Below are 56,636 nucleotides of genomic sequence, written 5' to 3' on the forward strand. Positions count from 1 at the left end.
CAGTGTTCTTGTTCATCATAATAAATATCCTCCGTATATCGGTAAATGTCATTGTGTTTTTTGGCAGGGCCTCTATCTCCCTGCATCCTCAGAGCGGAACCTTTCAGAACCCTTCGTTCTTTTGTTCCCCTCTCTGAGGATGGCCATATTATGCCACTCAATTATGAAATCGTTTTATAAATTCTATGAACAAACTATGAATTTAGTTATACATTTTTAACGTTCTTTCGTTCTTTGCGCAACTAGCACAAAACGTTTTTTATGAAAAATAAAGTTCTTGTATACATGGACGATTGAAACCTTGTTTGGAAAGTTTTTTCAGATTTTCTCTCCGTTTTGCCCAGAATTTCTTCTACAAAAAGAGTTCTTATCGTGTAAAATCCGTCAGAATCCGTCAATTTCCAACAGGACGAGGGCTTTCCTGTGCAAAATGCCCAGAAAAAAGTTCCAAACAAAAAGGCCGCCGTGCCAGCAGCACAGCAGCCTTTGAAAAGCCATTTCAGTTTTGCATCACTTGCACAGGAACGCCGGCAGGGGCTTGCCCTCCCTGCGCCACTGGTGATATTCCGCAGTGGCGGCAAATTCCACGTCACCGGCGGAGTTCAGGGCAGTTTCCACGGAATCCTGCACCACGCCGATGATAAAGCCGACACCGACCATCTGCATGGCGATATCATTGGAGATGCCGAACAGGGAGCAGGCCATGGGGATCAGCAGCAGGGAGCCGCCAGCCACGCCGGAAGCGCCGCAGGCACCCAGAGCGCTCATCACCGAAAGAAGGATGGCGGCAGGCAGGGACACCTGAATGCCCAGCGTATTGGCCGCAGCCAGCGTCATAATGGTAATGGTGATGGCGGCACCATCCATATTGATGGTAGCGCCCAGGGGGATGGAGACGGAATACATATCCTTATCCAGCCCCAGCTTTTCGCACAGATCCATATTGACCGGGATGTTGGCGGCAGAGCTGCGGGTGAAGAAGGCGGTCAGGCCGGATTCACGCAGGCAGCGGAGCACCAGCGGATACGGGTTGCAGTGCAGGTACACAAAGATGATGAAGGGCGAGACGACCAGTGCCATAAAGAGCATGGTGCCCACCAGCAGGAGCAGCAGCCTGCCGTACTGGGTAAAGATGGACAGGCCGTTGCTGGACACGTTGGTGTACACAAGGCCCATGATGCCGAAAGGTGCCAGATTGATGATCCAGCGGACGATCTGGGAAACTGCATCCGCTGTATTCGCCAGGAACAGCTTGGTGCTGTCCGCGCCGTACTTCTTCATGGCCAGACCGAACAGGCAGGCCCAGAACAGGATGCCGATGTAATTGCCGTTCAGCAGAGCACTGACGGGGTTTGCCACAAAGTTGGTGAGCAGAGTGTTCATCACCTCGCCCAGACCCTGGGGCACCACCTCGGATTCTGCCGCCTCAGCCAGAACGACGGTCTGAGGGAACAGGAAGCTGGTCACCACCGCAATGGCGGCGGCCAGGAAGGTGGTGAGCATGTACAGCCAGATGACCGTGCCAAAGCGCCGGTCCAGCCTGGACGTGCCCTGCGCCAGCGCACTGGCCACGATAACGAACACCAGCACCGGGGCAATGCCCTTCAGGGCACCCACGAACAGGCTGCCGAACTCTTCCACCCAGCCCGCACCGGGCACCGCCAGTGCCAGCACCACACCGACCGCAAGGCCGATGACGATGCGCAGGATCAGGCTGGTGGCGTTGTACCTTGCCGCAACCGCTTTCAACGTTTTCATAACTTTTCCACTCCCCTATCCAGATTGTGCGCCTATCGCGCACAGTTTTCCCATTCCTCTACACGGAACAAGTACGATTATACGCCTCGCAGGCCAAAAAGTCAAAGATTTTGCCCGCTTTTTTTGTTTTTCATTTCAACATATACAGACACGAGCTTTTTTCACTGTCCGTATATGAAATACAGATTCACAAAAAGAGACCGCACCCCGTGTGTTTCGGGATGCGGTCTGTTCCGGTTTTAGTCGAGATAGGACACCTTGCCGGGTACAAAGCCCTGAATGCCCATGCCGGGCGCGTCGGAGACGGTGATGTTCTTTTCGTCGAACACGGCACCGCCGAGGATGTGGTCCTCGCTGCAGAGCACCGGGCCGTCGAGGTCGATCTTGGTGATGATCTTCTTGGCGCAGGCCAGCTCCACAGCGGCGTTGACCGAGATCTTTGCTTCCAGCATACAGCCGATCATGCACTCCACGCCATACACCTCAGCGGCGGCGGCAATGCGCAGGGCATTGGTGATGCCGCCGCACTTCATCAGCTTGATGTTCACCAGGTCGGCCGCGCCGGTCTGCATGATCCGCAGGGCATCTGCCGGGCTGAACACGCTCTCGTCGGCCAGCACGGGCACATCGGCATGGCGGGTGACATACTGCATCCCCTCAAGGTCTGCGGCGGGCACGGGCTGCTCCACGAACTCGATGTCCAGCCCCTTCTCCTGCATCTGGTTCAGGATGCGGACCGCCTGCTTGGCGTTCCAGGCCTGATTGGCATCAATGCGGAGCCTGATGTCCCGGCCCACGGCCTGCCGCACCGCGGCAAGGCGGGCCACATCCAGCTCAGGGTCGATACCAACCTTGACCTTCAGGCAGTCGTAGCCGCGCTGGACGGCGGTGCGGGCATCCCGGGCCATCTCCTCCGGCGGGTTGACACTGATGGTGATATCGGTCACGATGTTCCTGCGGGCACCGCCCAGCATCCGGTAGACAGGGGCGCTGTACTTCTGGCCCAGCAGATCCCACAGGGCCATGTCCACAGCGGCCTTGGCGCTGGTATTGTGGATAAGCGCCTTCTGCACGGCGGCGGTCAGATCCTCGAACTCATCGAGGTCGCGGCCCAGCAGGGCAGGGGCGATATGATCCTGAATGGCACCGAGGATGGCCCCGGTGGTGTCGCCGGTGATAACACCGGTCGGGGGTGCTTCGCCGTAGCCCACCGCACCGGTATCGGTGTGGAGCTCCACGATAACATCCTCAACGCTGTTCACAGTGCGCAGTGCCGTTTTGAACGGCACCCGCAGCGGGGTAGAAATGCGGCCCAGCCGCACCTGCGTGATCTTCATAGTCCCGTCCTCCTTCTTATTCCAGCGGCAGGTTTGCCAGCTTGACAATGGCGTTTGCAATGATCTGGGCGTTCTGCACCAGACGTTCCAGATCGATGCATTCATCGGGCTGATGCTCTGTGACCGGGTCGCCCGCGAACAGGGGGCCAAAGGCCACCACATTGGGCAGCATCTTGGCGTAGGTGCCGCCGCCGATGCACTTGGGCGGGGCGTTGTCGCCGGTGGCATCCCGGTAAACCTCCAGCAGGGCGCTGACCAGCGGGGTCTCGGCAGGGTAGTAGAGCTTTTCCTTGTGCACCTGCCCATCCAGCGCCCAGCCTGCGGCCTCAAAGGCGGCCTGCACAGCGGGCTGGCAGTCTGCCCGTTCCATGGTCACGGGATAGCGGTAGTTCAGCTTGACCCACAGATGCTGCGCGTCGCCCTCGATCAGCCCCCAGTTGCAGCTCATGGGGCCGGAGAGCGCATCCTCCAGCCGGTGGCCCAGCAGACGCTCGCCGTAGGGGTCGGTGCCCAGCTTTTCAGCCAGAAAGTGCACGGCCTGTTTTGCATCCCCCTCCAGCGGCAGCCGGTCAAGGTAGCACACCAGCCGCCCGATGGCGTTTTCGCCCTGCTCCGGGTGGCTGCCGTGGGCCGAAACGCCCACCGCTTCCACCTGATAGCCGCCGGGGATGGCTGTCACGGTGATGTGCTCCGCCTCCGGCAGGGAGGCTCCCGTCGGGGCGGTCAGCGCAGCGCAGGCGTAGTCCGGCACCACATTGCCGGCCACGCCGCCCTGCACCCTGTTCAGCCGCCAGGCACCGGTCTGGTGCAGCTGAACGGCATAGCTCTCGTTCAGGATGCCCTTTTCGCCGTTGATGAGCGGATACTCGCCGTCCGGGGTGAAGCCCAGCACCGGGATCTCCCCGCCGTGGGCCTTGTAGTACAGCACGTCCCGGTCGTTGGTCTCCTCGTTCAGGCCGAACAGCAGCCGGACACGGCGGTTGAGCGGAATGCCCAGATCCCGGATGGCCTTCAGCGCGAACAGGCTGGCCACCACCGGGCCTTTGTCGTCAATGGAACCCCGGCCATACAGCCTGCCGCCCTCGATCTCGGCGGCGTAGGGCGGGTGATGCCAGCCCTCGCCCTCGGGCACCACGTCCAGATGCCCCAGCACCGCCACCATCTCGTCCCCGGTGCCGATCTCGCACCAGCCGATGTACCGATCCATGTCGGTGGTCTCAAAGCCCAGCTCATGGCAGAGGGCCAGCGCCTCGGCAAAGCAGGCATCCACCTCCTCGCCAAAGGGCTTGCCCGGCAGCGGGTCAGCCTCCACACTGCGCCTGCGCACCAGCCGCTGGAGCGCCGCCACCATCTGGGGCCGCAGCGCCGCCACGGCCTCGTTCAGTTTTTTGTCCATACGTTCCACCCCTTTTGTGATTCATTTCACAGCTTGTATTATAGAACGATTGCCCCCGCTCCACAAGCCCCCAGTTCCACGAAAAAACGCCCCCGCACACTTCATCAGAAGTATCCGGGAGCGCTCGGTCACAATCGTCAGGAGATGCCACCACCTCAGCATTCTGGTTTTTCTTTTTTTTTTTTTTCAAATTTTTTTGAAAAAAGGTGAAAGGATTTCGCGCGGCGTGTATTTAAGGAAGTGAGAGCATCCATTTTTGCCGGAGCTCCACTTCCGGCCCAAAGAAAGTGAGGGACCCCCTATGAAGAAACGACTTATTAGCCTTCTGGTGGCGCTGTGCATGGCGGTAACGCTCCTGCCTGTGTCGGCAATCACAGCGTGGGCGGAGGAAGGCGGCTCCAACTTGAAACCTTTACAAATTCAGTCTGGTTATCCGGTTCTCAATGGTATAACTCCTACAATCAATTCTGATGAGCACGAAATTTATACCGGTAAGGACTGGAGCTATGATGGCACAGCTAAAGTTTTGACCATCGCCCCCGAAAGCCCTACTACTTATGATTTGACAGATCTCGGAAGCATCCGTCAGGATCCAATCAGTATTTTATGTTCTGCCATCATAGGGGAACACGCAACGATTGAAAATGGTAATTTTTGGGACACCGAAAATCCTGGTTCCAGTATTACCAATTATGGCACTATAACGAGTGGAACTTACTCAATGCCCGTTATAAATCATGGTACTATTACCGGCGGCACTTTTTTTGATCCCATTACCAATGACCCCACTGGCACGATTGAAAATGGCACGTTTAAATCTACCGTTACCAACAACGGCGCCATAAAGGGCGGCATTTTTCGTAAAAAACCAACAGGTGGCACTGTCCATAAAGGCTATACCTTGAATGTGAATCAGAATAATGGCAGCTATGAGATTCGCTACGCAACAATCAATGGTCTCGGCTCAAGCGGTTATGTCATTCCCAATTCCGACCATAATACCAGCATCACCATCCATATTTTTTTCCTTAACCGTCAAGCAATATTATTTCCTATTGATGTTACATTCGGAAACACAAACGACACACATTGTTTGTTAGAAGATTGGGCACCAAGTGCAAGATATTACGATGATGGTACGGGTTATTTTTCTGTCACTTTCACCGCACCACCCGCCAATGCGGCCACCGTTACCCTGAGCAAGCTGACCCGGCTGGTGATCGACGAAAACGGCTACCCCGTTGGCACCGAAGGCGGCACCCGGGATTACAGCGGCAACGGCTGGAAGTTTGAGAATGGCACGCTGACGCTGAAAAGCGACAGTTATGATTTCTCCGGTGAGAAAAACGCACTGCGCCCCCTGAACCCGAATGTCCACTTGGTGGTTGAATCCGGTGCAACGCTGACCGGCGGCGCATTTGCGAAAGAGCCCAAAGGTGCAGGCACATTCAAAACAGTCACCCTGAACGGAACCGGTTCTATCACAGCAGTCAATGGTCTTGCGTCCGATTGGGGCAACACGCTTTATGCAGTCAAGACCGGGAATAATACCATTACCGCCAGTGAACCTATCCTTGATATCAACCGCATTTTATTGGAAAACGATGATCCTATATATCCTCCGGATTCTTCCAACAAAAAAACCGTGTGCATCAATATAGAATTTCTTAATTCTGTGAGTGCTCTTGATCCGGAAGCGGATATCATACTGAACCAGGCTTCTTACGATTTGCCCCTTATCATGGACAGTGATGGCACACCGGTTATAGGCAATGCTCCTTTTGAGCCCAATGGCAATTATTATAATTATTGTGGTGACGGCTGGAAAGTTAATAAAGCTCCGATGGCATGAGCCAAAGCACACTGTATCTGACCGGCGGAAAAACCTACAACTTCCGATTTACCGACCCCGTCAATAAAATCGGCCCGTTGGATGCAGTGAACTGCGGCATTGTCAATGAATATGGCATCATTGAAGATGGCATTTTCAATACTCTGGTAGCAAATGGTTGGCCTAAGGGTGATTCTACTAAAACGCATGAAATCGAGGGCGGCACATTTGCAGCCGGTTTGCTTTATAATGACGGAACGATAACCGGCGGTGCATTCAACGGAAAGGATAGTGTGCTCAACAAACTCTTAGGGAGCACCGTAGTAAGCGATACTGCGCTCAGTGGCGATTATCGCTCTGTTACCGTAAAAGATGGAGCCATCCTGAAGGTAAACGATACACTTCCTCTTGTTTACAATGAGACCACCCATGATTTGGTTCAGGGCTCCGCATGGGATCTGTATTCTTATGCAGGCACCGTCCTCACCGTAGAATCCAATGTAGATATTACAAATATCAACGGTCAAAAAATCGGCGATGCATTCAGCAGCTACTACCTGAACGGTGAAACCAACAAAAAAGTGGTATGCTTTGAGATGCCCGACAGCGATGTGGAGTTGAACTCGACCAAAATCGTTGTTCCCGACCCGAAGCCCGAACCCAAACCCGAGCCCGAACCCGAAGCCCCCACCTACACCCTGACGGTGAAAGGCGGCACGTTCACCTACAACGGCGGCGAAGCCATGACCAGCGCCAGCGTGCCGGTGGATGCCGAGGTCAAGGTGACGCTGAACCAGAGCGCCGTGCCCGAGGGCATGGTGTTCGACCTGTGGGCCATAGATGAAGCCAGCCTGCTGGGCAACCCGGCGGTCGCCTACAACGAGGAGAGCTTTACCATCCCGGCGGGCAGCGTGGCCAAGGACAGCATCGTGACCGTGGAGGCCCAGTACCGGGATGCCACCATCGAGAGTGAGCCCAGCATTCTGGGCACTGCCGCCATCATCGGCGTGGCCGGTGCAGGCACGGCGGTCATCGTGTGGCAGGGCTACCGCATCGGCATGGAGCTGTACGAGAAGTATTTCCAGCCCACGCCGGAAGAAACTGCGGCAGAGCAGCCCGCCCCGGAAGCTCCGGCAGCAGCTGCCGCTTCCTGAACACAGGCGCACCCGCTCCCTTCCACGGCTGACAGAACCGCATAAAAACAGCGCCGCTCCATCATTTGTGGGGCGGCGCATTTTTGCGGTTCAATCCCGGCGCAAAGGCAGGGTAAGGGACATTTTCTGGTAGGCAATGCGGGGCGTGCCATCCTCCACATGGATGATGCCGCACCTGGTAAAGCCGTTTTCTTCCAGCAGGTGCTGCATGATCTTGTTGTCGGCGTGGGTGTCGGCCCGCAGGCTCTCGCAGTGCTCCAGGCACCAGGTGATCACAGCAGCGGCAACGCCGGGGTGCCTGCCCGCCGAAGCCAGCCGGTGGATGGTGCCGTAGGGCAGGGTATCGTTCAGCCACTTGCCATCCTCGATCCGGGCATAGGTGGGGTCCGGGCCAAGGATGAAGGCAAACACGCCCTCCAGCTCGCCGTTTACAAGGTAGAGGAAGAGCCGGTTGGAATCAATGTCCTCTTCCAGCAGCTCCTGCGGCGGAAAATGATCTCCCCACTGGGTAGGGTTGCCGGAATCCGCCATCGCCTGCCGGGCGCGGGCATAAATTTTCAGGATCGCATCCAGATCTGCACGTCTTGCTCCACGAAACATCTTCATCCAACCTCTCTTCCGGCAGGCCGCCGCCCGCCCTGATCGTTCTGCTTTAATATAACACAAAACGACCCTCTCCGTCAAAGCCTGCTGCAAAGGCGGAGAGGGTCGTTCACTGATGCACTTATGTGCGCTGGCTGCGTGCCCGGCGGTACTCCCGGGGGCTCTGGCCATACCGCTCATGGAACAGGCGGTAGAAGTAGCTGGTGTTCTCGTAGCCCACCTGGGTGATGATCTGCTGGATGTTCAGGTCGCTGCGGCGCAGCAGGCGGGCGGCGGTCTCCATCCGGTGCTTCTGCAGCAGCTCCTTATAGGTCTTTCCGGTCTGGGCCCGGACGCACTCGCTGACATACGCCAGCGAAACGCCGTAGCTGCGGGCCACATTGGAAAGGCTTGCTTCGCGGTAATTCTGGGTGATCTCCTGTAATGCCGCCTGGACCAGCGCTTCGCGGCTGACCGCCTCGCCGCGCGTTTCCAGCGGGAAATTCTTGGTCTGTACCATAGCGTAAAACCCTCCGTTGCGGCAGCGGCGGGCGGGGACAGGGGGATGCCGGACACCCGCCGCAGCCAGTTCATCAGGCTTTCTGGGGAAGCCTTTCTGCCTATAATACGGGCGGGGCACAGAAATAATTGCAAATAGCTCAAATTTTTTTGTAAACTGAACCTCTCAGGCGCGTTGCGCCAGCTCCCCTAATAGGGGAGCCAGGTACACGCTGCTTGTCTTGCCTCTCCTATCAGGAGAGGTGTCACCGAAGGTGACGGAGAGGTTTCTAACGCAAAAGAGCCGCCGCAGGGGATGCGGCAGCTCTTTTGCAGGAGAACGGAAACAAAAGATCAGAACATATTTTCGTTATGATAACGCCCGCTGCGGACGAACTCCACCCACTCGGCCAGATTCACGGCGTGGTCGCCGATGCGCTCCAGGTACTTGATGACCATGAGCAGATCCAGGGCGGCATCCACCTTGCCGGGGTCGGCGGCGATCTCCTGCGCCAGCGTATGCTTGATGGCGTTGAAATCATAGTCCACCTCATCGTCGGCGGCAATGACCCTGAGGGCGGCCTGCTCATTCTCAGAGGTCAGGGCATTCAGGGCATCCAGGATCATCTTGTGCGCCTTCTGGCCCATCCTGATGGCCTGGCTCACAGCAGGGTCGCCCTCCTTGCGGACAATGACCAGATGAGGGATGATCTCCGCGATATCGGAGGCATGGTCACCGATGCGCTCCACATCCGTGACCACCTTCATGGCGGTGGAGATGCGGCGCAGGTCACCTGCCACCGGCTGCTGGCGGAGCAGCAGGGTCATGCAGCGGTGCTCAATGTCCCGCTCCATGTTGTTGATGCGGCCATCGCCCTGCACCACGGCGGCGGCAGCCTCGGCATCGGCGGTGCAGAGGGCTTCCATTGCAGCTTCCACGGCATCGGCAGCGCTCTGACCCATCTCGGCCAGGGCCGTTTTCAGGGCGGCAAGGTCGTTTTCGTATTGTGTGCGGTTGCTCATTGCGTTTTTCTCCTTAGCCGAACCGGCCCGAAATGTAATCCTCGGTGCGCTTATCCTGCGGGGTGCTGAAGATCTGCGCCGTTGGACCGGCTTCCACCAGCTCGCCCAGCAGGAAGAAGGCGGTGCGGTCGCTGATACGGGCTGCCTGCTGCATGTTATGGGTCACGATGACCACGGTGTAGTTTTTTTTCAGCTCGCTCATCAGCTCCTCCACCTTCATGGTGGAGCCGGGGTCCAGGGCGCTGGTGGGCTCATCCATCAGCAGGACTTCGGGCTTGACAGCCAGGGCGCGGGCAATGCACAGGCGCTGCTGCTGGCCGCCGGAAAGGCCCAGGGCACTCTTTTTCAGGCGGTCCTTGACCTCGTTCCAGAGGGCGGCACCCTTCAGGGAGCTTTCCACCAGCTCGTCCAGCTCTGCCTTATTGTGCACACCGTGCAGCCTGGGGCCGTAGGTGATGTTATCGTAGATGCTCATGGGGAAGGGGTTGGCCTTCTGGAACACCATGCCCACCCGGCGGCGCAGCTCGGTGGGCTGCATCTCGCGGGCAAAGATATCCTGCCCTTTCAGGCGGACATCGCCCTCGATGCGAACCCCGGGCACAAGGTCGTTCATCCGGTTCAGGGTCTTCAGGAAGGTGGACTTGCCGCAGCCGGAGGGGCCGATGAGGGCCGTGATCTCCCGCTCGCCCATGTCCAGCGAAATATCTTTCAGCGCCTTGAAATCCCCGTACCAGAGATTCAGGTTTTTGGCTGTGATAATGGGTGATACGTTTTCCATAGTTTTCCTCTTGTATTGACTCCCTCAGTCGCGGCTATGCCGCGCCAGCTCCCTCTGAGAGGGAGCCTTTTGCGTTGCGGGCAGGATAAGCCTCCCTCCGTGAGGGAGGTGGCATCGCGCAGCGATGACGGAGGGAGTTATTTACTGTTTCTGTTTCAGTTTGGTTTTGGCCAGCCGGGCTGCCAGATTGATGGCAAGCACCAGCACCAGCAGCACTGCGCCGATGGCCCAGGCGGAGTCGAAATCGCCGTCCTCAAAGGCACGGAGATAAAGCAGCACCGACAGGGTGGCACCGTTGGAGGTGTAGGCCTTGATCACGCCGTTGGCAATGACCTCGGCAGCACCGGCGGTGAAGAGCAGCGCGGCGCTTTCGCCCACGATGCGGCCCACGGCCAGGATGCAGCCGGTCACGATGCCGTCGATGCTGCAGGGCAGCACGATGGTGCGGATGATGTGCCATTTGCCCGCGCCCAGACCCAGCGCACCCTCACGGTAGCCCTGGGGCACCGTTTTCAGGGATTCCTGGGTGGTGCGGATGATGGTGGGCAGGTTCATGATCACCAGCGTCAGGCTGCCGGAGAGCAGGCAGGTCTGGAAGCCCAGTGTCTGGGCGAACACCAGCATTCCCACCAGACCGTAAATGATACTGGGGATGCCCGCCAGCGTCTCGTTGGTGAACTCGATCACCGAAATGACCTTGCGGTTCCGGGCGTACTCGGTCAGGTAAACGGCCGCGCCCACACCCAGCGGCAGTACGATCAAAAGCGTCAGCAGGATGACATACAGCGTGTTGAGGATCGCAGGCAGGATGCCGTCCGTGCCCTTCAGCACACTGGCGGTGGTGGTCAGGAATTTCCAGCTGATGTGCGGGATGCCCCGCACCAGCACCATGCCCAGAATGCCTGCCACCAGTACGATGACCAGCACAGCCGAGGCCCGGACCAGAGCGTTCATCACGCGGTTCCAGGTGCGGCGGGAGGCAGAAGCACTGTTATTCATCGCGCTTTCCTCCCTTCAGCACCACATTGAGCAGGATATTGATGCCCATGATAAAGACGAACAGTACCAGCGCAATGCTGAACAGCGCCTGTTTCTGCAGGCCGCTGGCGTAGCTCATCTCCTTGGCAATGGCGGTGGTCAGGAAGGTGACGCTGAAGAACAGGCTGTCCGGCATGTTGGGGCTGTTGCCAGCCACCATCATCACGGCCATGGCCTCGCCGATGGCGCGGCCGATGCCCAGCACGATACCGGCGGCAATGCCGCTCCTGGCAGCGGGGACGCTGACCTTGAACCAGGTCTCGACATCCGTTGCTCCCAGAGCCAGGCTGCCCTGCTCATACTCCGGCGGCACAGCGTTGAGCGCTGTGACCGACACCGACACGATGCTGGGCAGGATCATCACCGCCAGCACCACGATGGCGCTCAGCAGGCAGGCACCGGAGGCCTTGCCAAAGGCCTTGGCCACGGCGGGCACCAGCACCTGCATGCCCAGCAGGCCGAACACCACGCTGGGGATGCCGCTCAGCAGCTCAATAGCGGTCACGACCACGGTGCGCACCTTCGGGCCTGCGGCCTTGGAGAGGAACACCGCCGTCAGCAGGCCAATGGGCACACCGATCACGGTGGCACCCAGCGTGCCGTAAACGCTGGACAGGATGAAGGGCAGGATGCCGTAGGCCGGGTCGGCGGCGGTGGAAGCCCACCGGGTGCCGAACAGGAACCGGAACAGCCCGATCTTCTGGATGGCAGGCACACCGGAGAGGACCATGTACACCGAGATCAGGAGCACACAGCCCACCGCCAGGATGCCGCAGAGGAAGAAGATGAAGTTCATCACCGCTTCCAGCCACTCAGCAGGGGTTCTGGGGAGAGAGATCTTTTTGTTGTTCATAGCATCATTGCTTTCCGCAATTACTCATTCACAGGAACAGCACCGGCAGTGCGGATCAGGTCAGCAGCATCGGCACTGGTAGCAAAGTCGAAGAAGGCCTGTGCCTGCTCAGACAGGGTGACAGACTTGTTGGTGACAAACACGAAGGGACGCTGCACCTCGTAGCTGCCGTCTTTGACGGTCTCCTCGCTGCACTCCACACCGCCAACGGTGACCATCTTCACGGTGTCGCCCACAGCGGACAGGGAAGCGTAGCCGATGGCCAGAGGGTTGGCCTCCACAGCGCTGATGACAGCACCGGTAGCGGTCAGCTCCTGCGCGTACTTGCAGCTGTCCTTGACATCCACGATGCTCTCAAAGCCATCACGGGTGCCGGAGCCAGCCTCACGGCCGATCAGAACGATCTCGCCGTCGTCGCCGCCGACCTCAGACCAGTTGGTGATCTCGCCGGTGAACATCTGCTTGAGCTGGTCAACGGTCAGATCCTCGACCTTGCTTGCATTGTTGACGATAATGGCGATGCCGTCCAGAGCGATGGTGGTGCCATCCACGTCAGCCTTCTCGTCGTCCTTCAGGGCACGAGAGGACAGGCCGATGTCCAGGGTCTTATCGGTAGCACCGGTGATGCCTGCGCCGGAACCGGTGGGGTCGTAGCTGACAGTGACGCCCGGCTCAACCTCGGCAAAGCCTTCGGTCAGGGCAGCGATGACATTCTTCATGGAAGTGGAACCACCGGTAGCAACGTTGCCGGACAGGGCAGCAGCGGTAGAAGAAGCAGTGGAGCCTGCAGCGGCAGAGGTGGAAGAAGCTGCAGCAGAGGAAGCAGAACCGCCGCAGGCGGTCAGGGCAGCAGCGGCAGCAGCAGCACCGCAGACAGTGAGAAACGAACGACGAGTGATCTTTTTCATAATATTTGTCCTCCAAACATCCGGGATTTCCGCTCCCGGCTCTTGTTTTCGTGTTTTCCTTGGGTACGGCACTATTGTATCCCAGTCGGAGAGCCGCTTCGACCACAAGCGGGAAAAATCGAGGTAAATTGTTCGGACATGTTTTTGCCCCAATGTAAAATTTGGGCGCAAAAAAGCCCGGGGTGCGGGTGCACCTCGGGCTCTTGGGGGATATTAGGATTTTTTGATGGACACAGTTTTGTTGCCATTACGCAGATAGAACACGATGCTCTGATCAAAGAACGAAACTCTCATCTTTAAGGGTTCGCCCTTTTCAAAAGTCGTATACGACGCATCATCCGAAGGAGCCTTAAAGCTCACCTGCACTGTCTTAGTATTCATTAACGGCACATCGGTGCTCGACAGATTTCCAGTAGGTTTATCAAGTTTCCATGGTGTTTCGCCAACAGCAGCAGAGAAAACCCGGGAATACTGCACAGAATTAAAACCTTTTCCTGTGTATACGATTTTAACCGTAGCGTCTACCCAATGTTCACTCTTCGATTCGCCTCCAGAAGTCACATAAGTTCCTCTCGTCTATGCACTCGAAATTTGAATCTTAAAATCTCCCAAAATCGCTTCGTTTTCTGCCAGCTGTTCACCGCCCCCATCGCAGCCGGTGAGGACACCAGCGGCAGAAGCGGCCAGCACAGCGGCGGCAGATGCTTTCAGAAAATCACGGCGGGAAAAAACATTACGCATCAGAAATTCCTCCCATCTCAGATCTGGTTTGTTCCTATCACCATAGTACCATATTTACCCAGACTGTCAAGGGACAGAATTCAACCTCTCAGAACTGCACCTCCACGCCATCGGGGCGGTAGAAGGTGACGTTCCTGCGCCACTGGGGCTCACCCATGGTGCGGCGGTAGCAGTCTGCCAGCTGCCGCACGGCTTCCTCGGGGCTGCGCACCTTTCCGCCGCAGCAGGGGAGCACCAGCACCCGGAACCAGGCATCAAAGAGATGCTCTGTCCAGCCGGTGTCCCTGGCCCCGCACCGGGCGTAAAAGCCCAGGCGGCGCACGGCCATAGCCTCATCCTCTGCCTTTTCGGGGCACTCCGCTTCAATGAGGATGGCCTGCGCGCCCTTCTCGTGGTCAGGCAGGGCGGCCAGCAGAACGGCTCCGATGCCGCCGGCCCGGTATTGGGGCAGAACGGCAAAGTAGTCCAGCTGGCTCACCTCACAGCCCACGGGCCGCACCATCAACAGATACGCCACCAGCGCATCGTCCTCATACACGCCCCAGGTGTGGGCGGTACCGGCGGCCTCGCTGTTCAGGATCATGCTCAGGGGCTTCAGCTCTCCGGCAGGAAAATCCCGGCGCATCTCGTTCAGGTAAACGTTCGTCAGCTCTTCGGCGGTCAGCAGCCGCCAGGTCAGGCTCTCGGGGTTCATACGATACGGGTTCCTTTCTGGTAGACAGCCTGGATGTTCAGTTCCTTGTCCGCCAGGATCACATTGCCGTAGCGGCCTGCAGCCAGACTGCCGTAATCATTGTCGATGCCAATGCTCTTGGCGGGGTTTTCGCTGGCGGCGCGGACAGCGCTTTCCAGCGGGACGTTCATCTCCAGCACGGCACGCTTCATGCAGTCGTACAGGCAGGTGGCACTGCCCGCAATGGTGCCGGGGTGCTCGGTCAGGGTGGCGCGGGGGCCGCTGACCGTGACCGCCTGACCGCCCAGGCTGTACTGGCCGTCGGGCAGGCCGCAGGCCATCATGCTGTCGGCGATCAGGATGACATGGTCATCCCCGAAGGTGTTGAAGGTGAACCGCACCATGGCCGGGTGGATGTGGACGTTGTCGGTGATGAGTTCCACCTCCGCGCCCCGTTCCAGCGCCGCAATGATGGGGCCGGGCTCCCGGTGGGTGATGCCGGGCATGGCGTTGTACAGGTGGGTCATGTGGGTCGCGCCTGCGTCAAAGGCGGCGTTGGCGGTGTCGTAGCTGGTGCAGGTGTGGGCAATGGAGATGCGCACCTCGTCATGGCAGGCAGCAATGAACTCCAGCGCACCCGGCTCCTCCGGGGCGATATCCACCAGCTTGATCAGGCCGTTTGCCCGCTTCTGCAGGCGGCGGAACATTGCAACATCCGCCTTGTGGAGATACTCCGGGTTCTGGGCACCCACCTTGTTGGGGCTGATGAAGGGCCCCTCCATGTTGATACCCACAAGGTCTGCGCCCCTGCCGTTTTGATGGGCGGCGGCAGCATCCATCACACCGTTCAGGATCTCTTCCGAAAAGGTCATGGTGGCGGGGCAGATGGCCAGCACGCCCTTACCGGCCTCAAAATCGGCCAGAGTCTGGATGGCTTCTTCATTGCCGTCACAGAAATCCTTGCCCATGGCACCGTGGAAGTGGATGTCCACAAGGCCCGGCAGAGCGTAAGCGCCCTTGGCATCCACGATCTCCTCGCCTTCCTCCGGCTGTGCAAAGGGCACGATGCGCCCCTCCCGGATGGTCAGGCTCCCCTCCTCAAAGGTGTGGCGGGGGGTATAAATCAGAGCATTTTTAATGATCATTTTATTGCCTCCTAAACCTCTCCGTTTGCGAAGCAGACGGAGAGGTTTTGTCTTACAGCAGGCTCAGTGCTTCCTCATCGGCCACAAGGATGCAGTCGGGGTGCATCTGCAGGATGGAGCCCGGGCACTCGGGGGTCACAGGGCCGGAGACGACCGCCTTGACTGCCTTGGCCTTTGCCAGACCGTTGGCCACCACCAGCACCTTGCGGGCCTGCATGATGGTCTTGATGCCCATGGTGTAGGCCTGCTTGGGCACCAGATCCTCGTTGCCGTCAAAGAAGCGCTTGTTGGCCTCGATGGTGGCAGGGGTCAGATCCACGCAGTGGGTCTCCAGCTCAAAGGCCTCGCCCGGCTCGTTGAAGCCGATGTGGCCGTTGGGGCCAAGGCCCAGCAGCTGCAGGTCGATGCCGCCCACGCTGTGGATGATCTCGTTGTACTTTTTGCAGGCATCCGCAGCATCGGGGTTGGTGCCGTCGGGCAGATGGATGGCCTCGGGGCGGATGTTGACCTTGTCAAACAGGTTCTTGTGCATAAAGCTCCAATAGCTTTCGGGGTGCTCCTTGGGCAGGCCGCGGTACTCGTCCAGATTGACGGTGGTGACCTCAGAGAAATCCAGGTCGCCCTTGTTGTACCAGTCCACCAGCTGAGCGTATGCGCCAACAGGGGTGCCGCCGGTCGCCAGACCCAGCACGCAGTTGGGCTTCATAATGACCTGTGCGGAGATGATGTTGGCAGCCTTGCGGGACATATCCTTGTAATCCTTTGCACGAATGATCTTCATAATGGGGAACCTCCTGTTATTTTGCTTTGTTGTTTTCAGTATAGCACGTTTTCCGGCCAAAAGGGTAGCCGGTTTGTGAACAAAACAAAATGCCGCCGAAAGCGGGGCGTAAACGCCCGCCCTCGGCGGCATTTTTACAGTTTGGGAATGGATGCGGAAGCAACCAGCCTTCCGCGCGGAAGCGTGCTCAGAAGGATGCTTACAGCATCTTCTTCAGCTCATCATACACGAACTGCACCTTGGTGCCGATGATGACCTGGCAGGTGGTCTTGTCGGGGCGGATGACGCCGGCAGCGCCAGCAGCCTTCACAGCCTTCTCATCCACAGCGGTGTAGTCCTTAATGGTGAAGCGCAGGCGGGTAGCGCAGTAGTCTACGCTGGAGACGTTCTCCTTGCCGCCGATGGCCTTCAGCACACCAGCAGCAACCTCAGTGTAGTTGTTGTTGGCCAGAACGACCTTCTTCTCAGCCTCTTCAGCATCCTCGTCCTCACGGCCGGGGGTCTTCAGGTCGAACTTGGTGATGGCGAAGTAGAACACGAAGTAGAACACCACGAATGCAGCGATGCCCAGAGGAATGATCATCCAGGTCTTAGCAGCTGCAGGCAGAGAAGCGGAGAACACCAGGTCGGTAGCGCCTGCGGAGAAGCAGAAGCCAGCACGGAAACCGGAGTAGTAGGTGATGATGGTGAAGATGCCGTACAGAGCGGAGTACACAACGTACAGCGGGAAGCACAGGAACATGAAGCCGAACTCGAAGGGCTCGGTAACGCCGCAGACGAAGGCGCAGATGGCAGCGGACAGAACCAGACCGATGGCGGCCTTCTTGTTCTTGGCGGTACGAACCATGGCCAGTGCAGCACCGGCGATACCGAACATCATGCAGGGGAAGAAGCCGGACATGTACATACCCAGGCTCCAGCCCACGTCAGCAGAGGTCTCGCCTGCCCAGAAGTGGGACAGGTCGCCCAGGCCGATGGTGTCGAACCAGAACACGTTGTTCAGAGCGTGGTGCAGGCCGGTGGGGATCAGCAGACGGTTCAGGAAGGCGTAGATGCCAGCGCCGATGCCGTCCATGCCTGCGATGCCTCTGCCAATGGCGACCAGTGCATCGAAGATGACGGGCCAGACGAACAGCAGAGCGACAGAAACAACGATGGAGATCAGGCCGGTAGCAATCGCAACGAAGCGCTTGCCGGAGAAGAATGCCAGCCAGTCAGGCATCTGGGTGCTCTTGAACTTGTTGTAGCAGGCTGCACCCACCACAGCGGCCAGGATGCCGATGAAAGAGTTGCCGGCCACCTTCTGGAAAGCGATGTAGGTAGCGGTGCCCTCTTCCAGGGTGCGCACCATGCTGACCACGCCGGGGCTCAGCAGCTGCTGCATCATCAGGTAGCTGACCAGGCCAGCCAGACCAGCGGTACCGTCGTGGTCATCAGCCAGGCCAACGGCTGCGCCGATGGCGAACAGCCATGCCATGTTATCGATCAGAGCGCCGCCTGCCTTGACCAGCAGGAAGCCAACGGTGTAAGCTGCACCGGAAGTTGCAGCACCGGGGACACCCATGACACCCGGGGCCAGAGCATAGCCGAGACCCATCAGGATGCCGCAGATCGGCAGCACAGCGACGGGAAGCATCAGAGCTTTGCCCAGTTTCTGGAGATACTTCATCATAAGACACATTCCTCCTTAAAGAATGTTGTTGTTATGGAGGCCTCTGGTTGCAGGCTGTCCATAATTGCGTAACAATATTTTAACACATCCTCCAAAAAAAAGAAATAGGGTCTGCGCCCATTTTCGCAATTTTGCACCAAAAATCCTTGAATTCGCATCTTTCGTGAAAAACTTTTTGGAATTATTGCGCATTTCAGAGCAGGATTTTGAAAAAACTTTTCTTTTGCTCTTTCTCCCCAAACCGCTTGCATCCCGCGCCGGAATCGGGTACTATACTTATAAATAGAAAACACAAGACCCAGGGAGGTTCTTTTTATGGAATGGACTGATATCCGCCTGACCGTGGCCAAGGCCGATGCCGACAATGCCGAGGCTGTTGCCACCATGATCGCCGAGGGCGGCATCTATATCGAGGATTACAGCGACATCGAGCAGCAGGTGGCCGAGATCGCCCATGTGGATCTGATCGAACAGGAGCTGCTGGACAAGCCCCGTGATACCGTGATCATCCACATGTATCTGGAGCCGGGCGCTTCCCCCGTGGAGACGCTGGCCCTCATTCAGGCCCGGATGGAAGCGGCAGGCATCGCCTATACCGTGGAGACCGAGGGCGTGGAGCAGGAGGACTGGCAGAACGGCTGGCGCAAATACTACCACCCCATGGACATTGGCAAACGGCTGGCCATCGTGCCCTCCTGGCAGGAGTACGACACCGACCGCGTCAAGCTGATCCTTGACCCCGGCCTTGCCTTTGGCACCGGCGGCCACGAGACCACCAGCCTCTGCCTGGAAGCGCTGGACGAGCGGGTGCGCGGCGGTGAGCGGGTGCTGGACATCGGCACCGGCAGCGGCATCCTTGCCATTGCCGCCCTCAAGCTGGGCGCAGGCAGTGCTGAGGGCGTGGACATCGACCCCGTGGCCGTGCGCACCGCAGGCGAGAATGCGGCCCTGAACGGCGTGGCCGACAAGCTGACCGTTCTGGTGGGCGACCTGTCCGACAAGGCCAGCGGCAGGTACGATATCATCACCGCCAACATCGTGGCAAACGCCATCATCAGCCTTGCCCCCGCCGTGCCCGGCCTGATGGCCGAAAACGCCGCCTTTATTGCCAGCGGCATCATCGACAGCCGCAAGGACGAGGTGATCGCCGCTCTGGAAGCCGCCGGCCTGACCGTGCAGGAAGTGAAGGAGAAGCGCGGCTGGGAGTGCATTATTTGTAAAAAGTCGAATTAAACCCCACCGTCAATGCTCCGCATTGCCACCGCCCCTGGTAGGGGGGCTGTCGAGCGTATGCGAGACTGAGGGGTTTTGTACCCAAGGAGAACACTATGCCTCACCGTTATTTTACAACCGAAATCTCCAATGGCACCGCCACCCTGCGGGGGGCCGATGCCCATCATCTTTCCCGCGTGATGCGGGGCAAGCTGGGGGACACTGTCATCTTATGTGACGGCAACGCCGTGGAATACACCGCCACCATCACCGGCTTCGGACCGGAGACGGTGGAGTTCAGCGTGGAGCCGGGCTATCCCAGCGCCGCCGAGCCCAGCGTGGAAGTGACCCTGTTCGTGGGTTACCCCAAGCAGGACAAGCTGGAACAGGTCATCCGCCACGGCGTGGAGCTGGGCTGCACCCACTTTGTGCCCTTCTTCAGCCGGTACTGCGTGGCCGCCCCCAAAAAGGAGGAGCAGAAAAACGAGCGCTACAACCGCATCGCCTTTGAAGCCGCCAAGCAGTGCGGCCGGGGCGTGCTGCCGGATGTCGCCCTGCCCCTGCCCAACTTCGGCGCGCTCTGCCGCAGTCTGGAAGGGTACGACCTCGTGCTCTTCTGCTACGAGCTGGGCGGCGCACCCCTGCGCCAGCTGCTGGCAGACGCACAGCCTGCCGATGGCCAGCGGCTGAAGATCTCCCTCATCACCGGTGCCGAGGGCGGCTTTGCCGCGGAAGAGGCTGAAATGGCCGCCAATGCCGGTGTGAAAACGGTCGGCCTCGGCCCCCGCATCCTCCGGTGCGAGACCGCCCCGCTGGCAGTGCTCTCTGCCGTGATGACCCTGACGGGCAACCTGGAGTAATTTTTATTTCCACATATACAAAAAGGACGGCGCAAGCCGTCCTTTTTGTTCACTTTATTTTCGCGTTCATCAGCGCTTTTTTTACCTCAATGAGGTTTTGCGGGCTGACCGAGAAACTCCGCAGGCCCAGCTGCAGATATTGCAGGGTGTTGACCGGATTGCCCACCGCGCTGCCGCAGATGGTCACGGGGATCCCGCCCTCCCGGGCAGCCTCCACCACCATGCGGATGAGCTTTTTCATTGCGTGGCTGGCCGGGCGGTAGTAGCGCTCGGCAATGGAGATATCCCGATCCACCGCATGGGTGTACTGGGTCAGATCGTTTGTCTCAATGAGAAAGAAATTGCACCCGTGCTCCACGAATTCCTCTGCCGTCAGGCAGGCCGAGGGCACCCCGAACATCACACCAAAGGGCGTATCCGGGTCAAACTCCTCCCCGCGCTCCCGCAGCAGCTGGCGGCAGTGCGCTACCAGCCGCATGGCCTCATCCCAATCTTCGAGGTTGGTCACCATGGGGAACATGACCCGCAGGGGGCCGTGGGCTGCCGCCCGGAGCAGGGCGCAGATCTGCGTTTCAAACTGATGGGTCTGGCGCAGGCTGCTGCGGATGCCCCGCAGGCCCAGCTTGGAGGATTCCAGCCCCCTATGGATATCGGCCATGGCGCGGTCCACACCAAAATCAAAGGTGCGCACTGTCACCACACCGCCCTTTGCGGCGGCAATGCAGGATTGATAGAACACGAACTGCTCCTGCTCGTCCACCGGGCGGCCCGGCAGCATCATGTAGCCGCTGCGCAGCAGGCCCACGCCGGAAGCACCTGCCTGCAGCGCCGATTCAATATCCTCCTGCCCGTAGCAGTTGGCCAGGAGCTCAAACGGCACATCATCCTTTGTCCGGTTGGGCAGGGCGCTGATGCGGGCAGCTTCCTCGCTCTCCCACTGCAGCTCACAGATGCGGCTGACCGCCTGCTGGCGGGTGTTGGCATCCGGGTCCAGGATGCACTCGCCGTTGTTGGCATCCAGCACCACAGTGCGGCCGTCGCAGTCGTTCAGGAACGCCTGCCCCACCTGCACCACGCAGGGAATGTGCATGGCCCGCGCAATGATCGCCGCGTGGCTCTGCTTATTGCCCTCCGAAGTGATGATGCCCAGGATCATCCCCGCCGGAACGCTGAACAGATCGCTGGGCATCAGCATCTCTGCCGCCAGGATCACCGGGTGATCCAGCGCCAGCCAGACCCGGGGACGGTTGGTCAGCACGTTCACCACGCGGCGGGCGGCATCCAGAATATCCGCACTGCGCAGCTGCATGTAGGCGTTGTCCTCCATGGCCGCAAGCTGCTCCGCATAGCGGTTGCCCACACGGTACATGGCCTCGGCAGCGCTGATGCCCGCCCTGATCTGGAATCTGACCTCGTTCATAAAGCCTTCGTCTTCCAGCATCATGCTCTGGAACAGGAAGATGGCCTGCTCCGTGGGGCCGCTGCGGTCTGCCATGCCGTCCAGCTCACGCTGGGCTGTCCGGACAGCGTTTTCCAGCAGGCGCTGTTCCCGTTCCGCGTTGAACGGCCCGGTGGCAAAATTTTCGTGCCAGCGCTCCAACCGGCTCACCTGTCCCATCACAAGGCCCGGCGAGGCGCTGTGTCCCTGATAGACCTTCATTCTTCGATCACCTCCGGCAGTACCGGCCCGGTAAGGGCACGGCAGACCAATGCCTGTAAGAACGTATTGGGCAGCAGAGCGGCCCGTGCGGCCTGTGCCGCATTGCCGCTGCCCTCAAACAGGGGCGCAAAGCTCTCAATGCGCTCCCGGTCGCATTTTTCCAAAAAGGCTTCCGCCAGTGTCCGGGTGGTATAGAACACGGTGGGGTCCACGCCCGCATCCTCGGCGGCAGCTTCCAGCGGGGCCAGCTGGGCATCCTTCATGTTGGCCAGCAGCAGGGCCGCATCCGCTGTCAGGGTCACGGGGTATTTTTCCCGCACCGCCTTCTGCACCTGCTGGAATTTCCACGCAAAGGCGGCGGCATCCTCACAGCTCTCAGCGCTGGTGGAAACGGCATAGGCGCAGCCCCGCAGGTATCCCATGGCGCGGCGGGTATCGTAGTAGCCCAGCTCCATGTTCCGTCTGGCGGTATCGGGGTCAAAGTGGAGGATGTCCCCCAGCTCCCAGTAGCTGCGGATCATGGTGGTGGGCAGGCCGGTGCGGTTGGGCAGGGTGATGCCCACCCCTTCCAGATCAACACAGACCAGCTCCTCCGCGCCCATCTTCTGGGCCAGCGCGGTGGGCATATTGTCCCGGTAGCCGCCATCCAGGAACTGCACCCCGTCGATCTGCTTTGCCCGCAGGGCGGGGAAACAGGCGGCAGAGGCCAGCAGGTAATCCTTCACCTTGCCCGCCGGGATATCCTCCAGCGTCAGCTCCCGGGGCTTCAGCCCCCGCTTTTCCACAGTGACAAGGCCGAACCGGATGGGCGAAGCCCGCAGGGCATCCTCATCCAGCACCCGCTCCACGATCTCTTCCAGCGGGGTCACGTCCATGCCGCCGTCCCGCACCACTTCCCGCAGGAAGGCGTGCAGCTCAGAGAGGTCGGCGTTTTCCTCCGGCAGCTCCATCACGTCCTGGCTGCGGATGCTCATCCACATATCCCGGGCCGTTTCGTACAGGTCCAGCGCAAACATGGCACCGTTCAGGCTGCCCACACTGGTGCCGGTGATGATCTGGGGCCGCCAGCCCAGCTCGGTCAGGGCACGCCACACACCCACCTGATAGCTGCCGCGCGCACCGCCGCCTGCCAGCACCAGTGCCTTGACCGGGGTATCATTCTGTGCCATCTGGAACGCCTCCTAGTCATTCTTTGGAAATCTGTCAGAAGTATACCATATTTTCCGGAAAAATTCTCCCTGTTTTTGGAACAAAATCCATGGTATAATTTTGTTAACTTGTGTGAAACGATGGTGGAGGTAAAACAATGCACTGCAGCAACTGGATCTTTGATATGGACGGCACCCTGACCGACAGCATGACCGTGGTATGGGAGGGTGCGCCCGATGCCCTGCTGGCCCGCTATGGCCGCACCCCAAAATCTGACCTCCACAAAACGCTCCTGACCATGGGCATGGCCGATGGCGCGGCCTACCTCATCCGGGAGTATGACCTGCCCCTGAAAATGGAGGACTACAATGATGTGATGTGGGATGTTATCACCAAGCTCTACGAGACCGTGGCGCTCAAGCCCGGCGTGCGGGAGCTGCTGGCCCGCCTGAAGGCCGAGGGTGCCCACATGTGCATCTGCTCCAACACCTGGAGCGCCCAGTGCCGCACCGTGCTCACCCGTTTGGGCATCGATGAATATTTCGACTTCTATGTGGAGGCACAGGGGGCGCTCCACAAGAGCAGGCCGGATGTATTTTTCCAGACCCTTACACGCCTGGGCGGCACTGACCCTGACCGGTGCGTTGTCTGTGAAGATTCCCTCTACGCCGCCCGCACCGCCCACAACGCAGGCTTCCGCGTCATCGGCATCGCCGATGCCGCCAGCAAGTCCGATGAGCCCGCCCTGCGGGAGGTCAGCGACCAGTTCCTGACCGACTGGACGGAGCTGGACTGGGACAAAGTATGACCCTGCACCATGCAGAAAGCGGCCCGCAGATGCAGGCCGCTTTCTTTTTTGCGTGATAGACCTATCCTTCCAGAAACGCCCGGAACGCTGCCCTTACGGCGGGCTCACGCCCCCGGGGGATGGGCACCCGGGCACCGCTGCGCATCCAGAGCTCCCCGGAGGAGAGCTGAGCGGCGGCGGCAAGGTTGACCACATAGGAGCGGTGGGGCTGCAGAAAACGGGCATCGGCCAGCAGGGGCTTTGCCACCTCGGAAAAGGGGACCCGCAGAGAAAGAGAGGCCACGTCCTCGCCGCTGGCAAGGTGGTAGTGCACCACATGATGGGTGCACTCCAGATACTCGATGTCCGCAAAGGGCAGGGCCCGCAGACCCATGGCCGTGGCGACCGGGATGACCGGGCCGTATTCCGGCTCGGTGGCCCGGTCCAGCAGGGCTGTCAGCTGCTCCGGACGGAACGGGATATGCAGGTACTGCATCGCGTCCACCCGGAACGCTTCGTAGGCATAGGCCGTGGTGTGGGCCAGAAAGGCCAGCGGGGCCCGCACACCCCGGCGGCGCAGCTCTGCAGCCGCCTGCAGGCCGCTGCACGGGTTGGCGGCAGGCAGCTCAATGAGGTAGAGCTCGTACCGGGAGCCCGCTTCCTCCTGCTGCAGCAGGGCCGCTGTGCTTTCCAGCTGCTCCACGATGCAGGCATCGGCCCGGCGGGCATAATATTCCATGCAGTGGCGCTGCACCCGGCCCCGCAGCACAGGGTCCGGGCTGCACACCGCAATGTGAAAGATCATATCCGCTCCTCCTTTCCCTCTGCACAGCGCTTGATTTTTGCGCCATGAGGGAGTATTATGGACGAAAAAAGAAATGGGGGACACCGCCATGGATCAGCCGCTCGTCAGCATCATCCTGCCCGTATACAACGCTCAGAATCATCTGGCCCGCTGCATCGGCAGCATCCTGAACCAGACCTATAAAAACATCGAACTCATCATCCTGAACGATGGCTCCAAGGATCACAGCCTGCCCGTGTGTGAGGAATTCCGCGCCAAGGACAGCCGCATCGTGCTGGTGGACAAGGAGAGCTCCGGCGTGTCCGACACCCGCAACCTGGGCCTGAAGCTGGCCGGGGGCGAGTATGTCCAGTTTGTGGACAGCGATGACTACATCGACCCGGACTTCACCCGGCATCTGGTGGAAGCCGCCGAGACGCACCACGCAGACCTTGTGATTGCGCCCTACAAAATGGTGATCCCCGCCGGGGCCACAAAGCCCGAGCAGGTGCTGGAAAAGTTGGAGGACAATCTGGGCGTGATGAGTGTTGCCCGGCCCCCTGAGGTGCGGGAATACGGTTTCCTGCCCGCCGGGGTCTACGACAAGGACACCTTTGCCCTGCGGCTGATGGACAAGCCCGCCTCCTACTTTTACAGTGTGCTCTGGAACAAGCTCTACCGCCGCATCCTGCTCACCGGCAATGACATCCAGTTCACCAGCGAGCTGAAATGGGCCGAGGATCTGGTGTTCAACATGCAGTATATCCAATATGCCGAGACCTTCGTCTCCATTGACAAAGCCGGTTACTACTACGTCCAGAATCCCCAGAGCATCTGCCACACCCAGATCAACCCGGCCTCCATCGTGCAGAACAAGATCCAGACGTTCCGGTATTATAAAGACCTCTACACCCGCCTTGGGATGTACGAGGAGGTGCGGCCCCAGCTGTATAAGTTCCTGGTGGATATCGCCGAGAGCACCTACCCCTCCGGCCCCTTCAAAAAGATCATTGAGGAAGCCAAGGAATACTGGAAAAACCGGAAAGAATAAACCAAAATCGGGAGACCCCCTGCGGGGTCTCCCTTTTTTGTGGTTATGCTCCGATGGCAGTGCACTTCTTTGCCAGCCAATCCCGCTCTTCTTCATTCAGGCGGGGAGCCAGCTTCTCAAACACTTCGCGGTGGTAGGCGTTCAGCCAGTCCAGCTCGTCCCGGGTCAGGACACCGGGCACCACAGGAGAGGTGGCAATGGGCACAAAGGTCAGCGGACGGAAGGCCAGGAAGGTGCCGTACTGGTTGTCGGCCTTGTGGTAGCACTCCAGCACGTTCTCAATGCGGATACCCACCTGACCGGCCTCGTACACGCCCGGCTCATCGGTGACGATCATGCCCGGCTGGAACACCGTGGTGTTGCGGCCGTTCAGGGAGTGGGGGCCCTCGTGGACGTTGCCCACAAAGCTGACGCTGTGGCCGGTGCCGCAGCGGTAGTTGATGAGGTGCTGCCACAGCGGCTCACGGGCGATGGTATCCAGCATGTGGCCGTCGCAGTAGTTCAGCCAGACAGCCTTTGCGATGTCGATGTGGCACTGCAGGGTCCAGGTGTAGAACAGCTTTTCGTCCTCGGTCAGCTCACCCAGCGGGTAGGTGCGGGTGATATCGGTGGTGCCGTCCAGATAGGTGGCACCGCTGTCCACCAGCAGGAAGCCCTTGCGCTCCAGCTTGGCATGGTCCTCCTCGGTGGCGTGGTAATGCATCATGGCAGCGTTTCCACCGTAGGCGGCAATGGTGCCAAAGCTCTCCACGATGAACTTGTCCTGTGCAGAGCGGTACTTGTGGAGGATCTCGTCCACGGTCAGCTCGGTCAGCTCTTCCCCGGCAGCTAGGCGCTCTTCCAGCTCCTTCTGGAACCGCACCATGGCAACCGCATCCCGCAGATGGGCTTCGCGGTCGTGAGCCAGCTCGACCTCATTCTTCACGCCCTTCATGGGCAGCAGGGGGTCGGCCTCATCCTTCACGGTCAGGGCAGCATTGTTCTGCAGGGTCTCGTAAACGGCAAAGTTCACGGATGCAGGGTCAGCCAGCACGGTCTGGGGCTCGGTCTCAGCGGCCAGGAACTTGAGCACGTCATCGTACTCCTGGATCTCCACGCCGTTGGCCTTGAGCTCTGCGGCAGCTTCCGCACCCAGACGTGCGGTGTTGATGAAGAGCACCGCGCGCTCCGGGGTCACATAGCAGTAGGACATGGCATAGGGGGTGCACTGGATATCCATGGCGCGCAGGTTCAGCAGCCAGGCCAGATTATCCAGCTTGCCCACCAGCTGTGCGGTGCAGCCCAGCTCCTTGAGCCTGCCGCGCAGGCGCTCCAGCTTTTCGGCAGGGGAGAAGCCCGCATACTCCTTGGGCAGGATCCATGCCGGGGTGGCAGGCAGGGCGGGGCGGCCCTCGGTCCACAGCTCATCCTCAAGGTTCAGGGTCTTGATGGTGCCCTTCTTGGCATCCAGCTTCTTCTGCACGCCGCGCACCAGCCCGCAGGAAGCGGTCAGGCCGCACAGGCCCAGCACGCCGTTCTCAGGCAGCACCTTGCCGCAGTATTCCTCCACGGTGGGCACGCCCGGCTCACCCATCCGCATCAGCTGGATCTCGGTACCGGCGATCTCCTTCTCGGCCTGCACAAAGTAGCGGCCGTCTGCCCAGACAGCGCTCTCGGTGGGGGTGACGACGAAGTTGGAGTTTTCGCCGTGAAAGCCGGAGAAATAGGTCAGGGAGGTGTAATGGTCGGGCAGGTACTCGCTGGAATGCGGGTCACCCACCGGAATCAGATAAACGTCCACGCCGTTGGCCTTCATGGCAGCCCGCAGGGCAGCCAGACGCTCAGGAACCGTGTTCATGCTCATAATAAAAAGCCTTCTTTCTTCCATCTATCTGCCGGAAAAACGTCCGGCGGCGGGGGTCACTGTGTCTTATTGTACCATCACTCCGGGCAGAATGCAATTCACCGGCAGCGAAAAGCCCCCGCCGGGGCATCAGCACTCAGGCGGGGGCAGAAAGCACGGTCACCGCGCGTTCTTTTTTGCAAGATCTTTGGTGTACAGGGCACGGGTGGCGTTCAGCACAGCCAGCACCATCACGCCCACATCGGCGAAGATGGCGGTCCACATGCTGGCCAGACCCAGCGCGCCCAGCACCAGGCAGGCAAACTTGATCGCCAGAGCAAACACGATGTTCTGATACACGATGCGCAGGGTGCGGCGGGCAATGCGCATGGCCAGCGCGATCTTGGCCGGGTCATCGTCCATCAGGACAACGTCAGCGGCCTCGATGGCAGCATCGGAGCCCAGAGCACCCATGGCGATGCCCACATCGGCACGGGACAAAACCGGGGCATCGTTGATGCCGTCGCCCACGAAGGCGAGGTTTTCTTTGGGCTGCTTTGCAGCGAGGAGCGTTTCGATCTGGTCCACCTTATCACCGGGCAGCAGGCCTGCATGGTATTCATCCAGACTCAGCTCGGCGGAAACGGCCTTTGCCACAGGCTCCGCGTCGCCGGTCAGCATGACCGTCTTGCGGACACCGGCCTGTTTCAGGCCCCTGATGGCAGCGGCACTGTGAGGTTTGACCACATCAGCGATGAGCAGATAGCCTGCGTATCTGCTCTCCATGGCAACATGGACGATGGTGCCCGGCTCGGTGATCTCGGGAACCGTCAGGCCCAGCTTTGCCATCAGGCGGGCGTTGCCGGCAGCGACGGTTTTGCCGTCCACCTTTGCGGTCACGCCGTGGCCGCCCAGCTCCTGCACATCGGTCACACGGCTGGGGTCAATGTCCTTACCGTAAGCATTCTTGATGCTCAGGGAGATGGGGTGCTTGGACCAGCTCTCGGCCAGAGCGGCGGCTTCCACAAGGGCATCCCCGGTCACGCCGTTTTCGGGGTGGATGCCCACCACCTTGAAGGTGCCCTGGGTCAGGGTGCCGGTCTTATCAAACACCACGATGCCGGTGCGGGCCAGCTCCTCCAGATAGGTGGAGCCCTTGACCAGGATGCCGCAGGCAGACGCACCGCCGATGCCGCCGAAGAAGCTCAGCGGGATGGAGATGACCAGAGCGCAGGGGCAGCTGATGACCAGGAAGGTCAGGGCGCGGTAGACCCAGTCACCGAAGCGGGCGGGCTGGCCCATCAGCAGCAGAACGATGGGGGGAACAAAGGCCAGCGCCAGTGCGCCGTAGCAGACGGCGGGGGTGTAGACCCGGGCAAAGCGGGTGATGAAGTTCTCGGCGCGGGCCTTCTTCATGCTGGAATTTTCCACAAGGTCGAGGATCTTGGAAACGGTGGATTCGCCGAACTCCTTGGTGGTCCGCACCTTCAGCAGGCCGGTCATGTTCACACAGCCGCTGATGACCTCATCGCCGGAACGGACATCCCGGGGCAGGCTCTCGCCGGTCAGGGCTGCGGTGTTCAGGGCAGAAGTTCCCTCCACGATGATGCCATCAATGGGCACCCGCTCGCCGGGCTGGACCACGATCACGGTGCCCACCTCCACATCATCGGGGTCCACCTGCTCCAGTTTGCCGTCCTCGTCCTCAACGTTGGCGTAATCGGGGCGAATATCCATCAGGCTGGAAATGCTCTGGCGGCTCTTGCCCACGGCCACGCTCTGGAACAGCTCGCCGATCTGGTAGAAGATGATAACGGCACAGCCCTCCACATAATCGCCCAGCGCAAACGCGCCCACGGTGGCAACAGCCATCAGGAAGCACTCGTCAAAGGGCTGGCGGTTCCTGATGCCCAGCAGTGCCTTGCGGAGCACATCCCAGCCGACCACCAGATAGGGGATGCAGTAGAGCAGCAGCTCCACCGGCGTGGGAAACTGGGGCAGCAATTTGAGGATGAGCACCAGCACCAGAGCAGCAATGATCCGGTACAGGTTCTTCTTCTGCTTTTTATTCATATCTGTACTCTCCTTTTTTCTGGATTCTGGGCCGCAATGCGCCGCGGCGGGCGGGGTGGATTCAACAGGTTTTCCCCACGGGATAGACTTTTCCACGTTTTCCCCTGAGTTTTCCACGGACTTTTCCCGGAGAAAACCTGCTTTTTCGCGTTTCTTTTTGCATTTTTTCGCAGAAACTGTTGAAAACCCGGTGGAAACTGTTGAAAACCCGTTTTCTTTTCCACAGTTTCCCACACCGGCTTTTGGGCCGTCCTGCCCGAAAAATGTGCTACAAAAAGCTCCCCCGCAGGGGAGCCGCGCCGGAGTTACAAACCCCTGTTTCCTCAGATATCGAAGATCTCGCAGTCATCCTCGACCTTTTTGCAGGCAGCCAGAACGTTCACCATGGTGTCGTGGGGGTCTGCACCCTCAGCAAACTCCACCTTCATCTTCTGGGTCATAAAGCTGACGGTAGCCTGTGCCACGCCTGCAACGGTGTTGGCGGCATCCTCCATCTTCTGGGCGCAGTTTGCGCAGTCAACTTCGATCTTGTAGCTCTTCTTCATTATAAGTACCTCTCTTTATTTTATGTGGACCTCTCAGGCACGCCTTGTGCGCCCGGAGGCATTGTACTGCGTTTTCCGTTTACTCCTCAATGTGATCCATGCCCATGGAGAGGATGCTCCTCACATGGTCATCATCCAGTGCATAGTAAACGGTTTTTCCATCCCGGCGGAAGCGCACGAGCTTTGTGTCCTTGAGCACCCGGAGCTGGTGGCTCACTGCCGACTGGCTCAGCTGCACCGCATTGGCAATGTCCTGCACGCAGAGCTCATTGTCATGCAGCGCATATAAGATCTTGATGCGGGTGGAGTCGCCGAACACCCGGAACAGGTCGGCCAGCTCATACAGCACCTCGTCATCCGGCATCACCACCGGTTCCGTGTTTTCCTGCCCCGCCGGGGTCATCTGCTCCAATCCGATCATGTCCGTTCTCCTTTTGCTGCGTTTTACATGAACGTCTGTTCATGTGTTCATGTTATCATGCAGAACAGCTTCTGTCAAGAGTTTTTGCAAAGTTTTCTGTGTTCCTCTTAAAATCATTGAAAAAACCGTAAAAAAAGCCAAAACGGAGGGAGATTTGCAGAAAAAAACGCCCAAACAGGTGCATCTGTGCCAAAAGTGTGGTATTCTAACAATGTATTTCTAAATTTTCGCCTTCGGGCATCTGGAAAGGACGTATTTTTATGTTGGAAGCTGGAATCCGCGGCGAGCAGAGTGTCGCCGTTACTGCCGAGAACACCGCAAAGACCATGGGCAGCGGCACGCTGGACGTGTTTGCCACCCCCGCGCTGGTGGCACTGGCCGAAAAAACCTGCTGGATGAGCGTTGCCGCCGCGCTGGACGAGGGCTGCGGCACCGTGGGCACCCGGCTGGAGCTGGAGCACAGCGCCCCCACCCCTGTGGGCATGACCGTGACCTGCGAGAGCGAGCTGACCGCTGTGGAGGGCCGCAAGCTGGTGTTCAAGGTCTCCCTGCACGACGAGAAAGGCCCCGTGGGCGGCGGTGTGCACGAGCGGTTCATCATCAACAACGCCAAGTTTGCCGCAAAGGCAGAGAGCAAAAAGGGGTAACGGCCTCGCCCTCTCAGTCAGCGCCGTTGGCGCTGCCAGCTCCCCCAAAGGGGGAGCCTTTGGCATTGTGGGCAGGCTGACCGTGCAGATACAGCGGCACTCTGTCCTCTTCCATCACCTGCGCTTCCGCCTTTTGCTGGGCGGCGGTCAGCAGGCGGATGGCCTGTTCGTTGGCGCGGAACAGCTCAAAATACAGCGCTTTATAATCCGGCGTGGCGGCGGCCCCCTTTCCGTTTGCAATAGGGATAGTCTGCCCCGGGCCGGGACAAAAAATCAAGTGAGGAATCATTTATGAAAAAGACAAATCTCTCCTGGGTGGGGGCACTGCTGGTGTTTGCCCTGCTGCTGTGGTGCACCGCAGCCACCCCCGGCACCATTGCCGACCCGGCCAGCTACGCCCCCGCAGTGTACAGCTCCATGCTTTCCCTGCTGCCGCCGGTGGTGGCCATTGTGCTGGCCCTGAACACCAAGGAGGTCTACACCTCCCTGCTGGTGGGCATTGCCACCGGCGCGCTGCTCTTTGCCAACGGCAACCTGGAGCTGGCGCTCAACACCCTGTTCTTCAACGAGGATGGCGGCATGGTTGCCAAGCTCTCTGACAGCAGCAACGTGGGCATTCTGGTCTTTCTGGTGATGCTGGGCATTCTGGTGGCCCTGATGAACAAGGCCGGCGGCAGCGCCGCCTTTGGCCGCTGGGCCTCCACCCACATCCACACCCGGGCCGGGGCGCAGTTTGCCACCCTGATTCTGGGTATGCTCATTTTTGTGGACGACTACTTCAACTGCCTGACCGTGGGTTCCGTGATGCGCCCCGTGACCGACCGGCAGAAGGTCTCCCGCGCAAAGCTGGCCTACCTCATTGATTCCACCGCCGCGCCCATCTGCATCATTGCGCCGGTGTCCAGCTGGGCCGCCGCCGTTACTTCCAGCGTGCCCGAGGGCTCCGGCATCAACGGCTTTACCATGTTCCTGCGCACCATTCCCTACAACTATTACGCCCTGCTGACCATTGTGATGAGCCTGTTCCTCATCTTCACGGGCACGGACTACTGCTCCATGAAGCAGCACGAGGACAACGCCCGGGCCGGTGACCTTTTCACCACGGCCGACCGCCCCTACGGCGACGATGTGGATGCCGAGGACGATGCCCACGGCCATGTCATTGATCTGGTGGCACCGGTGCTGGTGCTGATCGCGGCCTGCATCTTTGGCCTGATCTACACCGGCGGCTTCTTTGAGGGCGTAGACTTCATCACCGCCTTCTCCGACTGCAACGCCTCCGCCGGTCTGGTGCTGGGCAGCAGCATTGCCCTGATGTTCACCTTTGTGTTCTACCGTGTCCGCAGCGTGATGACGTTCCAGGATTTTGCCGCCTGCATCCCCGAGGGCTTCAAGGCCATGGTCAGCCCCATGCTGATCCTGAGCCTGGCCTGGACGCTTTCCGGCATGACCAACCTGCTGGGTGCAAAATATTACGTTGCCAACCTGCTGGGCGGCTCCGCTGCCGCCCTGCAGTACCTGCTGCCGGTCATCATCTTCCTGGTGGCGGTGTTCCTGGCCTTTGCCACCGGCACCTCCTGGGGCACCTTCTCCATCCTGATCCCCATTGTCTGCCACGCTTTCCCCCAGGGCGAGATGCTGGTGGTCTCCATTGCGGCCTGCCTGTCCGGCGCTGTGTGCGGCGACCACTGCTCTCCCATTTCCGACACCACCATCATGGCCTCTGCCGGTGCCCATTGCAGCCATGTGAACCATGTTTCCACCCAGCTGCCCTACGCCATTACCGCCGCTTCCTGTTCCGCCGCGTGCTATGTGATCACCGGCCTGACCCAGATGTTCCTGGGCAGCAGCGCCAGCCTGTGGACCTCGCTGATCCTGCTGGGCGTTGCCATTGTGCTGGAGCTGGTGGTGCTGAACATTCTGCGCGTAAAGCTGGGCAAAAAGGCCAAAGCGTGATATACTAAAGGAAATTGAGTGTTCGAAGGGAGACCGTACCATGCTGGAAAAAGCATTCAACGATGTCTATACCAAGTTCAAGCTCCATTTCTACCAGAACGTGTTCCAGCGCTTTGCCACCCGTGAGGCGACCCTGACCACGGTGGAATCCTTTTGCATGGAGGGCATTATGGCCATGGGGGAGCCCACCATTGCGGAGTTTTCCCGGATGATGCAGATCTCCACCCCCAACGCGGCGTATAAGATCGGCTCGCTGGTGCGCAAGGGCTATGTGGAAAAGATCCAGTCCACCACCGACCGCCGGGAGTATCACCTGCGGCCCACCCAGAAGTATATCGACTACTACAACATCAGCTACTCCTACCTGAGTACGGTGGTCCAGCGGGTGAACAAGCGCTTCCCCAAAGAGGACGTGAAGAAGCTGGAACAGATGCTGACCATCATCAGCAACGAGCTGATGCCCGAGCTGAACCTGGAAAACAACCCGGAAGCTCCGGAGGAAAAGAAAACCGCGCGCTGAGCCGCACCCTTCCGGAAACCCCGGAAGCCCATGCGCCGACCCCGCGCAGCCAGACAGGACTGCCCCACAGAGATGTGGAGCAGCCCTGTTTTTTTCTGCCGGAACGGGCCGTGCGGCCAACAAAAAAAGCCCCGGAGGGCTTGCGGGACCCTCCGGGGCGAGGCAGCGGCGTGCGGGCCCGCTGCCTCAGGGGATAGCGATCAACAGGAGATTCTGGGGGAGCAACTTTTTGGGGGAATCGTCAAAGAATGTGATGCATGGCCCAAAGGGTCAGCGGGGCGTTTGCCCGGGGCCTTTGGGGGTTGGGGTTCAGTGCTGGGACTTGTAGAACATGGCCTTGCGCTTGCGCTCCATCCAATATCCCGCTGCAGACAGCACCATGCCTGCGCCCAGCATCAGGTCTGCCAGCCAGCCGCTGGTGCCGGTCTGGATCAGCTTGGCATCCTGCACCGCCGGGAGCACCGGGGTCTCAGGAGCGGGAGCCCACACCTGCTGGTGCAGGCCCTCCAGCGGGAGCACCCGGCACAGCCATGCCAGCAGCACCACGGTGCCCACCGCACAGCCTCTTTGAACCTGTTCCTGCTGTCTCTGCCCCATCATGCCAGCCTCCTTCTTTTGTGCCGTTCCCCGGTGGTTTTTCTCCATTATATCACATCCGCGCTGTAATTTGCCAGAGAGCAGAGGGGAATGTACCTCTGTGCCGCTTGCGCCTGCTCTGAAAACCGTTTGAATTGCAAAATGATTTTTTAGTTGCTATACTGGGCTTATCAAATTTTTTTCGGGAGGATGCCGCAGTGACAGCACAGACAATGCAAATCGGGAACAGACCTTGCCGCATTTACGGCGAAGCCAATGCAGAATACCTGCTGCTCCAAATGACAGGTGAGCATGAGCTGCAAAGTATGGATTATGAAGTGGCGGCGATCGCACAAAGCAGCCGGAATTTTCTGTTTGCGGCTCTCCCGGTGGAAAGCTGGAACGATGCGCTTTCTCCGTGGAAAGCCCCTGCCGTGTGGGGAAAGCAGGGTTTCGGCGGCAAAGCTGGGGACACCCTGCGCTTTCTGACGGAGCAGGTCATTCCCACACTGGAGCAGCAGTTTCCTCTCCCGGAAAACGTCAAAATCATTCTGGGCGGCTACTCGCTGGCCGGGCTGTTCGCTTTGTGGGCTTCCACCCAGACCGATTTGTTCTACGGTGTCGCCGCCGCTTCTCCCTCTGTGTGGTTTCCGGGCTGGATGGAGTTTGAACAGCAGCACCCGATACAGGCACAGCACGTTTATCTGAGCCTTGGTGACAAGGAAGAGCGCACGAAAAACACCATCATGGCTGCGGTAGGGGATAATATCCGCACGCTGCACAGCCGGCTTACAGAGCGTGGCGCAGACTGCACCCTTGAATGGAACAGCGGTGGACATTTCAAAGACGCCGACTTACGCACGGCAAGGGCGTTTCGATGGGCGATGGAGGAACACACATGACCATTTTGATTGATGCAGATGGTTGTCCTGTGGTTGACCTGACCTTGCAGATTGCAAAGCAGTTCGGTATTCCCGTCATCATCCTGTGCGACACCTCTCACCAAATCGAGCGGGAAGGTGCGCAGACGCTGGTGTTCGATAAAGGGGCGGACAGCGTGGATTTTGCTCTCGTCAACCGGGTAAAACCGGGAGATGTGGTCGTGACGCAGGACTACGGGCTGGCCAGCATGTGTCTTGCCAAGTGCGCACGAGTGCTGAACCAGAATGGTCTGGAATACACCGCCGACAACATGGAAGCTCTCATGCTGCGACGGTATGAAAACAAAAAGCTCCTCCGTGCCGGAAAGCACCCCAAGGGGAGCCCAAAGCGGACGAAGGAGCAGGATGTCAGGTTTGCGGATACGCTTGAGAAGATCTTGAACTGCAACCATTGATACATACTATGGGAAGTCTGGAGAAATCCAGTCTTCTTTTTTCATGAGAAAATTGTAATATTTTTTGCAATTTGGTTGCGTTTTGAGGGGGAGTGAATCGGCCCCGTCGTTCTTTCGGCTCGTTTTCTTGCATCTGCTTTCCCGAATCTGCTATACTGAAGTCACTTTTTTAATCGGAGGCTTTCATGACAACCCTTCTTCTCCTGCGCCATTCCATCCCGGAGCGCGGCGGTTCCAGCCCCGACCCCGGCCTTTCTGCCGAAGGTCTTCAGCGGGCCGCCGCAGTCTTTCAAAATGACGCTTTCCGCACGGTCTCGCTCGTCTGGTCGTCCCCTTCGCTGCGTGCGCTCCAGACCGCACAGCTGCTGGGGCTTCCCGTCCGGCAGGATACCCGCCTTGCCGAGCGCCGCACCGGCGACACGACCGGGCAGGACGCTTCGTTCTGGAAACGCCAATACGAAGACCCGGACTTCAAAAATCCGGACGGCGAGTCCTTCCGTGAGGTCAGCGCCCGGATGGCAGACTGCATCCACGAACTGCTGGATTCGCTCCCGGAGGGGCAGAACGCCCTTGTCGTCTCCCACGCCGCCGCTATTTGCAGCTACTTGCAGCGCTTTTGCACCGTTGAGGTGACCGACGCCGCACAGAAGCTCCGCCGGATTACATTTCAGGGCGAAGTTCTGTTGGATGGACACTTTTGGGAGGCTGATGGATTTGTGCTGCACATCGAAAATCGCCGCCCTGTTCTCATCCGCACCTATGCGCAGGAATGCCACGAGGGTGCAATGACCATTACATACTAAACAGACAGGACTGCTCCACAACATTTTGTGAGACAGTCCTGTTTGCTTAGATGCAAAGATTATTCTTTAAGTAATTATTCTTGACAGAATAATCTTTGAGACGTACAATGAAGCTGAACCTGTCATCAAATCAGTCGTGAGGTGAGCCGCTATGTTTTTTGTTGACCGTGTACAGGAAATGTCCGTATTACAGACCGCTTATGAAAAGCCGGAATCTTCTTTGTTCGTTCTCTATGGTCGTCGCCGTGTAGGAAAAACCACGCTTTTGTCAGAATTCTGCAAAGAGAAGCCGTCTCTTTATTATCTGGCAACGGAGGAAAGCATTCAGGCAAACCGAAACGCCTTCCGGTTGATGGCTGCTGATTTTCTCCAGAACGATTTATTGAAAAGTGCAACCGATGCAAGCTGGGAGATGATTTTTTCCGTTCTTCTCTCTGCTCAGGAAAATAAAAAACTGGTCATTGTGTTGGATGAGTTTCAGTATCTGGGCAAGGCAGACAAAGCATTTCCTTCTGTTTTTCAAAAAATCTGGGATACTATTCTGAAAAACAAAAATGTAGAAGTGATTCTTTGCGGCTCTCTGGTTCACATGATGATGGAGCAGACTCTTTCTTACTCCAGCCCTTTGTATGGACGCAGAACGGGACAGATTCGGCTGAAGCAGATTCCATACGCTTATTACGACCGATTCTTCCCTGATCTTGATGAACAGACCCGCATTTTATATTATGCTGTCACAGGTGGTGTTCCGAAGTATATCGAATTATTTCATCCATGTGCCGATATTGATACCGCCATTCTGCAAAATGTAATGACTCCTCAGAGCTTTTTGTATGAAGAACCTGAATTTTTACTGCGGCAGGAGGTTCAGGATGTCGGAAGTTACTTTTCCATCATCCGTGCGATTGCATCTGGAAACATGAGGATATCTGATATTGCTTCTGCGCTGTCGCTTCCAGCCACCAGTTTGTCAAAGCCCTTAAAAACATTGTGCGATCTGGATATTCTGGAGCGAGAAGTGCCTCCCACCGAAAAAAATATTGAAACCAGCAAAAAGGGGCAATACCGCATTAAAGATAATTTTCTTGCGTTCTGGTTCCGATTTGTTTACCCCATGCGCTCTTTCATTGAAAGCGACCACCCGGAAATCGCAATGACAAAGCTGAAAACCGGGTTTATCCCCAATCATGTTGGCTACGTCTACGAGGATATTTGCAGACAAAAGATGTGGGAGCTGAACGCGCAAGGAAAACTGCCCTTTCTCTTTGACCGTGTTGGCCGTTGGTGGGGTGGAAAAGATACAGAAATCGATATTGTCGCCATTGATACCACAGACCGAAGCAAAATCATCTTTGGAGAGTGCAAATTTCATCAAAATGTTCCGATGCAGCTGTCGGAACTGCACCAACTGAAAGAAAAAGCTGCTGTCGTTCCGTGGGGGAATGCGAATCGAGACGAATACTTTGCTCTATTCTGTATCAGTGGTTATTCTGAGGACTTGCAGCAGCTTGCACAGGAAGATTCTCATCTTCTTTTGATGTGATTTTTCTCATGTAATAATTTGTAAATAGGACTGCTCCACAACATCTTGTGAGGCAGTCCTGTTTGCTTAGTACCCTTTTCATTGGAGCCAATATTTACACCTGACAGGAAAGGAGTGATAGTTTTCCACATGAACAAGCACTCACAGTTGAAAATCCGAGGCCACGCCAAATGACGCTAGACTATTTCTATGGGCAGTCGGGCGAGTTGTTCTCCTATTTCCGCATCCCCAAGGCACACCTTTTAACTTATCTTATCGGATTCGCACCCGGCAGCATGGTTCGGGCGTGACATCCTTGCATTCTCTCCCGCCGTTGGGTACACTGATGGTGTCAGCGGCAGAAGTTACATATTCAAGTGGATGCAAAGATACAGCAGTCTCAACAAACAGTAGTATTTTTAACAGATTCAACAGGCGACCGGTTAAAGTTCCTGTTGGAGAGAATTTAGGAGAGAACGGACATCTGCGGCCCGGTTTTTGCCGATGCTTTTGCGTTCCAAGCAGTAAAAGCGCAAAATAAAAAAGTCGCAGATTCGTTTGAATCTGCGACTTCTGGCGGAGATGGTGGGATTCGAACCCACGTGCCCGATTAAGGACAAAACGATTTCGAGTCGTTCTCGTTACGACCACTTCGATACATCTCCATATTCATAGCCATATAATTATAGCAAAAAGCCGCCGTTCCGTCAACACTTTCTGCCGGAGGGACCCACAGCGCCAAAGAGGCCCTCTGGTCTGGGATAAGCGAAAGCCGCTGCCGCTCTCTGCGGAGAAGTACAACCTCCTTTTCCTCTCTGCTCCGGGGCACCTTTTCATGCTGTGCTGTCGTTTCCAAGGGCCAGATTGTAAAATCGTGGAATCATCGTCTGGATTTTCACAAAATATTACTATTTTGCCAAAAGATTGTACAAACTCTGCCCCCCTCTGATGTGCTATACTGAAATCAACAACCGGCCTGTTTCCGGCATTTCTTCTGCCATACAGGCCGCCGAAACAAAGAAGAAAACCAGAAGGAGCAGTATCGATGAGAGAGATCATTTCCTTGAACGAAAACTGGACCCTGTCCTTCCCCAAGGGCGAGCGTCCCACCGAGCAGGTCACCCTGCCCCACACCTGGAACGCTGTGGACGGCATGGACGGCAACGGCAGCTATCTGCGCACCACCGGTGTCTACACCCGCACCTTTACCCAGCCCAAGCAGCCTCTGGCTGGCGGCCGCACCTACGTTGAGGTGCTGGCAGCTGCTCTGGCCGCAACCGTGAAGGTCAACGGCCAGGTGGCAACCACCCACGAGGGCGGCTTCTCCATCTTCCGTGCCGATGTCACCGACCTGTGCCACGAGGGCGACAACGAGCTGACCATCGAGGTCTCCAACGAGGACACCCCCTCCATGTACCCCGCTTCCGCCGACTTCACCTTCTACGGCGGCCTGTACCGCGGCGTGAACCTGATCAGCGTGCCCGGCACCCACTTTGACCTAGACTATTTCGGCGGCCCCGGCATCAAGGTCACCCCCAAGCCCACCGAGGACGGCGGTGCCACCTTTGAGATCGAGAGCTGGGTCACCAACGGCGAAGAGGCCTATACCGTGATGTACAGCATCGAGGACTGCTACGGCAACGAAGTTGCTTCCGGCGTGCGCCCCTGCGACAGCACCAAGGTCACCCTGTACGTTCCCGATGCCCAGCTGTGGAGCATGGACGAGCCCAACCTGTACACCGTGACCGCCCGCCTGCAGAAGAACAACGAGACCTTTGACGAGATCTACGCCAACGTGGGTGTCCGCAGCTATACTGTGACCCCGAACGACGGCTTCTCCATCAACGGCGTGCCCACCCCGCTGCGCGGCGTGGCTCGCCATCAGGATCGTCTGTACAAGGGCAACGCCCTGACCGCTGAGGATCACTATGAGGATGCCCTGCTCATCAAGGAGCTGGGTGCCAACACCATCCGTCTGGCCCACTATCAGCACAGCCAGGACTTCTACGACGCATGTGACGAGCTGGGCTTCGCCGTCTGGGCTGAGATCCCCTTCATCAGCGTCTTTAAGAAGGACCCCTCCGCTCACCAGAACTGCCGTCACCAGATGACCGAGCTGATCATCCAGAACTACAACCACCCCTCCATCATGTTCTGGGGCCTGTCCAACGAGATCCTGATCGGCGGCATCTGCCAGGAGCTGGTGGACAACCACCACGACCTGCAGAAGCTGGTGCGTGAGCTGGATCCCACCCGTCTCACCACCATTGCCCACGTCTCCAACACCCCTGTTGACGGCCCCATGCATCACATTACCGATGTAGAGAGCTACAACCACTACTTCGGCTGGTACGGCGGCAAGATGGAGCAGAACGGCCCCTGGCTGGACAAGTTCCACGCCGAGCACCCCGACATCTGCATCGGCATCTCCGAGTACGGCACCGAGGGTATCATCAACTGGCACAGCAACGATCCCCAGTGCAAGGACTACACCGAGGAGTATCAGGCACTGTACCACGAGCATCTGGCTCAGGTGTTCGAGGATCGTCCCTGGGTGTGGGCTACCCACTGCTGGAACATGTTCGACTTTGGCTGTGCTGCCCGCCACGAGGGCGGCGTTGCAGGCCGCAACAACAAGGGCCTGATGACCATTGACCGCAAGACCAAGAAGGACAGCTACTTTGTCTACCAGGCATACTGGTCCAAGCTGCCCATGGTCCACATCGCCGGCCGCCGCCATGCACAGCGCGCAGGCGAGACCACCGAGATCAAGGTCTACTCCAACCAGGACACCGTTGTGCTGTACGTCAACGGCAAGGAAGTCGGCCAGCAGACTGCACACCGCGTGTTCAAGTTCAATGTTGCTCTGGAAGAGGGCTTCAACACCATCCTGGCCGTTGCCGGTGACGTGAAGGATTCCATCACGCTGGAAAAGGTCGAGAAAGAGCCTGATTACTACACCCTGCCTGAGTTCAACGAGCGTCAGGAGGGCGTTGCCAACTGGTTCAAGCAGGTCGGCAGCCTGGATCTGAAGGCTCCGATGGAGTTCCCCGAGGGCTATTACAGCATCAAGGACAACATGGAGGATCTCTCCAAGAACGAAGAGGCTCTAGCTCTCGCTACCAGGGCTGTCAAGCTGGCCACCAACTTTGACATCAAGCCCGGCGTTGGCATGTGGGATATGATGAAGCGCATGACCCCTGAGGCTATGGCTAAGATGATCAACATGCCCGACGGCTTTATCGAGAGCCTGAACGCACAGCTGATCAAGATCAAGAAGTAAGTACTTCCTGCATCTGAACACCAAAAGCGAACGAACCGCCCCGGCACTGCACAAAGCAGCCGCCGGGGCGGTTTTTGTATGCGGCAAATGGCAAGATGAATCAGGCCGCCGAGATGGTCAATTTCAAGCCCAGCTGCTGGAAGATCTTCAGCAGGGTATCCAGATTGGGCATCGTCTTAAAGGATTCGATCCGTGCCACCGAGGATTGCGGAATGCCGCACCTCGCTGCCAGCTCCCGCTGGCTCAATCCCATCGCATTGCGCTGCTCTACCATTGCTTTCACGATTGCAGACATTGCTTCCGCTTCCCGGATATCCTTTGCAATTTCCGGGTCAGCAGCTGCCACATGCTCCTTATAATCGTTCCAGGTCCTCATATTCACTCACCCTTTCTTGCAAGCCAATCATCACGTTCCGCTTTTGCTCGTTCAATTTCACGCCGCGGTGTTTTTTGCGATCTCTTCCGAAATTGGTGCAGCAGCACAAACCGATCACCCCGCCAACAGAAGTAGAATACCCGGTTATTTCCCGGACGCAGCTCCCAGATGCCATCCATCAGATGCTTCGTCACATTCTCGGAAAGCCGTGTTCCGTTGTCCTGCAGCAGCTGGATATACAACACGATCTGTTTATACTGTATTCGCGCATCCTTATTGGATGCGCTTTTTATCCGCAGCTCTTCCAAAAAGTCCCACAGTTCGGAAACGCCTCTGTCGTTCTCATAAAATTCGACTGTATACATTCATGTTCCTCTTCTATGTGCGGCTTATCCCTCAGCCTTATGATAGCACATTTGCTATCAGTCGTCAATCTGTTTTCTCATCTCCCACACTCTCTTGCAAGCCAAAAGGGCCCTGCGGCATTTGCAGGGCCCTTTCGGTTATGGGAGATCATGAAATATCAAAGCGGTGGCAGCCGCAGGGACATCGGGGAGGGGAACCGGCTCATTTTATTGTGACACAGCCGGAGCTCCATACCATATACTATCCCAGCCTGTGGTTCAGCGCTTCTTGCTGCGCTTCTTCTTGCGCGGGGCAGAACGGGCAGGGTTCTGGGTGGGAACAGAACCATTGGAGTGCTTCTGCTCCATCCGATATCTGACGTAATTGGGGATCACGACCGCGATCACGATCAGCAGGATCCAGACCAGGATGCTGGGCTGCTCGTGGTTGGTGTTGAACAGAAACTGCATGACATTATCCATAGGGTGTTTTCCTTTCCGGCCCAGCAGGCCGCCAGAGGGCTTTTTACAGCCAGATGTTGCCGTCCTCATCCGGTTTCATGGGCACGGCAATGATGAAGTCCACGATGGTCATAGCGGCAGAGAAACCACTCCAGAAGGTTGCCAGATACAGCAGGCCCAGCACCGGGCGCTTGGCATAGAACTGGTGCACACCAAACGCCCCCAGAATGCACAGGCGCATATATTTCTTGCGGCTGACACAGTGCTTTTCACGGTGTTCTCTCCAGTATAACAGGTGGTCGATGGTGTTCCAGATGATCCCATGATCCGGGTCCTTTACCCACTGTGTCTTTTCTTCCATTTACGATGTACCTCTTGTCTGAATTTTGTTCCAAAAGCAGAAAACCGCCCGCCGCAAGGGCGAGCGGTTTTCCTATTTGATTTTACAGGTTTCCGCAGAAAATTGCAAGTACCAATTAGGCGTTCTCAGCCATGGTCTTCATCTTGATCTGAGCGACCTCATCCTGGATCTCTTCCATCTTCTCCTTGGTCAGGGGATAGAACTTCATAGCGATCAGGTTGCAGACCAGACCGATCATGATCATGCCGTAAGCGCAGAAGACAACGCCGCCGCGCAGGCCCGGGGTAATGGGGTCACCCATAACGGGATTGTGGTCGGTGTAGCCGCACATGCTGAACATGACACCGGCGACCATGGGTGCGAAAGAGGAGACCAGCTTATCCACGAAGCTGAACAGGGTGCCCATCAGGCCGGGGACGTACTTGCCGGTACGGTAGACTTCGTAGTCGGCGCAGTCAGCGGTCATGGGGATGACGATGTTGCCGGAGATGCCCTGGAAACCGGCGGTGATGATGGTCAGAACGAGGTACAGGATCAGGAAGTAGCCCCAGTTCAGAGCGCCGGTAGCGGGGTTGGAGGTCATGGTGGTGGGGTCACCGAACAGCCACAGGGCTGCCAGTGCGCCATTGGTAATCAGACCGCCAATGGAACCGATCAGCATTGCCTTGCGCTGACCCAGACGGGTAGCAAAGAAGCTGATGAACAGGAAGCACACGATGGTGCTGGGGATGGTCACCAGACCGGTAACGTTACTCTGCAGCAGGTTGGAACCGGCGATGCAGGCGAACATGGCGACCATGACGGCGCTGGACTTTGCAGAAGAACCCAGCTTATCGGTAGATGCGGACAGGACCAGCATCTGGATGGCACGGTTGTTCTTCAGGGTATCCCAGTAGTCCTTCAGGCCGACCTTGACGGGTTTGCCGGTACCGAAGAATTCAGAACGATCCTTGGGAGTGATGGAGATCACAGCGATCAGGGTGAAGCAGGCGGACAAGATGGCGGTCATCTTCCACATGGTATCGAAGAACTCCAGAGAAGTGTAGCCGCCCACATCGTTGTAACTGTTAGCAATACGAGGAACGATAATACCAATGATAGCAAACAGCAGGGTGTTGAACACGCCATCGAAGGAAGCGAACATGGGGCGCTGCTTGGGGTCATTGGTCATGCAGCTCTGTGCAGACTTGGTAACAACACACTGGCAGGTGTAGCCCAGGTAGTAGACCATCAGAACGACCACATAGAAGGGGAAGCGCACGCCCTGAGGCAGCTTGTGGGTGACATGGAAAGCGATGTAGCTGGTGACGCACAGGATGATCTGACCGATCACGATGAACGGGCGGTTCTTGCCGAACTTGCCGTTGGTCTTATCCACCATAAAGCCCACGAACGGGTCAGTGACACCGTCCCAGATACGCATCATCATGGTCAGGGAAGAAGCGACCATCATGCCAACGCCGACCCAGCCCATCAAATAGTAGGTGGCGTAGTTCATCATCATCAGGTACAGGTTGGTTGCGGTGTTGTTCAGTGCGTAGCCTGCGATACGCCACAGGGGAACGCGGTGGATGCCGTTGTGCTCATAGTCCTTATCATAGAACTTATCCGGCAGACTTCTGGTTTTTGCCATTTCATTCTCTCCTTTGTTCACACAGGAACATTCTCCGTTTTCTCCATGGGGCTTACAGCTGCCACTGCGTACCAGCCCGTCCGAAGCTTTATGTCTATATTATGAACGTTTTTTGATATATCTGTTAGTAATATTTTAAGGTAAAACAGGTCATTCTTACGATTATGGGAAAAATTTCACGAACGTGAAAAAATCTATTGTGCTTATTGCACAATCAATTGATATACTAGTATAGCACAACGCCAGTTAGCTGCCACTATGTTCTGCGCCGGAGAACGGGTCTGCAAACACCAGAAAGGGCCCACGGCAAATGCCGCAGGCCCTTTCTGGCGCTAGGAGGTAAATGAATGAATAGAGGAAGATGTCAGATCAGGATGTCGCCGTTCTCATCGGCCTGCATGGGCAGTGCAATGAGAAGGTCGGTCACGCAGAGGAAGAAGGGCACCACGCTCCAGAAGAACAGGGTGTAGAAGGCCGCCAGCGCATACCGCTTTTCATAGTAGCGGTGGCCGCCGCACCAGCCCAGAAACAGGCAGAGCAGAAGGTACTTCTTCTTGTTCACCTTGTGCCTTACGCGGTTCTTTTTCCAATCGTGATACTTACCAATGAGGCCCGGGCTCTTCTCCTTTTCGAGATCGATGCCGGCTTCCAGCTTGGCATCCTGCAGCGCCAGCTCCGCCTTGATAAAGTCATCCCGGGTCAGCTCCTCGCCGGTCTCCAGCTTGTGGAACACATCGTCCGTTACCTGCTGGCGGCTGCCGGTGCCGTAATAGCCGGTGCTCCAATCGTCCTTTTCCTCGTCGTAGTGCTCCACATCGCCCAGCAGCTCGCCGGTGGTGGGGGCCTTTTCCGGGGCCTCAGCGGAGGGGGCCGGGGTGATCTCAGGGGTCTGGTTCAGCTTGTTTTCTTCTGCCATAGTGGTATTCCTTCCGGGTCTCAGGGTATCAGAAAGTCCTGCGGCAGAGGATGGCCCGCCGCAGGACATTTCCGGTTACGATGCAGGACAGCGGCGCTGTCCCGGATTCAAAATTTCCGCAGGGAGATGGTTGGCATTAAGCCTGCTTTGCAGCAGCCTCAGCCTTGATGCGGCCGATCTCAGCCTGGATCTCTGCCATCTTCTCCTTGGTCAGGGGATAGAAGTGCATGGCAACAACGTTGCACAGCCAGCCAACGATGGGCAGCAGGACGAAGCAGCCGATGGTTGCCCAGAAGATGCCGTCAGAGTACGGAGTCATGGTGTCGGGCAGAGCGTCCTTGAAGCCGGCCACGGAGTAGAACAGGGCCACCAGAGTGGCTGCCAGAGAGGAGATCAGCTTATCCACGAAGCTGAACAGGGTGCCCATCAGGCCGGGAACGTACTTACCGGTACGATAGACCTCGTAGTCAGCGCAGTCAGCGGTCATGGTGATAACGATGGAGGAGGACAGTGCCTGCACGCCGGACCATGCGATGACCAGCAGCACGAAGATCAAAGCGGTGGTGGTCCAGCCGGTGAACAGGGTGCCCCAGGTGTCAGGACGGATCAGGCGGAATGCGGGCAGAGAGAACTTGGAAGCATCGCCCTTGGGGTTGAAGAAGAACAGGAACAGGGTGATGGCGATGGAGCCGATGATGCCGCCCCAGGTACCCACCAGCATGGATGCCTTCTGGCCCATCTGACGAGCGATCTTGTTCATCAGCAGCAGAGAAATCAGGCAGATGGGGATAGAGGTGATCTGAGAGTAGCTGGAGAATGCGGCATAGTTGCCGAAGATGATGCCGAACAGGCAGATCATAACGGTAGCGTTGCTCTTGGTGGACATGAACAGCTTATCGGTAGATGCGGAGACCACCAGCATCTGGATGGCACGGTTGTGAGCCAGGGTGTCAACGTAATCCTTGATGCCGACCTTCTGGGTGGTGCCCAGACCGAAGTACTTCGGATTGTCCTTACGCCACAGGGCGATGATGGCGCAGACTGCAAAGACAGCGGACAGGCCGCCGAACATCAGCTGCATGGTGGTGAACAGGCCGGGGTTGTAGAAAGCGGACAGGCTGCCGCCGGACTTCTCCACGATGCCTGCCAGAGCAGGGTTCTGTGCCACCAGAGAAGCGATCTCGGCAGCGTTGGCCTCGGCAGTCAGGGTGAACTTGGGCACCAGGACATCGGTGACAATGATGGGGAACATGATGTTCATCAGAACAATGTTATACACAGTATCGCACATTGCGAAGATGGGGCGCTGCTTGGGATCGTTGGTCAGGCAGGTCTGAGCAGACTTGGTGACAACGCACTGGCAGGTGTAGCCAATGATGTAGATCATGTAGATGATGATGAACGCAATAAAGCGGACACCAGTGCCCATCTTGGGGATGAAGTTGAACATCACGAAGGTGGTGGCGAACATGATGATCTGACCGATAACGATGAACGGACGATTTTTTCCGAACTTGCCGTTGGTCTTATCGACCATCATACCAACGAACGGGTCGGTGACACCGTCCCAGACACGCATGATGGTAACAATAGAACCGGCCAGCACGGATGCCAGACCGACGATACCGATCAGGAAGTAGCTGATGTAACCGACCACGACCATGTAGGTGTTGGTGGAGGTGTTGTTCAGAGCGTACATCATGATCTCCCACATTTTCGCTCTGTGGATGCCGTTTTCTTCAAGCGGCTGTTTGACCTTTGCCATAGAGAAGCTCTCCTTTCAATTCTGCGGCCGGTGTGCTGCCACTCACTCCGGCCTTTCATTCGGTCCCCCGTGGGCTGCGGCTGCCACATCGCGAACCGGGGGATTTTTATGTATACATTATGAACTATCCCTCAAATTTCTGTTAGTAAAATTTTGTGGAAAAACAGGACAATTTTACTCTCCTTGGGCGAAATCAACAGTTTTAAAAAACAGCGTTCGTCATTTTGCACATGATTGCAAGATACTAGTACAGCACATTCCACAAAACAGACTTGTATTCCAACCGCGCGCAAAAAAAGAATACAAGGAAAGTGCGGAAATATCCAAAAATTTTTCTAGTTGTTCCGCGCGGCGGCCTCTTATAATAGGTATAGCATCTGCGGCTCTGTGGCATGGGCCGCTGCGTTCAAAAGAAAAGGAGAAAACACTATGGCAGTGAAAGCATCCGAGCGTGTAAAGCGCTACCAGAACCCCAACGGCCCCACCATCAGCACCGTGGAGCGCAAGGTCATCGAGCAGGACGGCCTGTATTTCAAGGACATCGACGGCACCGGCACCGTCAGCGCAGTCAACGACTGGCGCTTGACCCCGGCTGAGCGCGCCGAGGCCTATGTCAAGATTCTGACCACCAGCGAGAAGATCGGCCAGATCTTCACCTCCGACTGGCGCATGGGCCCCAAGTATCCTTCCCCCCGTCTGGCAGCCAACGGCCACAAGCCCGTGGCGGACGAAAGCGGCCTGCTGGACGAGGCACCCGTGAACGTCTCCGACAGCATCTTCGGCTCTCAGTCCCTGCCCAGCACCTCTGACATGGTCAAGAAGAGCTTCAACCGCCACGTCATCCTGCGCGAGAGCCCCACGCCCGAGGATCTGGCAGATTACCTGAACCAGCTGCAGTACCTGACCGAGACCTGTGATCACTTTGTTCCCATGCAGGTCATGTCCAACAGCCGCAACGAGAACGGTGAGGTCGTGTTCGGCATGAACGATGCCACCGGCGTGTTTGCCACCTATCCCGGCACCCTGGGCATTGCTGCAGCCGTCAAGGGCACCGCACGCATCGACATCATCGACAAGTTCGCCGACACCATCCGCCGCGAGTGGAATGCCTGCGGCCTGAAGAAGGGCTACATGTACATGGCCGACTGCGTCACCGACCCCCGTTGGCAGCGCACCTTCGGCACCTTTGGCGAGGACCCCGAGCTCATTGAGGAGATCTTCGACCACCTGATCCCCGGCATCCAGGGCGGCAGCAACGGCGTTACCCCCGAGGGTGTTTCCATGACCGTGAAGCACTTCCCCGGCGGCGGTGCCCGCGAGAACGGCTTTGATCCCCACTATGCAGCAGGCCAGTGGAACATCTACGCCACCCCCGGCTCCCTGCAGAAGTACCACATCCCGGCATTCCGTGCAGCCATCCGCCACAATGCCGAATCCATCATGCCCTACTACTCCAAGCCCAGCGCCGAGAAGAGCGCTCCGCAGGAGGACTTCAACGGCAACCCCATCGAGCTCCAGCCCTACGGCTTTGCCTACAACAAGGTGTTCATCGACGGCCTGCTGCGCGGCCAGATGGGCTTCAAGGGCTACATCAACTCCGACACCGGCATTGTTCACAATATGTGCTGGGGCGTTGACATGCTGGACGAGCCCGAGCGCATCGGCTATGCCGTGACCCAGAGCGGCGTGGACCTGATCTCCGGCCTGCTGGACAACGAGCTGGGCGAGGAGAGCTACGCCCGCGGCACCAACGACTACTACGACACCCACGCGGTGCCCGCCGGCTTCAAGAAGGAAGATCTTGTGCTGACCGATGCCAGCCTGAACCGCGCTGTCAGCCGCACCCTGACCGAGCTGTTCCGTCAGGGCATGTTCGAGGACACCTACGCCGATCCCAAGAAGGCCGCCGAGGTCGTTGCCACCAAGGCCGACTGGGAGGAAGCTTCCCGCGTGCACCGCGAGTCCGTTGTCCTGCTGAAGAACGACGGCACCCTGCCCCTGAAGGACGGCACCAAGGTCTACGCTGAGGCCTTTGGCAAGAGCGCCGAGGCCGGTGAGGCCGCCACCAAGGCCCTGCGCGAGATGCTGGGCAATATCACTCTGGTGGACACCCCCGATGAGGCCCAGGTGGCCCTGCTGATGGTCAGCCCCCAGTCCGGTGCATACTTCAACGCCACCCCGGGCTACCTGGAGCTGGACATCTGCGAGGACAAGACGGTCTGCAACGTGGACGAGAGCGGCAAGCCCACCACCGAGACCCACAAGGAGACCACTCTGGTGGGCGCAAACCGTCTGGCCGGTATCGCTGCTGCGGTCCACGCCCACGGCGGCAAGGTCGTTTCCAACATCAACTGCCCGCTGGCCTGGGAGGTCGGCAATGTGGAGAAGGTCTCCGATGCTCTGACCGTTGGCTTTGACACCTACCCCTCCGCAACGCTGGATGTGATGTTCGGCCGCTTTGCTCCCGTTGGCAAGCTGCCCCTGACCCTGCCCAAGGGCGACGAGGTGCTGGCTGTGAACGCGGACGGTGTCTGCATCAGCCCCAACGATGTGCCCGGCTTTGCAAAGGATGCCTACATGCCCGACAGCATGAAGGACGAGAACGGCAAGGCTTACGCCTACCGTGATGCCGCAGGCAACTACTACGAGATGAACTTCGGCCTGACGTTCTGAGGGCAGCCCTCTCCGTCTCGCTCAAACCAAAGGAGACACTTTCCATGGCACAAACGCAGAAAAAACAGCAGGATATGGGCACGGGTGACGTGAAAAAGCTCCTGCTTCAGCTGATGATCCCTGCCGTTGTGGCGCAGGTGGTCAACCTGCTGTACAACATCGTGGACCGCATCTACATCGGCCACATCCCGGGGATCGGCGCAGCGGCTCTGACCGGCGTGGGCCTGTTTACCCCCATCCTGATGCTTCTGAACGCCTTTGCCATGCTCATCGGCTCCGGCGGCGCGCCCCGCACCGCCATCGCCATGGGCCAGGGCGATAAGAAGCAGGCAGAAAAGATCGTCAGCAACAGCTTTACCATGCTGCTGCTCTTCTCGGTCGTCCTGACCATCGTCTTTTACGCCGCCGCACCCACCCTGCTGCGGCTGTTTGGCGCCAGTGACACCACCCTGCCCTACGCCCTGACTTACAGCCGCATCTACATTCTGGGCACCATCTGCGTGCTGATCGTGCTTGGCATGAACACCTTCATCACTGCGCAGGGCTTTGCCAAGATCAGTATGCTGACCACCGTTATCGGCGCGGTCATCAACATCGTGCTGGACCCCATCCTCATCTTTGGGCTGGGCATGGGCGTAAAAGGTGCTGCCATTGCCACCGTGCTGAGCCAGGCAGTGGGTGCCATCTGGGTCATCCGCTTCCTCACCGGCCCCAAGACCATCCTCAAGATCCGCAAAGAGGACATGAAGCTGGAGGGAAAGATCATCATGCCCGTGCTGGCACTGGGCATCTCCACCTTCGTCATGCTCTCCACCGAGAGCCTGCTGTCCATCAGCTTCAGCTCCAGCCTGGCCCGCTACGGCGGTGACGTGGCCGTGGGTGCCATGACCGTGATCACCAGCGCCTCCCAGCTGTGCACCATGCCCATCTCGGGCATCTGCCAGGGCGGCCAGCCGGTGATGAGCTTCAACTTCGGCGCAGGCAAGAAAGACCGCGTCAAGCAGGCGTTCCGCTTCCAGCTGACCCTCTGCCTGAGCTACACCACCATCTTCTGGCTGCTGATGATGCTGGTTCCCGGTGCAGTGGCTGGCATCTTCACCTCGGATGCCTCCCTGATCGATTACACCACCTGGGCCATGCGCATCTACATGGCGGGCATCTTCTCCACCGGTGTCCAGATCGCCTGCCAGCAGAGCTTTATGGCGCTGGGTCAGGCCAAGGTCAGCCTGCTGCTGGCCTGCCTGCGCAAGCTCATCCTGCTCATCCCTCTCATCTTCATCCTGCCCCATGTGGTCGCGAACCCCGTGTTCGGCGTGTTCCTCGCCGAACCCGTCAGCGACATCATCGCCGCTGCCGTGACCGCCACCACCTTCTTCCTCCAGTTCAATAAGATCCTGGACAAGGGCGCTGGCAGGGTCTGATGAGGGCCCCGGCCTGAGCCGCAGACCCTGAGAGAAACCATAAGAACCCCGGAGCTGCAGTTTCCATGCAGCCCCGGGGCTCTTTCTCGTTTTTACAGACCGGCCAGCAGGATGGCCAGCACGGCTTTCTGCACATGGAGGCGGTTCTCGGCCTCGTCAAAGATCTCGTCGGCGTGTTCTTCAAAGACGGCGGTGGAGATCTCCTCGCCCCGGTGCGCAGGCAGGCAGTGGAGGAGCATGGCATCGGGCTTTGCGCCCTCCATCAGCCTGCTGGTCACCTGAAAGCCTGCGAAGTCCCGCAGGCGGCGCTCACTTTCGGGGGTACCGGGGGCCGTGTTCCATGCAGCGGTCACCACCACATCGGCATCCTTCACACCCTCGGCGGGGTCGGTGAGCAGGTGAAACTTTTCGCCATACTTGTGGGCGAACATCAGCACGTCGGCGGCAGGGCGGTAGCCCTCGGGGCAGACGCAGGTCACACGCATCCCTGCCAGCAGGCCGCCTACGATGAGGCTGTTTGCCATGCTGCAGCCATCGCCGATGAAGCAGAGCTTCTGGCCCTCCAGCGTGCCCCGGCGCTCCCGGATGGTCATCAGGTCGGCCAGCACCTGGCAGGGATGGGCGTAGTCGGTCAGGCCATTGATCACGGGCACACCGGCCAGCTCGGCAAACTCTTCCAGATCGCACTGACGGTAAGTGCGCCAGACCACGCAGTCGTAGTAGCGGCCCAGCACCCGGGCGGTATCCTTGAGGGGCTCGCCCCGGCCGGACTGCAGCTCGGTGGCGGCGTTCATGTAGTTGCCAAGGCCCCCCAGCTGGTAGACACCCACCTCAAAGCTGGTGCGGGTGCGGGTGGAATTTTTGGAGAACATCAGCGCCACGCTCCTGCCCTTGAGCAGCTCCGGGGTCGTCCCGGCCTTCTGCTCTGCCTTGAGCTCTTCCGCCACATCCAGGATGTGGTGGAGCTCAGCGGGGGAGAGGTCGCTCATTTTCAGCAAATGTTTCATGCCTGCTCCTTCGGAGCCTTCTGCTCCATCTCGGTCAGCACCTCGTTCAGGATGCCCAGAGCCTTTTCCACATCGTGGGCGGTCAGGGTCAGCGGGGGCAGCAGGCGCAGGCGGCTCTTGGCCGTGAGCACCAGCAGACCCTTTTCGCGGCAGGCGGCCAGCACATCCGCAGCCTGGATGCCGCCAAAGAACTCGATGCCCACCATCAGGCCAATGCCGGAAAGGTTCTTGACCATGGGCAGCTTGGCCAGACCAGCACGCAGCTGGACGGCCCGCTCACTGACATTGGCCAGGAAGCTCTGATCCATCCGATCCACCACCACATTGGCACCGGCGCAGACCACCGGGTTGCCGCCAAAGGTGGAACCGTGGCTGCCGGGGCCCATGCCCTCGGCGGTCTTTTCGTTCAGCAGAACGGCACCGATGGGCAGGCCGCCGCCCAGGCCCTTGGCCAGCGTGACGATATCGGGCTTGAGGTTGTAGTGCTCACAGCACAGGAAGGTGCCGGTGCGGCCCACGCCGGTCTGCACCTCGTCCACGATGAGGACAAGGTCCTTTTCATCACAGAGAGCGCGCACAGCCTGCACATACTCAGGGTCCAGCGCCATCACACCGCCCTCGCCCTGGATCAGCTCCAGCATAATGGCACAGGTATGGCGGTCCACCAGTTCCCGGAGGCCCTCGATGTCACCGGCGGTGGTATAGACAAAGCCCTCGTTGAAGGGGCCAAAGTAGTTGTGGAACACCTCCTGACCGGTGGCGGTCAGGGTGGCAATGGTGCGGCCATGGAAGCTGTTGACCAGCGTGATCACAACATCGCGGCCCTTGCCGTAGTGGTCAAAGCTGTACTTGCGGGCAGCCTTGATGGCACCCTCGTTGGCCTCGGCACCGGAATTTCCGAAAAATACCTTGCTCATGCCGGTGCGCTTGCACAGCTTTTTGGCCAGCTTGCCGCAGGGGGCAGTGTAATAGAGGTTGGAGGTGTGCTGCAGCTTATGGGCCTGCTCGGAAACGGCCTCGGCCCAGGTCAGGTCGCAGTAGCCCAGGCTGTTCACGCCGATGCCGCTGGTGAAATCCAGATACTTCTGGCCCTCAGGGCCCTCGGCATACAGGCCGTGGCCCTTTTCCAGTGCAATGGGATTGCGGTTATAGGTGTGCAGGACATATTCGTTGTCCCGCTTGATGACTTTTTCGGAATCCATAGATATACCCTCCTTGGTTAGCGTCCTCGCCCTCTCAGTCTCGCATTCGCTCGCCAGCTCCCCCAAAGGGGGAGCCTATTCATCTTTATTATATCGCCCGATATAATTTTCAGCAAGCCTTATTCCTGATGGCTGCGGCGGTAGAACCGGGTGCCGGAGCCCCGGTTGGAGAACAGCTCCAGCAGGATGGAGTGGGGCACGCGGCCATCGATGATGACCGCCTCGTGAACTCCCTGATAGATGGCATCGGCCATGCCGCCGATCTTGGGGATCATGCCGCCCGCAATGATACCGGCAGCCTTGTAGCCCTCGATCTCGCTGACCTCCACCTCGGGGATGAGGGTGGTCTCATCATCCTTATCCCGCAGCAGGCCGGCGATATCGGTCATGGAAACCAGCTTCTCGGCCTTGAGGGCAATGGCGATCTGTGCGGCAGCGGTGTCGGCGTTGACATTATAGGCCTGACCCAGATCGTCCATGCCCACCGTTGCGATCACGGGGATATAGCCGCCGTCCAGCAGGGTGGAGATCAGGGTGGGGTCCACATGGATGATCTCGCCCACATGGCCCAGAGCAGGGTCCAGTTCGGTGCAGCGGAGCATCTGGCCGTCCATGCCGCACAGGCCCACGCCGCGGCCGCGCAGCTTTGCCACAAGGTCCTTGTTCACCTTACCGGCCAGCACCTGCTGAACGATCTCCATGGCAGCGTCATCGGTCACGCGCAGACCGTTGTTGAAATGGCTCTCCACGCCGACTTTTTTCAGCATCTCGTTGATGGCCGGGCCGCCGCCGTGCACCAGCACCACCCGCACCCCCAGCAGGGTCAGGGTGACAAGGTCGTTCATCACGGCGTTTTTCAGCGTCTCGTTGATCATGGCGTTGCCGCCGTATTTGATGACCATGGTCTTGCCATGGTATTTCTGGATGTAAGGGGTCGCCTCCGAAAACAGGAGGGCCATTTCTTCGTTTTTCATATACTCTCCTTGCCGCCAGCACGCTTGCTCCGGCATTCGTTTTCCACCAAGACGGACTCCTTCCGTCATCGCTACGCGATGCCACCTCCCTCAAAGAGGGAGGCTTTCAGGCTCCCTCCGTGAGGGGGCTGTCGCCGCAGGCGACTGGAGGAGTTCCATTAAGTTCTATAATCCCCGTTGATCTTCACATAATCATAAGTCAGATCACAGCCCCATGCCTTGGCGCTGGCATCGCCGGTACCCATATCCACCTTGACAAGGATATCATGCTCCGCCAGAACTTTGGCGGCCTCGTCCTCGCTGTAGGGGTGGTAGGCGGCGTTCTCGCAGACATAGACCTCACCTGCGGCACTGCTCAGCCAGACACAGACCTTGTCGATGGAGAAATCGCCGGGGGTGTAGCCGATGGCGCAGAGGATGCGGCCCCAGTTGGCATCGCGGCCAAAGACAGCAGCCTTGAACAGGTTGGAGCAGACCACGCTGCGGCTGACGGCACGGGCCGTTTTCAGATCGGGGGCGTGGGTCACCTCGCAGGTGATGAGGTGGGTGGCACCCTCGCCGTCACCGGCGTGCTCGGCGCACATGTGCTCAGCAATGGCGGTCAGGGCCGCCACAAAGGCATCGTAGTCGGCGTTCTGTTCGCAGATCTCGGGGTTTCCGGCCAGACCGGAAGCCATGATGATCAGGGTATCGTTGGTGGAGGTATCCAGATCCACGCTCATCTGGTTGTAGGTGCCGGGCACCACGGTCTTGAGGGCCTTTTCCAGCAGAGCGGGGGAAACGGCGGCATCGGTGGTGTAGAAGGCCAGCATGGTGGCCATATTGGGGGCAATCATGCCGCTGCCCTTGCCAATGGCACCCACGGTGCAGGTCTTGCCGCCCAGCTTAAACTGGATGGCGTACTCCTTTTTGTGGGTATCGGTGGTCATAATGGCCGTGGCCGCATCGGTGCTGCCCTGCGCAGTGGCCGCCAGCTTTGCGGCGGCGGCAGGGATTCCCCGGGCAAAGGGGTCAACGACCATGGGCTGGCCGATGACACCGGTGGAGGCGGGCAGCACATCCTCGGCGGGGATGTGCAGCGCCTCGCCCACCAGCGCACAGCACTCCTCGGCCAGAGCCACGCCGTTGGCGGCGCAGGTGTTGGCGTTGCCGCTGTTCACAAGAATGGCCTGTGCATAGCCGTCCTTCAGGTGGGCGCGGTCCACCTTGATGGGTGCGCCGCAGACCTTATTGGTGGTGTAGACACCGGCGGCGGCACAGCGCACCTCCGCCTTGATGAGTGCCAGATCGTATTTTTCATTATGATTTGCACGGATGCCGCAATGCACGCCAGCCGCTGCAAAGCCCTTGGGGGCACAGATGCCGCCCGCAACTTCTTGATACATACTACTTTCTCCCTTCAGCATCCTCACCCTCTCCGTCAGCGCTAACGCGCTGCCACCTCCCCCAAAGTGGGAGGCCTTGGCATTCCCCGCAGAGTTTGCGGTTTTGTCAAAAGCTCTCCCTTCGGGAGAGCTGGGCGCGAAGCGGCCTGAGAGGGTGAGCCATTTCACTCCAACCCTTTGGTCTCTTCAAAACCGAGCATCAGATTCATACACTGGACTGCCGCGCCGGACGAGCCCTTGCCCAGATTATCGAACAGGGAGACCAGCATCATCTGATCCCCGGCAGCGTTCACGGTCAGGTACAGCTCCATGCGGTCGGTACCGGCCATGGCGTTGGAATACAGGCCGTTCTCGGGCAGCGGCTCGTTCAGGGCGTGCACCTTGATGGTGGCGGCATCCCTGTAATACTCCGCCAGCCCTGCGGCCACCTTTTCGGCACCGCCCCAGACCGGCTGGAAGGGCACCAGCACCTGCATCCCGCTGTAATAATCGCAGACCACAGGCACAAAGGCGGGCGGGTTTGCCAGCCCGCTGATCTTCTGCATCTCGGGCAGATGCTTATGGGCAAGGCTCAGACCGTAGCTCTTGGGTGCATCCAGCTTGCTGTGGGCCGGACGATCGGGGCTTTCGTAATCGGCGATCATCTTTTTGCCGCCGCCGGAATAGCCGGAGATGCCGGTGCAGCTGAACGGATAATCCGCCGGGGCAAGGCCCAGCTCCACCAGCGGGCGGGCAATGCTGATAAAGCCGCTGGCATAACAGCCGGGCACCGCCACACGGTAAGAGTTTTTGATCTTTTCCTTCTGGCCCGCCAACTCCGGGAAGCCGTAGTCCCATGCAGCATCCGTGCGGAAGGCCGTAGAGGTATCCAGCACCTTGACATCCGGGCGGAGCAGGGGCATGACCTCTTTGGAAGCGGCATCCGGCAGGCAGAGGAAAGCG

General features: G+C 58.4%; 54 protein-coding genes and 1 tRNA gene (2 of these 55 cut by a window edge). 16 read left to right on the forward strand and 39 right to left on the reverse strand.

Features of this window, described 5'->3' with window-relative positions; genetic code table 11:
- From D3F01_RS05315 to D3F01_RS05330, 4 genes are all read right to left on the reverse strand, one after another.
- Positions 1-19 carry the 5' portion of a hypothetical protein gene (locus tag D3F01_RS05315; protein ID WP_035393180.1) on the reverse strand. 164 nt of this gene lie to the left of the window's left edge, so only the first 19 of its 183 coding nucleotides appear in the window; the start codon lies at positions 17-19; its stop codon lies beyond the left edge, outside the window.
- 491 nt (positions 20-510) lie between these two features.
- The gene (gene sstT / locus D3F01_RS05320) at positions 511-1,749 is read right to left on the reverse strand and encodes a serine/threonine transporter SstT (protein WP_207658288.1); all 1,239 of its coding nucleotides are present in this window, start codon (positions 1,747-1,749) and stop codon (positions 511-513) included.
- Positions 1,750-1,997: 248 nt separating this feature from the next.
- The gene (locus D3F01_RS05325) at positions 1,998-3,095 is read right to left on the reverse strand and encodes a dipeptide epimerase (protein WP_242886519.1); all 1,098 of its coding nucleotides are present in this window, start codon (positions 3,093-3,095) and stop codon (positions 1,998-2,000) included.
- Between the two features lie 16 nt (positions 3,096-3,111).
- Positions 3,112-4,491, reverse strand: a complete 1,380-nt coding sequence (locus tag D3F01_RS05330; RefSeq protein ID WP_242886522.1) for a Sapep family Mn(2+)-dependent dipeptidase — start codon at positions 4,489-4,491, stop codon at positions 3,112-3,114.
- A 301-nt stretch (positions 4,492-4,792) separates the two neighbouring features.
- On the opposite strand from D3F01_RS05330, the gene D3F01_RS05335 reads away from it, so the two are divergent.
- Entirely contained in the window at positions 4,793-6,343 is a 1,551-nt protein-coding gene (locus tag D3F01_RS05335; protein WP_242886525.1) for a hypothetical protein, read from the forward strand.
- Entirely contained in the window at positions 6,340-7,476 is a 1,137-nt protein-coding gene (locus D3F01_RS05340) for a hypothetical protein (RefSeq protein WP_242886528.1), read from the forward strand. The genes D3F01_RS05335 and D3F01_RS05340 overlap by 4 nt, the downstream gene beginning before the upstream one ends.
- A 90-nt stretch (positions 7,477-7,566) precedes the next feature.
- Here D3F01_RS05340 and D3F01_RS05345 read toward each other — a convergent pair whose 3' ends face one another.
- The 13 genes from D3F01_RS05345 to D3F01_RS05405 all read right to left on the reverse strand — a co-directional run bounded on the left by D3F01_RS05345 (position 7,567) and on the right by D3F01_RS05405 (position 18,168).
- Complete coding sequence (locus tag D3F01_RS05345; RefSeq protein WP_005928662.1) at positions 7,567-8,082, reverse strand: hypothetical protein; 516 nt, start codon at positions 8,080-8,082, stop codon at positions 7,567-7,569.
- A gap of 118 nt (positions 8,083-8,200) precedes the next feature.
- The gene (locus D3F01_RS05350; RefSeq protein ID WP_035393429.1) at positions 8,201-8,578 is read right to left on the reverse strand and encodes a helix-turn-helix transcriptional regulator; all 378 of its coding nucleotides are present in this window, start codon (positions 8,576-8,578) and stop codon (positions 8,201-8,203) included.
- 332 nt (positions 8,579-8,910) lie between these two features.
- Complete coding sequence (phoU, locus tag D3F01_RS05355; protein WP_242886547.1) at positions 8,911-9,579, reverse strand: phosphate signaling complex protein PhoU; 669 nt, start codon at positions 9,577-9,579, stop codon at positions 8,911-8,913.
- Positions 9,580-9,592: 13 nt separating this feature from the next.
- Entirely contained in the window at positions 9,593-10,357 is a 765-nt protein-coding gene (gene pstB / locus D3F01_RS05360; protein ID WP_117535444.1) for a phosphate ABC transporter ATP-binding protein PstB, read from the reverse strand.
- A 141-nt stretch (positions 10,358-10,498) separates the two neighbouring features.
- On the reverse strand, positions 10,499-11,356 hold the full coding sequence (gene pstA / locus D3F01_RS05365; protein WP_242886548.1) for a phosphate ABC transporter permease PstA: 858 nt from the start codon (positions 11,354-11,356) through the stop codon (positions 10,499-10,501).
- The gene (gene pstC / locus D3F01_RS05370; RefSeq protein WP_242886551.1) at positions 11,349-12,248 is read right to left on the reverse strand and encodes a phosphate ABC transporter permease subunit PstC; all 900 of its coding nucleotides are present in this window, start codon (positions 12,246-12,248) and stop codon (positions 11,349-11,351) included. Before pstC ends, pstA begins: the two co-directional genes overlap by 8 nt.
- 20 nt (positions 12,249-12,268) lie before the next feature.
- Positions 12,269-13,156, reverse strand: coding sequence for a phosphate ABC transporter substrate-binding protein (locus D3F01_RS05375; RefSeq protein ID WP_242886554.1), 888 nt, complete (start codon positions 13,154-13,156; stop codon positions 12,269-12,271).
- 213 nt (positions 13,157-13,369) lie between these two features.
- Entirely contained in the window at positions 13,370-13,717 is a 348-nt protein-coding gene (locus tag D3F01_RS05380; protein ID WP_242886557.1) for a hypothetical protein, read from the reverse strand.
- 15 nt (positions 13,718-13,732) lie between these two features.
- Positions 13,733-13,897 carry a twin-arginine translocation signal domain-containing protein gene (locus D3F01_RS05385; RefSeq protein WP_242886560.1) on the reverse strand — a complete coding sequence of 55 codons (165 nt, stop codon included), beginning with the start codon at positions 13,895-13,897 and terminating at the stop codon, positions 13,733-13,735.
- An 88-nt stretch (positions 13,898-13,985) separates the two neighbouring features.
- The gene (locus D3F01_RS05390; RefSeq protein ID WP_242886563.1) at positions 13,986-14,591 is read right to left on the reverse strand and encodes a GNAT family N-acetyltransferase; all 606 of its coding nucleotides are present in this window, start codon (positions 14,589-14,591) and stop codon (positions 13,986-13,988) included.
- Entirely contained in the window at positions 14,588-15,715 is a 1,128-nt protein-coding gene (gene nagA, locus D3F01_RS05395; protein ID WP_005928694.1) for an N-acetylglucosamine-6-phosphate deacetylase, read from the reverse strand. Before nagA ends, D3F01_RS05390 begins: the two co-directional genes overlap by 4 nt.
- 52 nt (positions 15,716-15,767) lie before the next feature.
- Entirely contained in the window at positions 15,768-16,496 is a 729-nt protein-coding gene (gene nagB, locus D3F01_RS05400; RefSeq protein ID WP_035393193.1) for a glucosamine-6-phosphate deaminase, read from the reverse strand.
- A gap of 199 nt (positions 16,497-16,695) precedes the next feature.
- The gene (locus D3F01_RS05405) at positions 16,696-18,168 is read right to left on the reverse strand and encodes a PTS transporter subunit EIIC (RefSeq protein ID WP_005928700.1); all 1,473 of its coding nucleotides are present in this window, start codon (positions 18,166-18,168) and stop codon (positions 16,696-16,698) included.
- Positions 18,169-18,483: 315 nt separating this feature from the next.
- Between D3F01_RS05405 and prmA the strand changes: the two genes are divergently transcribed.
- Entirely contained in the window at positions 18,484-19,401 is a 918-nt protein-coding gene (gene prmA / locus D3F01_RS05410; RefSeq protein ID WP_223453377.1) for a 50S ribosomal protein L11 methyltransferase, read from the forward strand.
- Between the two features lie 95 nt (positions 19,402-19,496).
- Positions 19,497-20,240 (forward strand): RsmE family RNA methyltransferase, encoded by a 744-nt coding sequence (locus D3F01_RS05415; RefSeq protein ID WP_242886566.1) that lies wholly within the window; start codon positions 19,497-19,499, stop codon positions 20,238-20,240.
- 49 nt (positions 20,241-20,289) lie between these two features.
- Here D3F01_RS05415 and D3F01_RS05420 read toward each other — a convergent pair whose 3' ends face one another.
- Both D3F01_RS05420 and D3F01_RS05425 read right to left on the reverse strand, forming a co-directional pair.
- Positions 20,290-21,900 (reverse strand): putative PEP-binding protein, encoded by a 1,611-nt coding sequence (locus tag D3F01_RS05420; protein ID WP_242886569.1) that lies wholly within the window; start codon positions 21,898-21,900, stop codon positions 20,290-20,292.
- A complete protein-coding gene (locus tag D3F01_RS05425; protein WP_005928713.1) occupies positions 21,897-23,069 on the reverse strand; it encodes a patatin-like phospholipase family protein in 1,173 nt (390 codons plus the stop codon). The genes D3F01_RS05420 and D3F01_RS05425 overlap by 4 nt, the downstream gene beginning before the upstream one ends.
- Positions 23,070-23,206: 137 nt before the next feature.
- Here D3F01_RS05425 and D3F01_RS05430 point away from each other — a divergent pair, with 137 nt between their 5' ends.
- Positions 23,207-23,857 (forward strand): HAD family phosphatase, encoded by a 651-nt coding sequence (locus tag D3F01_RS05430; protein ID WP_242886586.1) that lies wholly within the window; start codon positions 23,207-23,209, stop codon positions 23,855-23,857.
- A 61-nt stretch (positions 23,858-23,918) separates the two neighbouring features.
- Here D3F01_RS05430 and D3F01_RS05435 read toward each other — a convergent pair whose 3' ends face one another.
- The gene (locus D3F01_RS05435; protein ID WP_097773019.1) at positions 23,919-24,641 is read right to left on the reverse strand and encodes a LytTR family DNA-binding domain-containing protein; all 723 of its coding nucleotides are present in this window, start codon (positions 24,639-24,641) and stop codon (positions 23,919-23,921) included.
- Positions 24,642-24,729: 88 nt separating this feature from the next.
- Between D3F01_RS05435 and D3F01_RS05440 the strand changes: the two genes are divergently transcribed.
- Positions 24,730-25,671, forward strand: coding sequence for a glycosyltransferase (locus tag D3F01_RS05440; RefSeq protein WP_242886589.1), 942 nt, complete (start codon positions 24,730-24,732; stop codon positions 25,669-25,671).
- 43 nt (positions 25,672-25,714) lie between these two features.
- Here D3F01_RS05440 and D3F01_RS05445 read toward each other — a convergent pair whose 3' ends face one another.
- From D3F01_RS05445 to D3F01_RS05460, 4 genes are all read right to left on the reverse strand, one after another.
- Positions 25,715-27,514 (reverse strand): aminopeptidase P family N-terminal domain-containing protein, encoded by a 1,800-nt coding sequence (locus D3F01_RS05445; RefSeq protein ID WP_242886592.1) that lies wholly within the window; start codon positions 27,512-27,514, stop codon positions 25,715-25,717.
- A 159-nt stretch (positions 27,515-27,673) separates the two neighbouring features.
- A complete protein-coding gene (locus D3F01_RS05450) occupies positions 27,674-29,566 on the reverse strand; it encodes a heavy metal translocating P-type ATPase (RefSeq protein WP_242886595.1) in 1,893 nt (630 codons plus the stop codon).
- Between the two features lie 323 nt (positions 29,567-29,889).
- Positions 29,890-30,111, reverse strand: a complete 222-nt coding sequence (locus D3F01_RS05455) for a cation transporter (protein WP_097769796.1) — start codon at positions 30,109-30,111, stop codon at positions 29,890-29,892.
- A 79-nt stretch (positions 30,112-30,190) separates the two neighbouring features.
- Complete coding sequence (locus D3F01_RS05460; protein ID WP_005928738.1) at positions 30,191-30,532, reverse strand: metalloregulator ArsR/SmtB family transcription factor; 342 nt, start codon at positions 30,530-30,532, stop codon at positions 30,191-30,193.
- Positions 30,533-30,792: 260 nt separating this feature from the next.
- Between D3F01_RS05460 and D3F01_RS05465 the strand changes: the two genes are divergently transcribed.
- Positions 30,793-31,179, forward strand: coding sequence for a thioesterase family protein (locus D3F01_RS05465; protein WP_117505658.1), 387 nt, complete (start codon positions 30,793-30,795; stop codon positions 31,177-31,179).
- Between the two features lie 13 nt (positions 31,180-31,192).
- On the opposite strand, the gene D3F01_RS05470 is transcribed toward D3F01_RS05465, so the two are convergent.
- A complete protein-coding gene (locus D3F01_RS05470; RefSeq protein ID WP_143405622.1) occupies positions 31,193-31,456 on the reverse strand; it encodes a hypothetical protein in 264 nt (87 codons plus the stop codon).
- Between the two features lie 14 nt (positions 31,457-31,470).
- Here D3F01_RS05470 and D3F01_RS05475 point away from each other — a divergent pair, with 14 nt between their 5' ends.
- Together D3F01_RS05475 and D3F01_RS05480 are read left to right on the forward strand one after the other, a co-directional pair.
- Positions 31,471-33,135 carry a Na+/H+ antiporter NhaC family protein gene (locus D3F01_RS05475; RefSeq protein WP_242886598.1) on the forward strand — a complete coding sequence of 555 codons (1,665 nt, stop codon included), beginning with the start codon at positions 31,471-31,473 and terminating at the stop codon, positions 33,133-33,135.
- Positions 33,136-33,175: 40 nt separating this feature from the next.
- A complete protein-coding gene (locus D3F01_RS05480) occupies positions 33,176-33,655 on the forward strand; it encodes a MarR family transcriptional regulator (RefSeq protein WP_005928757.1) in 480 nt (159 codons plus the stop codon).
- 309 nt (positions 33,656-33,964) lie between these two features.
- Here the strand turns inward: D3F01_RS05480 and D3F01_RS05485 are convergent, their stop codons facing one another.
- A complete protein-coding gene (locus tag D3F01_RS05485) occupies positions 33,965-34,255 on the reverse strand; it encodes a hypothetical protein (protein ID WP_242886601.1) in 291 nt (96 codons plus the stop codon).
- 209 nt (positions 34,256-34,464) lie between these two features.
- On the opposite strand from D3F01_RS05485, the gene D3F01_RS05490 reads away from it, so the two are divergent.
- From D3F01_RS05490 to D3F01_RS05505, 4 genes are all read left to right on the forward strand, one after another.
- Entirely contained in the window at positions 34,465-35,133 is a 669-nt protein-coding gene (locus tag D3F01_RS05490; RefSeq protein WP_242886956.1) for an alpha/beta hydrolase-fold protein, read from the forward strand.
- Positions 35,130-35,567 (forward strand): DUF188 domain-containing protein, encoded by a 438-nt coding sequence (locus D3F01_RS05495; protein WP_242886604.1) that lies wholly within the window; start codon positions 35,130-35,132, stop codon positions 35,565-35,567. Before D3F01_RS05490 ends, D3F01_RS05495 begins: the two co-directional genes overlap by 4 nt.
- 185 nt (positions 35,568-35,752) lie before the next feature.
- Positions 35,753-36,370 carry a histidine phosphatase family protein gene (locus tag D3F01_RS05500; protein ID WP_117476576.1) on the forward strand — a complete coding sequence of 206 codons (618 nt, stop codon included), beginning with the start codon at positions 35,753-35,755 and terminating at the stop codon, positions 36,368-36,370.
- A 151-nt stretch (positions 36,371-36,521) separates the two neighbouring features.
- Positions 36,522-37,913: an ATP-binding protein gene (locus D3F01_RS05505; protein WP_097769803.1), complete on the forward strand. Its 1,392-nt coding sequence runs from the start codon at positions 36,522-36,524 to the stop codon at positions 37,911-37,913.
- 553 nt (positions 37,914-38,466) lie between these two features.
- Here the strand turns inward: D3F01_RS05505 and D3F01_RS05510 are convergent.
- A tRNA-Ser gene (locus D3F01_RS05510) sits at positions 38,467-38,557 on the reverse strand.
- A gap of 380 nt (positions 38,558-38,937) precedes the next feature.
- Between D3F01_RS05510 and D3F01_RS05515 the strand changes: the two genes are divergently transcribed.
- Positions 38,938-41,175: a glycoside hydrolase family 2 TIM barrel-domain containing protein gene (locus D3F01_RS05515; RefSeq protein WP_242886619.1), complete on the forward strand. Its 2,238-nt coding sequence runs from the start codon at positions 38,938-38,940 to the stop codon at positions 41,173-41,175.
- A gap of 100 nt (positions 41,176-41,275) precedes the next feature.
- Here D3F01_RS05515 and D3F01_RS05520 read toward each other — a convergent pair whose 3' ends face one another.
- The 7 genes from D3F01_RS05520 to D3F01_RS05550 all read right to left on the reverse strand — a co-directional run bounded on the left by D3F01_RS05520 (position 41,276) and on the right by D3F01_RS05550 (position 47,032).
- Positions 41,276-41,551, reverse strand: a complete 276-nt coding sequence (locus D3F01_RS05520; protein WP_215696468.1) for a helix-turn-helix transcriptional regulator — start codon at positions 41,549-41,551, stop codon at positions 41,276-41,278.
- Positions 41,552-41,553: 2 nt separating this feature from the next.
- Positions 41,554-41,916: a type II toxin-antitoxin system RelE/ParE family toxin gene (locus D3F01_RS05525; RefSeq protein WP_117534360.1), complete on the reverse strand. Its 363-nt coding sequence runs from the start codon at positions 41,914-41,916 to the stop codon at positions 41,554-41,556.
- 258 nt (positions 41,917-42,174) lie between these two features.
- Positions 42,175-42,378, reverse strand: coding sequence for a hypothetical protein (locus D3F01_RS05530; RefSeq protein ID WP_097769806.1), 204 nt, complete (start codon positions 42,376-42,378; stop codon positions 42,175-42,177).
- A gap of 43 nt (positions 42,379-42,421) precedes the next feature.
- On the reverse strand, positions 42,422-42,718 hold the full coding sequence (locus tag D3F01_RS05535; RefSeq protein ID WP_186851067.1) for a TM2 domain-containing protein: 297 nt from the start codon (positions 42,716-42,718) through the stop codon (positions 42,422-42,424).
- Positions 42,719-42,833: 115 nt separating this feature from the next.
- Positions 42,834-44,351 (reverse strand): MFS transporter, encoded by a 1,518-nt coding sequence (locus D3F01_RS05540; protein WP_242886623.1) that lies wholly within the window; start codon positions 44,349-44,351, stop codon positions 42,834-42,836.
- A gap of 364 nt (positions 44,352-44,715) precedes the next feature.
- Positions 44,716-45,267 (reverse strand): TM2 domain-containing protein, encoded by a 552-nt coding sequence (locus D3F01_RS05545; protein WP_181967553.1) that lies wholly within the window; start codon positions 45,265-45,267, stop codon positions 44,716-44,718.
- A 136-nt stretch (positions 45,268-45,403) separates the two neighbouring features.
- Positions 45,404-47,032, reverse strand: a complete 1,629-nt coding sequence (locus tag D3F01_RS05550; protein ID WP_186851069.1) for an MFS transporter — start codon at positions 47,030-47,032, stop codon at positions 45,404-45,406.
- Between the two features lie 429 nt (positions 47,033-47,461).
- On the opposite strand from D3F01_RS05550, the gene D3F01_RS05555 reads away from it, so the two are divergent.
- Complete coding sequence (locus D3F01_RS05555; RefSeq protein ID WP_242886626.1) at positions 47,462-49,705, forward strand: glycoside hydrolase family 3 N-terminal domain-containing protein; 2,244 nt, start codon at positions 47,462-47,464, stop codon at positions 49,703-49,705.
- Positions 49,706-49,749: 44 nt separating this feature from the next.
- A complete protein-coding gene (locus D3F01_RS05560) occupies positions 49,750-51,126 on the forward strand; it encodes an MATE family efflux transporter (RefSeq protein WP_242886629.1) in 1,377 nt (458 codons plus the stop codon).
- A 92-nt stretch (positions 51,127-51,218) separates the two neighbouring features.
- On the opposite strand, the gene argF is transcribed toward D3F01_RS05560, so the two are convergent.
- The 5 genes from argF to argC form a co-directional block, all read right to left on the reverse strand.
- Positions 51,219-52,133: an ornithine carbamoyltransferase gene (argF, locus tag D3F01_RS05565; protein WP_242886632.1), complete on the reverse strand. Its 915-nt coding sequence runs from the start codon at positions 52,131-52,133 to the stop codon at positions 51,219-51,221.
- A complete protein-coding gene (locus D3F01_RS05570; RefSeq protein ID WP_098923905.1) occupies positions 52,130-53,335 on the reverse strand; it encodes an acetylornithine/succinylornithine family transaminase in 1,206 nt (401 codons plus the stop codon). The genes argF and D3F01_RS05570 overlap by 4 nt, the downstream gene beginning before the upstream one ends.
- Before the next feature lie 119 nt (positions 53,336-53,454).
- Positions 53,455-54,309 (reverse strand): acetylglutamate kinase, encoded by an 855-nt coding sequence (argB, locus tag D3F01_RS05575; RefSeq protein ID WP_035393210.1) that lies wholly within the window; start codon positions 54,307-54,309, stop codon positions 53,455-53,457.
- A 158-nt stretch (positions 54,310-54,467) separates the two neighbouring features.
- The gene (gene argJ / locus D3F01_RS05580; protein ID WP_242886635.1) at positions 54,468-55,694 is read right to left on the reverse strand and encodes a bifunctional glutamate N-acetyltransferase/amino-acid acetyltransferase ArgJ; all 1,227 of its coding nucleotides are present in this window, start codon (positions 55,692-55,694) and stop codon (positions 54,468-54,470) included.
- A 164-nt stretch (positions 55,695-55,858) separates the two neighbouring features.
- Positions 55,859-56,636, reverse strand: the 3' portion of a protein-coding gene (gene argC / locus D3F01_RS05585; protein WP_242886638.1) for an N-acetyl-gamma-glutamyl-phosphate reductase. 158 nt of this gene lie beyond the right edge of the window; the window shows 778 of its 936 coding nt (coding positions 159-936); the start codon falls outside the window, past its right edge — the gene reads right to left on this strand; the stop codon is at positions 55,859-55,861.

It is taken from the genome of Faecalibacterium sp. BCRC 81149 (assembly GCF_022750605.1).
In the GTDB taxonomy this organism is placed as follows: Bacteria; Bacillota; Clostridia; order Oscillospirales; family Ruminococcaceae; genus Faecalibacterium; species Faecalibacterium duncaniae.

Excerpts from the sequence above, each read along its gene's own strand:
- D3F01_RS05325 (WP_242886519.1), bottom strand. The coding sequence starts at position 3,095 with ATGAAGATCACGCAGGTGCGGCTGGGCCGCATTTCTACCCCGCTGCGG.
- D3F01_RS05330 (WP_242886522.1), bottom strand. The coding sequence starts at position 4,491 with ATGGACAAAAAACTGAACGAGGCCGTGGCGGCGCTGCGGCCCCAGATG.
- D3F01_RS05335 (WP_242886525.1), top strand. The coding sequence starts at position 4,793 with ATGAAGAAACGACTTATTAGCCTTCTGGTGGCGCTGTGCATGGCGGTA.
- D3F01_RS05340 (WP_242886528.1), top strand. The coding sequence starts at position 6,340 with ATGAGCCAAAGCACACTGTATCTGACCGGCGGAAAAACCTACAACTTC.
- D3F01_RS05345 (WP_005928662.1), bottom strand. The coding sequence starts at position 8,082 with ATGAAGATGTTTCGTGGAGCAAGACGTGCAGATCTGGATGCGATCCTG.
- D3F01_RS05350 (WP_035393429.1), bottom strand. The coding sequence starts at position 8,578 with ATGGTACAGACCAAGAATTTCCCGCTGGAAACGCGCGGCGAGGCGGTC.
- phoU (WP_242886547.1), bottom strand. The coding sequence starts at position 9,579 with ATGAGCAACCGCACACAATACGAAAACGACCTTGCCGCCCTGAAAACG.
- pstB (WP_117535444.1), bottom strand. The coding sequence starts at position 10,357 with ATGGAAAACGTATCACCCATTATCACAGCCAAAAACCTGAATCTCTGG.
- pstA (WP_242886548.1), bottom strand. The coding sequence starts at position 11,356 with ATGAATAACAGTGCTTCTGCCTCCCGCCGCACCTGGAACCGCGTGATG.
- pstC (WP_242886551.1), bottom strand. The coding sequence starts at position 12,248 with ATGAACAACAAAAAGATCTCTCTCCCCAGAACCCCTGCTGAGTGGCTG.
- D3F01_RS05375 (WP_242886554.1), bottom strand. The coding sequence starts at position 13,156 with ATGAAAAAGATCACTCGTCGTTCGTTTCTCACTGTCTGCGGTGCTGCT.
- D3F01_RS05385 (WP_242886560.1), bottom strand. The coding sequence starts at position 13,897 with ATGCGTAATGTTTTTTCCCGCCGTGATTTTCTGAAAGCATCTGCCGCC.
- D3F01_RS05390 (WP_242886563.1), bottom strand. The coding sequence starts at position 14,591 with ATGAACCCCGAGAGCCTGACCTGGCGGCTGCTGACCGCCGAAGAGCTG.
- nagA (WP_005928694.1), bottom strand. The coding sequence starts at position 15,715 with ATGATCATTAAAAATGCTCTGATTTATACCCCCCGCCACACCTTTGAG.
- nagB (WP_035393193.1), bottom strand. The coding sequence starts at position 16,496 with ATGAAGATCATTCGTGCAAAGGATTACAAGGATATGTCCCGCAAGGCT.
- D3F01_RS05405 (WP_005928700.1), bottom strand. The coding sequence starts at position 18,168 with ATGATGAAGTATCTCCAGAAACTGGGCAAAGCTCTGATGCTTCCCGTC.
- prmA (WP_223453377.1), top strand. The coding sequence starts at position 18,484 with ATGGAATGGACTGATATCCGCCTGACCGTGGCCAAGGCCGATGCCGAC.
- D3F01_RS05415 (WP_242886566.1), top strand. The coding sequence starts at position 19,497 with ATGCCTCACCGTTATTTTACAACCGAAATCTCCAATGGCACCGCCACC.
- D3F01_RS05420 (WP_242886569.1), bottom strand. The coding sequence starts at position 21,900 with ATGAAGGTCTATCAGGGACACAGCGCCTCGCCGGGCCTTGTGATGGGA.
- D3F01_RS05425 (WP_005928713.1), bottom strand. The coding sequence starts at position 23,069 with ATGGCACAGAATGATACCCCGGTCAAGGCACTGGTGCTGGCAGGCGGC.
- D3F01_RS05430 (WP_242886586.1), top strand. The coding sequence starts at position 23,207 with ATGCACTGCAGCAACTGGATCTTTGATATGGACGGCACCCTGACCGAC.
- D3F01_RS05435 (WP_097773019.1), bottom strand. The coding sequence starts at position 24,641 with ATGATCTTTCACATTGCGGTGTGCAGCCCGGACCCTGTGCTGCGGGGC.
- D3F01_RS05440 (WP_242886589.1), top strand. The coding sequence starts at position 24,730 with ATGGATCAGCCGCTCGTCAGCATCATCCTGCCCGTATACAACGCTCAG.
- D3F01_RS05445 (WP_242886592.1), bottom strand. The coding sequence starts at position 27,514 with ATGAGCATGAACACGGTTCCTGAGCGTCTGGCTGCCCTGCGGGCTGCC.
- D3F01_RS05450 (WP_242886595.1), bottom strand. The coding sequence starts at position 29,566 with ATGAATAAAAAGCAGAAGAAGAACCTGTACCGGATCATTGCTGCTCTG.
- D3F01_RS05455 (WP_097769796.1), bottom strand. The coding sequence starts at position 30,111 with ATGAAGAAGAGCTACAAGATCGAAGTTGACTGCGCAAACTGCGCCCAG.
- D3F01_RS05460 (WP_005928738.1), bottom strand. The coding sequence starts at position 30,532 with ATGATCGGATTGGAGCAGATGACCCCGGCGGGGCAGGAAAACACGGAA.
- D3F01_RS05465 (WP_117505658.1), top strand. The coding sequence starts at position 30,793 with ATGTTGGAAGCTGGAATCCGCGGCGAGCAGAGTGTCGCCGTTACTGCC.
- D3F01_RS05475 (WP_242886598.1), top strand. The coding sequence starts at position 31,471 with ATGAAAAAGACAAATCTCTCCTGGGTGGGGGCACTGCTGGTGTTTGCC.
- D3F01_RS05480 (WP_005928757.1), top strand. The coding sequence starts at position 33,176 with ATGCTGGAAAAAGCATTCAACGATGTCTATACCAAGTTCAAGCTCCAT.
- D3F01_RS05485 (WP_242886601.1), bottom strand. The coding sequence starts at position 34,255 with ATGATGGGGCAGAGACAGCAGGAACAGGTTCAAAGAGGCTGTGCGGTG.
- D3F01_RS05490 (WP_242886956.1), top strand. The coding sequence starts at position 34,465 with ATGCAAATCGGGAACAGACCTTGCCGCATTTACGGCGAAGCCAATGCA.
- D3F01_RS05495 (WP_242886604.1), top strand. The coding sequence starts at position 35,130 with ATGACCATTTTGATTGATGCAGATGGTTGTCCTGTGGTTGACCTGACC.
- D3F01_RS05500 (WP_117476576.1), top strand. The coding sequence starts at position 35,753 with ATGACAACCCTTCTTCTCCTGCGCCATTCCATCCCGGAGCGCGGCGGT.
- D3F01_RS05505 (WP_097769803.1), top strand. The coding sequence starts at position 36,522 with ATGTTTTTTGTTGACCGTGTACAGGAAATGTCCGTATTACAGACCGCT.
- D3F01_RS05515 (WP_242886619.1), top strand. The coding sequence starts at position 38,938 with ATGAGAGAGATCATTTCCTTGAACGAAAACTGGACCCTGTCCTTCCCC.
- D3F01_RS05520 (WP_215696468.1), bottom strand. The coding sequence starts at position 41,551 with ATGAGGACCTGGAACGATTATAAGGAGCATGTGGCAGCTGCTGACCCG.
- D3F01_RS05525 (WP_117534360.1), bottom strand. The coding sequence starts at position 41,916 with ATGTATACAGTCGAATTTTATGAGAACGACAGAGGCGTTTCCGAACTG.
- D3F01_RS05530 (WP_097769806.1), bottom strand. The coding sequence starts at position 42,378 with ATGGATAATGTCATGCAGTTTCTGTTCAACACCAACCACGAGCAGCCC.
- D3F01_RS05535 (WP_186851067.1), bottom strand. The coding sequence starts at position 42,718 with ATGGAAGAAAAGACACAGTGGGTAAAGGACCCGGATCATGGGATCATC.
- D3F01_RS05540 (WP_242886623.1), bottom strand. The coding sequence starts at position 44,351 with ATGGCAAAAACCAGAAGTCTGCCGGATAAGTTCTATGATAAGGACTAT.
- D3F01_RS05545 (WP_181967553.1), bottom strand. The coding sequence starts at position 45,267 with ATGGCAGAAGAAAACAAGCTGAACCAGACCCCTGAGATCACCCCGGCC.
- D3F01_RS05550 (WP_186851069.1), bottom strand. The coding sequence starts at position 47,032 with ATGGCAAAGGTCAAACAGCCGCTTGAAGAAAACGGCATCCACAGAGCG.
- D3F01_RS05555 (WP_242886626.1), top strand. The coding sequence starts at position 47,462 with ATGGCAGTGAAAGCATCCGAGCGTGTAAAGCGCTACCAGAACCCCAAC.
- D3F01_RS05560 (WP_242886629.1), top strand. The coding sequence starts at position 49,750 with ATGGCACAAACGCAGAAAAAACAGCAGGATATGGGCACGGGTGACGTG.
- argF (WP_242886632.1), bottom strand. The coding sequence starts at position 52,133 with ATGAAACATTTGCTGAAAATGAGCGACCTCTCCCCCGCTGAGCTCCAC.
- D3F01_RS05570 (WP_098923905.1), bottom strand. The coding sequence starts at position 53,335 with ATGGATTCCGAAAAAGTCATCAAGCGGGACAACGAATATGTCCTGCAC.
- argB (WP_035393210.1), bottom strand. The coding sequence starts at position 54,309 with ATGAAAAACGAAGAAATGGCCCTCCTGTTTTCGGAGGCGACCCCTTAC.
- argJ (WP_242886635.1), bottom strand. The coding sequence starts at position 55,694 with ATGTATCAAGAAGTTGCGGGCGGCATCTGTGCCCCCAAGGGCTTTGCA.